This is a genomic window from Butyrivibrio sp. VCB2001 (genome assembly GCF_000423965.1).
Classification (GTDB): Bacteria; Bacillota; Clostridia; order Lachnospirales; family Lachnospiraceae; genus Butyrivibrio.
Genome location: NZ_AUIZ01000011.1, coordinates 57,672 through 115,342, shown reverse-complemented (window position 1 = coordinate 115,342; position 57,671 = coordinate 57,672). Strand labels below are relative to the sequence as shown.

Here is a 57,671-nt window from a genome sequence, read left to right as displayed (position 1 = left end):
AACTGTAAGTACCATTCATCCGGTCACATATATTTCACTATCAAGGATAATGGTGCTGCTTTAGCCTGCGTGATGTTTTCCTCTGACAGACTTAAGGGTCTTGCCTTTGATATGAAGGAAGGCCAGCAGGTCAAGGTCTCAGGTTCGATAAGTGTATATGAAAGAGATGGTAAATACCAGCTTTATGCAAGGAAGATAGAACTTGACGGAGCTGGAGTTCTTTATGAGAGATATGAAGAGCTAAAGAAGAGACTACAGGAATCCGGTATGTTTGCGTCTGAATACAAGCAGCCGATTCCAAAGTACATACGAACTCTCGGTGTTGTGACGGCACCAACAGGGGCTGCTGTGCGTGATATTATCAATGTCGCCACCAGACGTAACCCGCATATCCAGATCATTCTTTATCCTGCCATAGTACAAGGCGAAAAGGCCGCCGAGAGCATAGTGAAGGGTATTCAAACTTTGTCCTGCTCAGAGGCTGATGTCATCATCGTCGGACGTGGCGGAGGTTCTATAGAAGATTTATGGGCATTTAATGAAGAAATTGTCGCTCAGGCAATTTTCGACTGCCCCGTTCCGATCATTTCAGCAGTTGGACATGAAACAGATACTACAATCGCAGACTTTGTCTCTGACAGAAGAGCGCCTACGCCTTCTGCAGCTGCAGAGATCGCGGTATTTGAATACGACAGATTTATTCAGGATCTTGAGGATTACAGAAATACTCTTTTGACGCGCATGGACAGAAAGATAGGTCTTTTGTCTATCGAGGAAAAGAGATTGTCTCAGGCTCTTAAGCACCTAAGCCCCATGGGCAAGATCAGGGATAAGCTCCTTAGGATGGACCAGTATCAGGATTCTCTTAAGATGCTTATGGAAAAGAGACTTAAGGCTGCAAGGCACGAACTGGAAGTAGATATAGAGAGGCTTAAAGGTTTTTCACCGCTCGACAGACTTAAGACCGGTTATTCCTATGTTGCAGATGATAAGGGGAAAAATGTGCGCAGCACATCGGATGTTGAGATAGGGGATGAACTATCTGTCTATGTAAGTGACGGCCTTATAAAGACAAGCGTAACAGGAACCGGTAAGGTGGGATTTTTATCAGGCCGGGAGGATTAATGAGAAAAGGAGCCGCTTATGGCAGCTAAGAAAAAAGAAGAAAACATGACAATCGAGGAAGCTTTTGCTGCGATTGATGAGAAGATAAAGGCTCTGGAGAATGAGGACATTTCTCTGGAGGATTCCTTTGCGCAGTACAAGGAAGGAATGGAGCTGCTTAAGTTCTGCCACGAATCCATAGAGAGCGTAGAGCAGAAGGTTAAACAGATCGCCGACGATGGCAGCTTGGAGGATTTTGAGTAATGAGCAGTGTTTCCATTGAGGATGAACTCTTAAAGAGAGCAGCCTATTTTGAAGATATACTTGAGAAGTCGCTTCCTGCAGAGGAAGGATATGCAAAGACCGTTATAGAGGCCATGAATTACAGCCTTTTGGCAGGCGGAAAGAGACTTCGCCCTGTGATGATGCTTGAAGCCTTCAAGCTCTTTGCGGGAGAAGATGCAGACGATACCACATTAAGACCGTTTATGCTGGCCATGGAGATGATCCACACCTATTCTCTGGTGCATGATGACCTCCCGGCTATGGACAATGACGAATACAGAAGAGGCAGAAAGACTACACATGTAGTCTACGGTCCCGGAATGGCAACACTTGCAGGTGACGGACTTCTTAACCTTGCATTTGAGACGGCAATTAAGGGAGCAGTTTCAGGAAAAGAGCTTGTCTACTACGACGGTGATACTTCAAACCGCTATCTTGCAGCACTTGAAGTCCTTGGTAGAAAAGCCGGTATCTATGGCATGGTAGGCGGTCAGTGTGCAGATATCTGTGCTGAGAATAACCACGATTATGACGATGAGACAGCCAAGGCTGTGCTTCATTATATTGACGAGAACAAGACCGGAGCTCTCATTGAGAGCAGCCTCATGATAGGCGCAATACTCGGCGGAGCATCAGCCAAGCAGGTTAAGAAAGTTGAGAAGATGGGCAGCAACGTTGGAATAGCTTTCCAGATTCAGGACGATATTCTCGACATTGAAGGTGATGCCAAAGAACTCGGTAAGCCCATAGGCTCTGATATTAAGAATGAAAAGACTACCTATGTCAGCCTCTATGGCATGGAAGAAGCCAGGAAGAAGGTAAAAGAGCTTTCTGATGAGGCTACAGAGATACTAAGGGAATTTGGACAAAAGGACACATTCCTCGAAGGACTCTTTGAGTATCTTATTTACAGAAAGAAATAACACGCAGCAATTGGAGTTAATTATGCTTCTTGATCAGATAAATAAGACCGGCGATATTAAGGGGATTGCCCGTGAGGATTACCCTGAACTTGCCCAGGAAATAAGACAGTTTCTCATAGACAAGATTTCAAAGACAGGCGGACATCTCGCCTCTAATCTTGGTGCCGTAGAGCTTACCATGGCTCTTCATATCGCACTGGATCTGCCTGATGATAAGATCATATGGGACGTAGGCCATCAGTCCTACACTCATAAGCTTTTGACCGGAAGGAAAGAGGGCTTTGATACTCTGCGCCAATACGGTGGCATGAGCGGATTCCCGAAGAGATGCGAGTCCGATGCAGACTGCTTTGACACAGGACACAGTTCCACATCTATATCCGCAGGTCTTGGCATGGTCAAGGCAAGAGATCTTAAGGGTGAGGACTACGCAGTGGTTTCAGTGATCGGCGATGGATCCTTAACCGGCGGACTTGCGTATGAAGCTCTTAACAATGCTTCAAGGCTTGAGACCAACTATATAATTATATTAAATGACAATGAGATGTCCATCTCCGAGAGTGTCGGAGGAATGGGCAAGTATCTCAATAACGTTCGTACAGCGCAAGGGTATCTTAACCTGAAAGAAGATGTGTATGCACAGCTTCGTACCAGCACCAAGGTCGTTGATTCAATCAGAAGAGCCAAGAACTCTTTTAAACAGCTCTTTGTGCCTGGCATGGTATTTGAGAACCTTGGCATAACATACCTTGGACCTGTAAACGGACATGACACAGCAGGCCTTGTGCGTGCCATCAAGGAAGCACGTAAGGTTAAGAAGGCTGTTATGATCCATGTGGTAACCAAGAAGGGTAAGGGGTATGAACCTGCTGAGAAGCACCCGGCAAGGTTCCATGGAACAGAGCCTTTTATCGTGGAGAACGGACTTCCAAGAAATCCAAGAACCACTGCCAACTACCAGGATATCTTTTCAACGGTAATGTGCAAACTCGGTGCCAGGGATGACAAGGTTGTGGCTATTACGGCAGCCATGGCTGACGGTACGGGACTTAAGAGGTTCAGAAACATATATCCCGACAGATTTGTTGATGCGGGAATTGCAGAAGAACACGCGGTTACTTACGCTGCCGGACTTGCCCTCGGAGGCTACAAGCCGGTATTTGCAGTTTATTCATCATTCCTTCAGAGGGCTTATGACCAGATACTTGAGGACGTATGTCTTCAGAATCTTCCTGTTGTCTTTGCAATAGACAGGGCAGGACTGGTCGGAAGCGACGGCGAGACCCATCAGGGAATATTTGATCTCTCCTATATGTCATCCATGCCCAATATGCATGTGCTGGCGCCCAAGAATAAATGGGAGCTCTCAGATATGCTCAAGTTCGCTGTCAGCTTAAACGCGCCGGTTGCAGTCAGATACCCAAGAGGCAATGCCTACGCCGGACTTGAGGACTTCAGGGCACCTATAGAGATGGGCAAGTGTGAGCCTATCTATGAAGAAAAAGACATCTGCCTTTTAGCGGTAGGCAGTATGGTGAAAATCGCTGAAGAGGTAAGGACAATACTTAAGGACAAGGGCTACAAGTGCTCATTGGTAAATGCGAGATTTGTTAAGCCCATTGATACGGATTACATCCACAGGGCAGCAGCTACTCACAGACTCTTTGTAACAATGGAAGAGAACGTGGCCTCTGGTGGATACGGTGAGAAGGTCAGAAGCTATATCGATGAAAAGAGACTTGATGCAAATGTCCTTTCCATTGCAATACCTGATCAGTTCGTAACCCATGGAAGCGTTGATAAGCTCCTTAAGGAACTTAGAATGGATGCTCAGTCCGTGGCGGATAGAATAGTAGAGGAAGTACAAAGGTAACGAATTTATGGCAAAAGATAAAGAGCGTCTTGACGTTCTTCTGGTAAACAGAGGCCTTGCGCCATCGAGGGAAAAGGCAAAGGCTCTTATAATGGCCGGCGATGTATTCGTCAACGGACAGAGAGAGGATAAACCCGGAACCACCTTTGAGGAAGCCAAGATAACATCACTTGAAGTTAAGGGTGCTCAGCTGCCTTACGTCAGCAGAGGGGGACTTAAGCTTGAGAAGGCTGTCAAGAATTTTGGGTTCTCTCTTGAAGGTAAGGTGTGCATGGATATTGGAGCATCCACCGGCGGCTTTACAGACTGCATGCTACAGAACGGAGCTGCCAAGGTTTATTCTGTCGACGTGGGACACGGTCAGCTGGACTGGAAGCTTAGAAGTGATGAGAGAGTGGTCTGCATGGAAAAGACCAACTTCAGATACATGGTCAGGGACGACATAGAGGACGACCTGGATTTTGCATCCTGCGATGTGTCTTTTATCTCACTGACAAAGATCCTGCTTCCTGCCAGAAGACTTCTAAAAGACGGAGCAGAGATGGTGTGCCTTATTAAACCCCAGTTTGAAGCCGGAAAAGAGAAGGTCGGCAAAAAGGGCGTTGTAAGGGACCCGGAGGTTCACTCCGAAGTGGTACACAGAATATTTGATTTTATGGGGATTGCGGGCTTTGAAGTTCTTCATCTGGACTTCTCGCCCATTAAAGGGCCTGAGGGCAATATAGAGTATCTGATCCATATCCGCAAGGATGCTTCGAGAAATGTAGAGGTTGAGGGACTTTCCGAGGCAGACGGAGAAAAGAAACTTGCAGAGATTCAGGCAGATAAGAGCGGTATTTCTTTTGAAGAAGAGAACAATAAGCTCATAGAGGATGCGGTATTAAGGGCAGCAGCAGAGCTTAAGTAGGGGGCTGGCTATGGACAAGTTTTGCATTGTTACTAACAGGGTCAAGGATAAGGACTTAAAGGTTACAAACCACATAAAGAACTATCTGGAAAAACGTGGTAAAAAGGTTGTTATCGCAACAGAAAAGAGCGAGGAGGAAGATCCTCTTTTTATCACAAGAAAGCACCTGAGCATCATACCTGAGGATACGGACCTTGTGATCGTTCTCGGCGGTGATGGTACCATGCTTCAGGCAGCAAGAAGTGTTGCCTATCAGGATATTCCGCTTGTGGGCGTTAACTTGGGAACAATGGGATATCTGGCTGAGGTTGAGGAAGCCGGAATAGATGACGCTCTTGATCGCATACTTAAGGGGTGGTATGAGATTGAAGACAGGATGATGCTGAGAGGCGCGCTTGAAGGCAAAAAGGACTATTCCCTCAATGATATCATTGTTACAAGATACCAGGGAATCGCGACGATCGGTTACAATATCTTTGTAAATGATCAGTTCCTGTGCAGTTACTATGCAGACGGACTTGTGGTATCTACACCTACAGGATCCACCGGATATAATATGTCGGCAGGTGGTCCCATCATTGAGCCATCCGCAAATATGATCCTGGTAACCCCGATTTGTCCGCATACGCTCAATTCCAGGAGCCTTGTCTTTTCCCCGAATACAAAGATCGATGTTGAACTGCTTCCCGGAAGAGACGGAAATCCAATGACAGCCATCAGCAGTTTTGATGGCAGCGGAACTCTCCTTATGCACACAGGAGATAAGATTGAGATTAAGATGTCCAAGAAAACTACTAAGATCCTAAGGCTTAACAAAGTAAGTTTCCTTGACGTCATAAGTAAAAAATTTGAGAAATAAGAAAGGAGTTTGTCATGAAGAAGAACAGACATGACAAGATTATCGAGCTCATCAACAACTACGAAGTAGAGACACAGGAGCAGCTTGCATCACTTCTTAAGGATGCCGGCTATGATGTGACTCAGGCTACGGTTTCCAGGGACATCAGACAGATGAAACTCACCAAGCAGGTGACACCTGACGGAAGACAAAAGTATGTGTATACCACTGCCGATCCTGAAGTTATGCATGATAAGTATGTCAGCGTAATTAAGGCCGGCTATGTGAATATGGACGTTGCAGGAAATCTTCTTGTTATCAGGACGGTTTCAGGTATGGCCATGGCGGTTGCAGCAGCTATAGATGCTCTTGATATGCCTGAAATCATCGGCTGTATTGCTGGTGATGATACAATCTTTGTGGCAATGAAGTCCGAAGAGATAGCCAAAGAGCTAATGGATAAGTATAAGGGCTTTTTAAACAGAGGATAAGATGTTATATAGTTTACACGTTAAGAATCTTGCTCTTATCAAGGAGCAGGAGATTGAGTTTTCCAAGGGCCTTAACATTCTCACCGGTGAGACAGGCGCAGGTAAGTCTGTCGTCATCGGGAGTGTTAACCTGGCTCTGGGAGGAAAGGCAGATGCTTCGCTCATTAGAACCGGCGAGGAGTATGCCCTGGTAGAGCTGGTTTTTGGAGTTGATAATAAGCTCCAGATGCAGCGCCTTAAGGAGATGGATATTCCTGTAGAGGAAGACGGAACGCTTATCCTGCAGCGAAAGATCATGCAGGGAAGAAGTGTTTCAAAGATCGGGGGAGAAAGTGTTTCAGCAAGACAGCTGAAGGATATTTCTGGTATTCTAATCAATATTCACGGTCAGAATGACCATCAGGAGCTTCTCCACAAGAAAAAACATATTGAAATTCTGGATGATTACTGCGAGTCTGAACTGGCAGGTCTTTTTGCTGAGCTCGCAGCTAAGTATTCTCATATGAGAGAGCTGGAAAAAGAGCTTTCTGAGACCGATATTGACGAGAGTGCAAGGATCAGGGAGCAGGAGCTACTGGAGTATGAGATAGGCGAAATCGAGGATGCAGCTCTGGTGGCCGGAGAAGATGAGGAGCTTGAGAGCAGCTATCGCAAGATGGTAAATGCCCAGAAGATATCGGGGGCGGTTTATCAGACAGCTGCCATGGTAAACTCGGGAGACGGTGAAGAGAGCGCCTCTGACATGGTGGGAAGAGCTGTAAGGGAACTCTCATCTGTTGTTAATTATGATGAAGAGCTTGAGGACCTTCTTTCGCAGTTATCTGATATTGAGAATCTCCTCACGGATTTTGGACATTCCATTTCGGATTATATCTCTGACCTGGAGTTTGATGATGAGAAGTTCAGGACAACAGAGGACAGACTAAATACCATAAATCATCTTAAGGACAAGTACGGCGGCAGTATAGAAGCCGTTCTTAAATACATGGAGGAAAAGAGTAAGAGGCTGGATGCACTAAGTGACCTCGGAGCTCACAGAGATAAGCTCACAAGGCAGCTTGGTGAAGAGAAATCGAAAGCTCTTTTACTGTGTAAGAAAATCTCTGATGTCAGGAAGAAGGGAGCCAAGGGCCTTTCTGAGAAACTAAGGGCTGCGCTCATTGACCTTAACTTCCTGGATGTAAGGTTTGAAATTGATGTCAGAAGTGACGAGGAGAAGATAACTTCAAGGGGCTATGATGATGTGGAATTTATGATCTCCACTAACCCCGGAGAAGAACTTCGCCCTCTTGATCAGATAGCAAGCGGCGGTGAACTCTCGCGTATCATGCTGGCTCTTAAGACAGTGGTGGCTGACAAGGACGACATCAGCACTCTGATATTTGATGAGATAGATGCCGGAATCAGTGGTAAGACTGCCTGGAAGGTTTCTCAGAAGCTGGGCGAGCTTTCACGTGAGCACCAGATAATCTGCATCACACACCTTCCTCAGATCGCTGCTATGGCGGATACTCATTTCATGATCGAGAAGGGGCTGGAAGATGGCAGAACCGTCACCGGAATTCACAGCCTTGATGAGGAAGCCGGCATTAAGGAGCTTGCAAGACTTCTTGGTGGCGATACCATCACGGAAGCGGTTATCACCAATGCGCAGGAGATGCGCAAGATGGCTCTTGATACGAAAGAGAGCCATAGATAAAGAGGTTTAGAGATGACAATTGACAATGATGATCTTTTGAATAGCATAATGGCTTCTCTTGGGAGAATAGAGACAATCTCTTTGGATGAGATCCCGAATATCGATCTTTATATGGATCAGCTGACTTCTTTTATGGATGAGAGACTTAAAAAAACAACCCGTCATCCCGGAGAGGACAAGATCCTTACCAAGACCATGATCAATAACTATGCCAAGAATGATCTGCTTCCTCCGCCTATCAAGAAGAAGTATTCCAAGGATCATCTCATTTTGCTTATAGTTATTTACTATCTCAAGAGTATTCTGTCAATCAACGATATCCAGACGCTGATAGAACCCTTAAAGCGCAGGTTCTATGGGGCAGAGGATAAGCTCGATCTTTCAAGGATATATGAGACTTTGTATCAGCTTCAGGAGGAGTCTTTAGAGCCTGTTAAAGAGGATATCACCAAGAGATATGAAAGGGCTATGCAGACCTTTGATGATCCGGACATTACTGATGAAGAACAGAAGAAGATGCGTCTTTTTTCATTCATAACTCTTCTTAGCTACGACGTTTATGTCAAAAAGCTGCTCATAGAGAAGATTCTGGACAACATGACAGAACATGAAGATAAGCCGGACAACAAAAAAGAAAAGAAAACCAAGGATAAGAAGTAATGGGAATTTACGATACACTCAATTCGCAGCAAAAGAAAGCAGTGCTGCAAACTGACGGACCGGTGCTTATTTTGGCCGGGGCAGGTAGCGGTAAGACCAGGGTACTGACCCACAGAGTAGCTTACCTGATCGATGAATGCGGGGTTAACCCCTGGAACATAATGGCCATCACCTTCACCAACAAGGCAGCAGGTGAGATGAGGGAAAGAGTAGATAAGATCGTGGGCTTTGGTGCCGAGAGCATCTGGGTTTCCACTTTCCACTCAAGCTGTACCAGAATACTCAGAAGATATGCAGACAAGATTGGTTACAGCAATAATTTCACGATTTATGATACGGATGATTCCAAGGCACTTATGAAGGATGTCTGCAAGAGATTCCAGCTGGAGACTCAGCAGCTCAAGCTCAGAAATATAATGGGCATTATATCCAAGTGCAAGGACAATCTGGTCAGCCCTGAAGAGTACGCTCTTTCAGCGGGCAATGACTATATCAAGACAAGAGTTTCCAAGGCATATACCGAGTACCAGCTGGCACTGAGGAAGAATAATGCCTTTGATTTTGATGATCTTCTGATGAAGACCGTTGAGCTTTTTAAGAAGAATCCTGATATTCTTGATTCCTATCAGGAGAGATTTAAGTACATCATGGTGGATGAGTATCAGGACACCAACAATGCACAGTTTGAGCTCATAAGGCTCCTTGCTGACAAGTACAGAAATCTATGTGTTGTAGGTGATGACGATCAGAGTATCTACAGATTCAGAGGTGCCAACATCAGGAATATCCTGGACTTTGAGAAGGTATATCCCGATGCTACTGTAATTAAGCTGGAGCAGAACTACAGATCAACCCAGCAGATACTTGATGCTGCCAATGCAGTTATCAGCAATAACTCAGGGCGTAAGGCTAAGGCTCTTTGGACTGATATCAAGGATGGAGAGAAGGTACACCTGCGTGAGTTTGATACCGCCCAGGAAGAGGCTGAGTATATAGCCTCAGAGATTGGCAAGCTCAAGAGGAATCATAAGCTTTCCTACGACGAGACAGCAGTTCTTTACAGGACCAATGCACAGTCCAGACTTTTGGAAGAGAGATTTGTTTATGAGGGTATTCCCTATGATATCGTAGGCGGCACAAACTTCTACTCAAGACGTGAGATAAAAGACCTTCTGGCATATCTTAAGACCATTGATAGCGGACTTGACGATATCGCAGTCAAGAGGATAATCAATGTTCCCAAGAGGGGAATCGGTGCAACAACCATAGATAATGTTCAGGCCTATGCTGATGAGAGGCAGATCAGTTTCTTTGAGGCTCTGTGCGAGGCAGACCAGATCATGACAATATCACGCGGAAGCGCCAAGCTTACGGACTTCGTGACCATGATTAGAGCTTTCAGAACCAAGAGTAAGACTTTCTCACTGGAAGAGCTCCTTAAAGATGTCATTGACGTTGTGGGATATATGGATTATCTGAAGACCCTCGATGATGATGACGACAGTGGGGACAACGATAGAGCTGCCAACGTAGACGAGCTTATATCCAAGATCGCTGCCTATGAGGAGAATGAGGAAGTTGAACAGCCAACTCTAACAGGATTTTTGGAAGAGGTGGCGCTGGTTGCCGATATAGACAGAATCGGAGAGGACAATGAGAAGGTCCTTCTCATGACACTTCACAGTGCCAAGGGACTGGAGTTTGAGAACGTGTATCTGGCCGGAATGGAGGAGAATGTCTTCCCCAGTTATATGGCGCTTCAGTTTGAGGACTCGGATCCTGAGGGCATTGAAGAGGAGAGAAGACTTGCGTACGTGGGCATAACACGTGCTAAGAAGAATCTTACTCTTACAGCCGCAAGACGCAGAATGGTAAGGGGCGAGACCCAGTACAACCGTCTTTCAAGGTTTGCCCAGGAGATTCCGGATGAACTGCTTGATCGCAACAAGCCTTTGACAGCAGCTTCCTTCCTGTACGAGGGCGGCGAGACTATAGATGATGACTTTGACTATTCATCAGGCGATGACTACTTTGATGGCGGATATTCGGGAATTAAACCTGCTTTTGCAAAGGGACTGGCTAAGAGCGCGTCCAAGAGTTCTTTTGCCAATGGAAAGTCAGAACTGGCCAATACTTATAAGTTGAAGGCTAAGCCAAAGCCTAAGGTAACTAAGCCCAGGGCAGTTCCGGACAAGCCATATATAGCCGGCGCAGGTGCAACTCATGCCAAGGGCCAGCTTGCAGGCATTTCCAAGGGAATGCCGATGAAGGCAGAGACTCCCGACTATGTCGTGGGCGACAGAGTATCCCACGTGAAGTACGGAGAGGGCACGGTTACAGGCCTTGAACAAGGCCCGAGAGATTACAAGGTTACGGTAATGTTTGACGGACCGGGTCAGAAAGTAATGTACGCCGCTTTTGCAAAACTTAAGAAAATATAAGCCCGATACATGTTATAATATTTATATCAAACAATTTTTTAGGAGGGGTTACAAATGGAAGTAAAATCTAAAATCGAAGACTTAATTGAAATGACACGTATTAACGAGCTCCTGGATAAGAGAGAGGCAGCAAATGCCAAGAAGCCTTCCAACGTGATCCTTTGGGCACTGGCAGTACTCGGAGCAATTTCTGCAGTAGCAGTTATTTCATTCCTTGTATATCGCTATATGACTCCTGCGTTTGAAGACGATTATTACGATGATGACTTCGATGATTTCGAAGATGACTTTGAGGACGAGGACTTCATCAGAGAAGGCTAAATTTTATTGTGAAGAAAAAAGATATTATCGAGGGAATTGTAAAGAAAGTAGAATTCCCCAACAAAGGAATAGTTGAAACCAGTGAAGGGAAGGTCATCGTAAAGGGTGTCCTTCCCGATCAAAAAGTATCTGTCCAGATAACCAAGCTTAGGAAAGAAAGGGCAGAGGGCAGAGTAGTGGAGGTCCTTGAGGAATCTCCCGATGCTCAGGATAGTCCCTGCATACACTTTGGAAAGTGTGGCGGATGCAGCTATCTTACTATGCCCTATGTCAAGGAACTTGGCCTTAAGGAACAGCAGGTCAAGACACTGCTTAAGCATGCCATGGACAGACAGGAAGGCAAGTTTACCTGGGAGGGTATCAAGACCAGCCCGGTTAAGTTTGCGTACAGAAATAAGATGGAGTTCACCTTCGGTGACGACTCCATAGGAGGCCCCCTTTGTCTTGGTATGCACAAGAGGGGCAGTTTTTATGATATCGTAACGGTCTCAGGCTGCAGAATCGTTGATGATGACTATAAGGCCATTCTCTCAGCAACTCTGGACTATTTTGCTCCGATGTACGAGAGGAAGGAAATCTCTTTCTACCACAGAATGAAACAGGTGGGCTATCTTAGGCACCTCCTTGTAAGGAAGGCTGTTAAGACCGGGGATATCCTGGTGGACCTTATCACAACCTCTCAGGAAGAGCATGATCTGTCAGGCTTTACAGAGACTCTTTTATCTCTTGATCTCACCGGCAGAATTGCAGGAATCCTTCATACTAAGAATGATTCTCTTGCTGACGCGGTAATTGATGAGGGCACAGAGATCCTCTACGGACAGGACTTCTTCTACGAGTACCTGCTGGGACTTAAGTTCAGGATCACTCCGTTCTCATTCTTCCAGACAAATAGTTTGAGCGCTGAAGTGCTTTATACTACGGTAAGAGGATACATCAGAAGTTTATATGATCAGAAGAAGATCAGCCAGGATGAGATCATCTACGATCTGTACTCAGGAACCGGTACTATTGCACAGCTCCTTGCTCCTGTTGCCAACAAGGTAATAGGTGTTGAGATTGTAGAAGAGGCTGTCGAGGCAGCAAGAGAGAATGCCAAGCTAAACGGCCTGGACAACTGCGAGTTCATCTGCGGAGATGTCCTTAAGGTTCTTGACGAGATTGAGGACAAGCCTGATTTCATCATCCTTGATCCGCCTCGTGACGGCATTAACCCCAAGGCGCTTCAGAAGATCATCAGTTACGGAGTTCGTTACATGATCTACGTCTCCTGCAAGCCCACATCCCTCGCCCGCGACCTGGAGGTCCTTCAGGACGCAGGATATGAGATGACTAGGGGCGTTGCTGTGGATCAGTTCCCTTGGACAAGCCATGTAGAAACAGTCGTTCTATTGACGAAGACAAGCGGCAGCGAAGGATGAGTGCTGTAAGCGCGGTTGTTCCGGAAAGATAACATTTATATGACTTATTTGCAGTCCGCCGTTCTTGGCGGACTGCTATAATTCTATTTCTCTTATAATTGGCAGTGGCATTTTCAGTCTATTCACTGCTGATATTTCCAAAAATCAATTTATGGCAGTTGTAATTTTGAGGTGAATTCTGCTTTTTTCTTGTATTAAGAGTTTAATGGTGGAAAAATGCTGGAAAACCTGTTGCTTTTAAGTGTTTTACTGATTTCAACCGGTGTTTTTAGTTGAAAATCCTGTTGGAAATAGTTATTTTATCAATTCCAACAGATGAATTTAACTGGAGATTCCTGTTGAGAATACTAGTTTTATCAATTCCAACAGATGATTTTAGCCGGAACGACCTGTTGGAAAAAGTAAATAGAGAGAATTCAACAGGGAAGATACTTGAATAAGACTTGGGAAAAGGAGTTATCTTGAATTTTCGTCAGATAAATGGTAAAGATAAAATACAACAGGAAGATAAAGAAAGATTATCAAAGGCGCTGCCTGGTTATGATAAGGAGAACATCCATGACAAAACTAAACAAGAAGTTTCTTTCAGTGATTATGTCAATTACACTTATATGTGCAACTATCACGGGCTGCGGAAAGGCAAATACTGAAACAGTAGAAAGTGGAGACGCACAAAGTGATGCTTCAGGGCTTCCAATGGATTCATCGGTCATGACCCCATGGATCAACTCAACAATCCTCGGTATGGTCACAGAGGATGTTAATGCTGATCTTAAGGATGATTTTTACCTTAATGTGAATCATGACTGGTTGATGAATGCTAAGTTGCGCCCGGGATATCCAACCGAAATGCCACTTCTTGACGCCGCCGATATTGTAAAAAACAGATGCATGGATATGCTTACAGATACAAGTCTTACAGGCGAAGATGCAGAAAAAATACAGAATTACTACGAACTATGGCTTGACTGGGAGGGACGAAATGAAACAGGTATCGACCCGATTATCCCATTTGTGCAAAAGGTAAGAAATGTTACATCTCTTGATGAAATGTCAAAAGTTCTGGTTTCAGAAGAAAACTTCAAATGGGGAGTCAGTCTGGCAACGGTAGACCTTTCGCTGAACAGTGAGAACTCCATTCTCTACGAGGTTCAGATATCTCCTACAGAACTTTCACTGCAGGATTCTGCTGAATACAAAATCCTCACAGAAAATGGAAAACGTAAACAAAAGGCAAACAAAGAAACAGCTGGCTATATGCTTGGCAGAGTTGGTTTTTCCAAAGATGAGATAGACAAAGCTTTGCAGGATATGTATGATTTTGAGGCCAAGCTGGCAGAATATGAAAAGAGTGTTTTGGAAAGAAGTGACCCGACTTATGTAACGGCTTCTGTTAATCCTGTAACCATGAAGGATATTGAGACTCTTTCTCCCAATTATCCCCTAGTAGAGTATATGGAGAATTATGGCTGGTCAAAATCCAAACTTATCAATTTAAGCGAGCCGGAGTGGCTTAAGGGTTTAAATGAGCTTTATACAGAGGAAAATCTGGAGGGCATTAAGGCATATATCCTTGTCCATAGCATCGTAGCTTACATAAGTGTCATTGATGAAGAAGCATATCGCGAGTATCAGAGAATAAGCAATGAGGCTTCAGGTACAACTGAGAGTATGCCGGATACAGAACTTGCTTATTCTGATGCCAGGGAAAAGTTTCCGGGCAGCTTTGGACGCATTTATAAGGAAAAGTATTTAACTGAAGAAATGAAACAGGAGATCACAAAGCTATGCCGGGATGCTATTGACGCTTATGATAATATGTTTGACTCTGTTGACTGGCTTTCGGAAGAAACCAGAAAAGAAGCCAAAAATAAGCTTCATAAGATGAAGATAAATGCTGTCTATCCTGATAAGTGGGACGATGATTCTATCTATGTAGTTAAGTCAAAAGAAGAGGGTGGAACACTTTTGCAGGCGATACTTGATTATGGTGAAGCGTTACGAAAAGATTCCTTAAGTCGCCTCAATACCACAATCGACAGGGATATTTGGATGGTTGACATGCTTGATACAAATGCGTTCTATAATCCAATGGACAATTCCATCAATATAATACCGGGATTCTTCTGTGATGTTACTTATAGAAGTGATATGTCCTTGGAAGAAAAATATGGTGCACTTGGCAGTGTTATAGGCCATGAAATCTCCCATGCTTTTGATACTAACGGAGCTCAGTTTGATGCAGAGGGTAACCTTAATAACTGGTGGACGGACGAAGATTATGCAGCATTTAAAGAAAGAGCTGACAAGCTTGTGGCGTACTACGATAAGGTCGTAGCCTTCGATGATGGCACAGCGTACAAGGGACAGCTTGTACAGACAGAGGCTATAGCAGATATGGCAGGCTTAAAATGCATGCTAATTATGGCCGGTAAAATAGATGGCTTTGACTACGATAAGTTCTTTAGGGCAAATGCACATTTGTGGGCAAGAGTCGGAACAGTTGAATACATGGAGGCGGCTGTACTTTCTGATAAGCATCCGCTTCATTATTTGAGATCCAACGTTACTTTGGCTCAGTTTGATGAATTTGTTGATTGCTATGACATTAAAGAAGGTGACGGTATGTACATGGCACCTGAAGACAGGATTGCAGTATGGTAGACTACTCCAAATACATACTGATTTTTTGATTATTGGGAGGCATAAAGAGGAGGACAAGTATGAATGCAAGAGAGTACCTGGATATTTTACATGTTGCGGAGAGGTTAAAAGACACACCGCGTCATTGTACAACCACAAATCGCAGAACCGAGAGCGTGGCTGAGCACAGCTGGCGAATTTCACTGATGGCATTTCTTTTAAGGCACGAGTTTCCGGAACTGGACATAGACAGAGTTGTAGATATGTGTCTTATCCATGATCTGGGTGAATGCTTTACCGGGGATATTCCTACTTTCATCAAGACAGATGACGACAGAGAAGTTGAGGATTCTCTTTTAAACAGATGGGTACAGTCCCTACCGGAAGAATTATCAAAGGATATAGCTGACCTCTATAAGGAAATGGATGCGCAGGAAACAAAGGAAGCCAAGCTCTACAAGTCTCTGGATAAGCTTGAAGCTCTCATCCAGCATAATGAATCTCCGATAGATACCTGGTCAGAAAATGAGTATGAGCTTAACAAGACCTATGCATTTGATACAGTGTCTTTTTCCGAATGGCTCACGGAACTGAGAAAGGCTGTGCTTGACGATACTTTGAAAAAGATTGAAGAAGGGAAATGATGGTGTGATCAAGTACTTAGAAGAATTAAAGGATGAAGAATTCCCCTGGGTAGAAGTGGATGATAAGGTAAAAGAAATCCTGGAAAAGCGAGTAAGAGTAGAAATAATAAAAGCGCATGAGCTGTTTTCGATAAAGGAGAAGCTCGTCGCAGTAGCCACTTGTGAAGCCAATGATGATGCTCTGTTTTTCTATGATGATAATTACTACATGATTCATCTTACATGGTCGTACGGTAATTCTAAGTATCCGAGATATACTGTCATAGAAAAAGACAAAATAGATGATTATTTACGTAACTACGAGTGGTAACTAAAGGAGACAAACCACCATGGGATTGAAGAAGCTATCACAGCACATATGGTATATGCCCTTTGAAGAGGAAAGAGATCGCCCCAACCTTGGTTATATCAAAGGCGATAATTACAGCATTGCGATTGATGCAGGCCACTCAGCTGCACATACAAGGCAGTTTTATGATCTTTTGGAAAAAGAGAACCTCCCACTTCCGAGTATGACAGTAATAACCCACTGGCACTGGGATCATACTTTTGGAATGCATGCAGTAAACGGACTGTGTCTTGCTAACGAAAAGACAAATCAGTATCTTGCTACATGGAAAGAAAAGATAGAGACAAACGGTCCCGGTGAATTCCTTTCTATGAATGAAAGCATCAGAAAAGAGTATGAAGGGAATAAGGAAGTAATAGTAGTTAAGGCTGATATGACGTTTTCTGGTGGAATCACGTTTGACCTTGGAGGCTGTACTGTTAAAGTTATGCAGACGGAAGCTCCGCACACGGATGATTCAGCAGTGATCTACGTGTGCGAGGATAAAACTCTTTTCCTTGGGGATGCTACATGCCCACAGTTTCCAAACGGTGCAAAGGATTCGGCTCTTAGCAGAAAACTTGCCGATACGATAAGGGAGATCAATCCTGATATATGCGTGGAAGGTCATTGGGTACCGGTAGAAACCGATGATACACTGGCAGATTTATTATTGCATTGACAACACTCTAAGCCTGCGATATCATAACAAACAATAAACCGATAAGGAGCACTTATGAATCAGCGATATATGTATAACTACATGGAGATTATGTACAGACGTATTCGCTTATAGCTGGATTTATCCACACAGCTGTGAGCCGATAGGTCTTATCTGTCTGTGTGGTTTTTCGTATATGATGATTTATGAAAAGCACATGGCAGATTGTAATCTTGCTGATGTGCTTTTTTGTTGCACAAGTCGTACAGGCAAATGGATGAGCGTAAAAAGGAGGATCATGAAATGGGACTAGAGGGAAAAGAGCTTGAAGAGTTATATCTGAGACAGTACTCAGGCGCAGGAGAAGAGTATCGTTTGTTCAGCACAAAAGTAAATGAAACAGAATTCAGATTGACTATGCACTACCTCCATAAATTTCTAAAACCCGGTGACAGGATCATAGATATCGGCGCCGGCTGCGGAGTTTACACAAATGCTCTGGCTAAGGAAGGCTACTCAATCGATGCAATTGACCTGCATCCGGACAACGTTGCTAGAATGAATGAACTCTTTAAAGATGCAAAGAACATAAATGTGCATCAGGGTAATGCGCTTGATTTGAAAGAGTTTAACGACAACACCTATGACCTGGTACTTGAGCTGGGCCCTGTCTACCATCTTCATAAGACACCGGAGAGAATAGCAGCGATAAAAGAAGCTGTAAGAGTAGCTAAAAAAGGTGCACCGATATTTGTGGCATTTGTGCTTCAGGATGCTCCGCTCATACAGTACATATTCCAGCATGAGAATCCGGCTGAAGAGATAAAGACAATAGGCTACGAAAGGGACACAGCCAGAGTCACAGACAATACCGGATCATCCATATACCTCGATACTATCCCAACAATAGATGAACTGACAGAGCTGGTGCTAAAAGAAGTGCCTGTCATAAAAGGTCCAAGATTTGCGCAGGATGGACTCTCACATGTCATCCGGGATTCAGTAAACAATATGTCAGAAGCCTCCTATAACGAGTGGCTTCAGTACCTGATAGCAACAGCTGAAAGGTCTGATCTGATGGGCTATTCCAACCATGTAGTGCAGGTTTTCATCAAGAAATGACGATGGCTATTTCTTGTGAGCTCCATGGTTATCGGATATAATTGAATAATGGTCCCTAGGGACGGGGGTTAGGGACCATTTTTGACCCCTGGGGACGGAGTCAGTGGCTCATTTTTGAGCCCTGGGGACGGAGTCAAGGGCTCATTTTTTTCGACAGTTTTGAAAAGAGGAGATAAAGTATGGCGGGACAGATTACGCACATGGAAGTAGCGTACAAGCTGATAGACAGATTGGGGATAGATGAGGGGAAAGCGGAATACATTCTCGGAAGTGTAGCGCCTGATTCGGTGCACTTTGACGAGGATTACCTGAGTAAGAAAATCCATTCCCATTTATTCGAGAACTGCGGACCATGGGGAGATACGCAGAACTACGATAACTGGATCATAAATATCAAAGCCTTTTGGAACAAGTATGTGGTAAAAGAAAATGACAATATCCGAAAGGCATTCTACATCGGAATAGTTGTCCATTGTCTCACAGACTATTGGAACGACCTCCTTATCTGGCGAGCTCTGCAAAAAGAGATGATTCCTCCAATGACCTACGATGGTTTCAAAAAAGCTTATTACCCTGAATCAACCAGAATAGACAGATGGCTCTATCAGAACATAGATGACGCCGATGAGATAATGAGACTTCTTGAAGACTCAAAGGCGGAAGATTTCGAGGACTATGTTAAGGCCATGTGCATGACTAAGATGAAAAGACATCTCATAGACGAGCAGTATAATCTTCCTGATCCTATTGATGTGTCCGGACATAAATTCTATAAAGCAGATATGATGCGCAGGTTCGTGAGCGAAGTACCGAATCGGGTTTTCGAGCAGATAAAAGAGTTTGGAGATAGCTCTCCGGTTCAGATGCTGCTTATAAATGATGACTATCTTGGACATGTAGAGACGCTTCGTCATGCCTGCAGAGGAATACTTGTAAAGGATGGAAAAGTTCTTTTGTGCCACGAGCCAAAGAGTGGACTTTACATAATCCCCGGCGGCGGAGTAGAAGAACATGAAAATTACGCTGATTGCTGCGAGCGTGAGATGCTGGAAGAGACCGGATACAGGACAAAGGCTATAACAGGATATCTTGATATTGAGGAGCTCTTTGACGTCTGGAGGCACATCAATCATTACTACATTTGTGAACTCATAGAAGACACAGGAGTTCAGCACCTTACAGAAGCAGAAATGCTTGCAGGCTACACAAATGCATGGGTTCCGCTTGAGCAGGCGCTGGAGATATTCGGTAAATACGAAGACTACCACGACAGTGACATAGCAATTTACGGGCTTTACAGGCGCGAGCTGGCTGCGCTTAATGAGTATGAGAAGTTCATCTCAGGAGGAAAGCGCAATGGATAACAGGTCTTTTGACTCAAAGAGAATAGCGCTGGGATACGCCAAGCGCCCGTGGCTTCACAAGTCTGTTATTGAACAACTGCTTAAAGACTGCAATCTTGGCGCAGCATATAAATTCAAAAACGGCCTCGACGTCGGCTGCGGAGCAGGTCTTTCTACAAAGGCTCTTCGTCTCATTTGCGACAAAGTGACAGGAACCGATATCGCGGACTCAATGGTAGAAGTCTGTAGAGACTTGTATGGAAAAGACCTTTCGTATTTCTTCTATGTTGCCAAGGCCGAAGAGACAAAGATGCCCGATACAAAGTACGACATAGTAACCGCCGCAGGCGTTATTAACTGGGTTGACGAGAAAAAGTTCATGGCAAATATGTTTGATGTCATGGAAGATGGAGGCCTGCTTGTTATATATGATTTCGGAATCACCGACAGAATGGCCGGGAGCGATGCCTACACCACATGGTATCGGGACGAGTATCTAAAGAGATTTCCTAAACCTTTCAGGAAGGAAAACAAGTGGACTCAGGCGGATTTGCCTGATGGTTTCACGATGGAGAAGCAGACTGAGTATGACATGGAGTATGAATTTGGTCTTGAATCATTTGTGGACTTCATGCTGATCCAGTCAAATGTGAATGCCAAGATCGAAGGTGGAAGCACAACAGCTGATGAAGCCAGAGAATGGATAGAGACGTCTCTTGCGCCAATATTTGAGCACAGTAAAAAGAACCTTATCTTCCACGGCTACAGCTGGTACATAAGGAAAGTGGCTACAGCCTAAAGACAACAGGGAATGGAGAGCGAAAATGCCCAAGCAGAACATATTTGACAACGAGACATTCTTTGAAGGTTACAAGAAAATAAGGGAAAAAGAATCCAACGCCAACGACCTCTTTGAAATCCCGACGCTGTTTTCTCTTTTGCCTGACCTGACGGGGAAAAGAGTTCTCGACCTGGGATGCGGATATGGCGAGCACTGCGTCTCTTTTGTTCAAAAAGGTGCAGACAGAGTTGTGGGCATTGACATTTCAGAGAAGATGCTGGAAGTGGCAAAGGCCAAAAACAGCAATCCGAAAATCGAATATCGTCTCATGCCAATTGAGGACATAGACCAAATAACAGAGAAATTCGACGTGGTCATAAGCTCACTGGCCCTTCACTATGTTGAGGACTTCGAAGGAGTAGTAAGGAACGTCAATAACCTCCTTACACCCGGCGGCGAATTTATCTTTTCACAGGAGCATCCCTTTAATACCTGCCACAGTACAGGCAATCGCTGGACCAGAGATGAGAACGGTGAAAAGATACATATCAATCTGAAGAACTATGGTATCGAGAAAGAGAACGAGAGTACCTGGTTTGTAGACGGCATTAAGAAGTACCACAGAATGTTTTCGACGATAGTAAATACGCTGGTAGAGGCCGGTTTTGTAATAGAGAAGATGGTAGAGCCGCTGCCTGATGAAGAACTTCTTAAGAAATTTCCGGAGCATAAAGATCTTTTCCATAAGCCGGATTTTCTGGTCATTAAGGCAAGGAAACATTGAGGATCAACATGAAAAGACTTTTTGAAATTGATTTAAAAGATTATAAGGAATCAGGCAACGTATTTCGAAGACCCTCTGCAAGAGCAATCATCAGAAAGGGTGATAAGATCGCGCTGGTGTACAGCCAGAAGGAGAAGTACTACAAATTCCCGGGCGGCGGAATACACGATGATGAGGACAAAAGACAGGCTCTTATCCGAGAGGTCAGAGAGGAAGTCGGAATGGTTGTCATCCCCGAGAGCATCAGGGAATTCGGAAGTGTCCTTCGCAGGCAAAAGAGTGATCGGGGAGAGGATACTATCTTCGAACAGGAGAACTTTTATTACTTCTGCGATGTAGAGGACGAGCTGGTAGGGCAGGAACTTGATGATTACGAGAGCGATGCGGAGTTTGTGCTGCGCATAGTAGATCTTGATACTGCAATCGAAGCCAATGACATATATTCCAGCGATATTTTTTTTGACGAGGTCATGATAAAAAGAGATCTCAGAGTGCTGAGATTATTAAAGGAGTTGTGAAGCTGACTATGGAGATAAGACAAATAGAGGATAACGAAAAGATTGGAGAGTTCATCAACAGGGAGTTCACGGATTATGCTGTGGACTGTGATGTGGCGCTGAACTTTGAGGAATTTACCTTCGCAGCAGAAGATGATGGAAAGATAGCAGGAATCATTACGGGACGAGCATATTACAACGAGGTTCATATAGGTGACCTGATAATCGGAAAAGAGTATAGAAGAGCCGGTGTCGGCAGCAGGCTTGTGGCAGCTGTTGAAGAGACTTACCGAGGAAGAGGTTATGACAAAATCGCACTCACTACCTTTGGATTTCAGGCACCGGAGTTTTATAAAAAGCTGGGCTATGAGCTTGAGTTTGTGAGAGAGGATAGGGATCCTAAGCTTTGTAAGTATTTTTACCTGAAGAAGATTTGATAATAGGAGAAAAGACCTGATGATTAATCTTGAGACAGACAGGCTGATCCTTAGAGACTACACTGAGAGCGACTTTGACGCCTACTACAGATTAAAAACCGATGATAAGACCATGTACTATATGCAGGATATCAGGCTGGACTTAGTAGATGATGCCAGGGCAGAATTCAGAGACGTGCTTGCAGATATGGAGAAGTATGACAGAGAGTTTTATTTCCTGCACATGGAACTTAAAGATACCCATGAGCAGGTAGGAAGCGTCGGATACACTGTTACAGGAACGACTCCGGTTGGCAAGCTTGTTCATTTGGGATACTTCACATATCCGAAGTTCTGGGGTAACGGATATATGTCCGAGGCAGTGAAGAAGGTACTTGAATTTGCTTTCACCAAGGACAACGTGTACAGAGTAACAACCGGATGCCTGGCTGAGAATATCGGCTCTGAGAGAGTTATGCAAAAAAGTGGGCTTATAAAAGAAGCTGAGCACATCGACTATGAGTGGCATGACGACAGGATGAAAACCCGCCTGGAGTACAGGCTCCTTCGGCATGAGTGGGAGAATATGCAGAAATGAAAAAAGTACTTGTACTGGGGTGCTCGGGAAGTGGTAAGAGCACCTTTTCAATTAAACTCCATGAGAAAACAGATCTTCCGTTGTACCATCTGGATAACATATGGTGGAAGGCAGACAGAACCCATATTTCCAGGGATGAGTTTGACGAGAAACTATCTGACCTTGTAAGCCGCGATAGTTGGATCATTGACGGAGATTACAGCAGAACTTATGAAAAGAGAATTGCAGCCTGCGATACAGTCTTTTTCCTGGATTACGGTGAGCAGGTCTGCATGGATGGCATTATAGGCAGAGTAGGGCAGGAACGTCCTGATATGCCATGGACAGAGAATAAGCTGGATCCTGAGCTTGTGGGGCTGGTTAAGAACTATGAGGAAGAAAACAAGCCGGTTCTTTACAAGCTCTTTTTCCAATATAAGGACAAGAACGTGATAACATTCCACACTAGAGAAGAGGCAGAAAAATGGATTACAGAAATATGAATACAGACAGAATAAATGAACTTAGAAAAGAATGGGAAGCAGAGGAGAAGATCGCCCACATTCACGGCTGGGACTTTTCTCACATCCATGACAGATACGAAGAGGAGGACGATCTTCCCTGGGATTACAAGAAGATAATTGAGGAGTACCTTGATCCTGACATGAAGCTTATGGATTTTGATACAGGTGGCGGAGAGTTCCTGTTATCGCTGGGACACCCTTACAAGAACACAGCAGCAACAGAGGGCTTTCCGCCAAACGTTGAGCTGTGCAAAGAGACTCTTTTACCCCTCGGGATTGATTTCAAACCTTGCGATAATGAGTCAGACATTCCTTTTGCCGACAGCTCTTTTGACATAATGATCAACAGACACGGCAGCTTTGACCCCAAGGAGATACACAGACTTCTTAAGGATGACGGAATATTCATCACGCAGCAGGTGGGAGGCAAGAACGACAGGGAACTGGTGGAGATGGTTCTTCCCGGCACACCTGAGCCCTTCTCGGAGTTAGAACTCGCTATCCAGAAAAAGAAATTTGAAGAAGCCGGATTTGAAGTGATTCGAGGAGAAGAGGTGTTCAGACCCATCAGGTTTTATGATGTAGGAGCATTCGTTTGGTTTGCGCGCATCATAGAGTGGGAGTTCCCCGGATTCTCAGTAGAGAAGTGCTTTGACAGGCTCCTTGAGATGCAGGAAGAGATTGATAAAAGCGGCTTCGTCGAGGGAACCATCCACAGATATCTCATTGTAGCGAAAAAGTAAAAATGAGCCCTTGACTCCGTCCCCAGGGATCAAAAATGAGCCCCTGACTCCGTCCCTGGGGCTCATTTTATGTCATTTCAGTGGGGATTTTGTATAATTGAGAGGATATGAATTGTCCAAAAAGGCAGCGATGCTATGATTGGTATATAGAATAACGGAGGCGGTTGTGGGAGACTCATCTTTTTATCTTATCGGTTTTGTCATATTGGTTGTAATACTCATTGCCTGTATTGCTGTCCTTGTAAGGAACTACATGAAGCTGATCGCAAGGAACGATGCACTTATGGAAAGCGTCGATAACCTGTGCAGGCTCAATGACAAACTCAGAATGGACAGACATGACTACCTTAACCATCTGCAGATTGTATATGGGCTGATGGAACTTGAGGAATACGATGAAATGAATTCGTACCTCAGAAAAGTTTACAAGGAGCTGCTAAAAACAGGAAAAGCTGTAAAGACGTCAAAGCCTGCTATAAATGCACTCCTGGCAGCCAAGATGGCAGAAGCTGAGGCACAGGGCATCGAATTTCAGGTCGATGTAAAATCAGATCTGAAAAAACTAGCCATAGAAGACTGGGAGCTGTGCAAGGTTCTCTCCAATCTGATAGACAATGCCATGAAGGCACTTGAGGATTCCACTGGCGAGGAAAAGAAGCTAAGAGTGCAGATCACGGAAACCCCTGAGAGATATATTTTCAGCGTGGATGACAATGGTCCGAAGATCCCCGAAGATATAAGAGATAACATTTTCAAAAGAGGCTTTTCAACCAAGAAAGGTGAAGGCCATGGAATGGGACTTGCGATCGTATCCGAGATTCTTGGTAAGAACAGTGGAGATATTGAGCTTTCGTCAGATGACGAGGAGACAGTATTTACGGTAAGCTTTGGAAAAGGAGAATGATTATGGGAGCAGTTCAGATATTGGGAGTTATAGTCCTGATAATAGGAATACTTCTGATAGGTGTCGAGTTCTATATGCCCGGCTTTGGCTTTCCGGGAATAGCAGGTATCATCTTTACCGCAGCCGGCATCTTTCTGACCGGAAACAGCATGCAGCAAAGAGTGATAGTGGGCGTCATAGCCATTGTCATAATCGCAGTAATGCTCGTGATAAGCATAGTGATATTCGGGTCAAAAAAGATAAAGTCACCCATCAAGCTTGATGAAGACCTGCCCGGCAAGAACCTGTTTATCGATGAAAAGGATATGGAGTATCTTATCGGGAAAAAGGGAGTTGCAATAACGGACCTAAAGCCCGCAGGAAAGGGCGAGTTTGATGGAGTCAAGCTGGATATTCAATCTGCAAATTATTACATAAAAAAAGATTCTGCTCTTGTTATAACAGAAGTAAAAGACAACAGGATAATTGTAGAGGAGGAGAAATAAAATGATGACAACTATTATAATAGCAGCAATTGTAATCATACTTTTGATCGTGTTCTTTGCTGTGATCCCTGTTGGAATGTGGATTTCAGCAGTAGCCAGTGGGGTTAAGATCAGTATCTTTTCCCTGGTAGGAATGAAGCTTAGAAGAGTTAAACCCGTAAAGATTGTAAGTCCGCTCATCAAGGCTACCAAGGCAGGTATAAATGTTACAACCAATCAGCTTGAAGCTCATTACCTGGCCGGCGGAAATGTAGACAATGTTGTAAATGCTCTTATAGCAGCAGAGAGAGCAAGCATGAACCTTTCCTTTGAGCAGGCATCTGCTATTGATCTTGCAGGACGTGATGTATTTGAAGCCGTAACCATGAGCGTTACTCCCAAGGTTATTGAAACTCCTCAGATCGCAGCAGTAGCAAAAGACGGTATAGAGCTTCTTGTTAAGGCTCGTGTAACTGTAAGGACCAATATCGACAGACTCATCGGTGGTGCAGGTGAGGCAACTGTTCTTGCAAGAGTAGGTGAAGGTATCGTAACTACTGTTGGTTCTGCAATCACTCACAGCAGCGTTCTTGAGAATCCTGATGATATCTCAAAGGTTGTACTTGAAAAGGGACTTGATTCCGGCACAGCTTACGAGATCATGTCCATTGATATAGCAGATATCGATATCGGAAGAAACATCGGAGCTAACCTCCAGAGTCTTCAGGCAGAGGCCAACACCAAGATTGCTCAGGCCAAGGCTGAGGAGAGAAGGGCAATGGCTGTAGCTCTTGAACAGGAGATGAAGGCAGAGGTTGTCAAGGCAGAGGCAGAGATTCCAAGAGCAATGGCAGAGGCCCTCAGGTCAGGAAATATCGGAGTGCTTGACTACTACAATCTTAAAAATGTCCAGGCAGATACCAAGATGAAAAACGATATCGGCAACAGTATCGCTGAATATGTCGAGACCAAGAAATAATAAACTTTGAAGGGGCGAAGTTATGATACGGGTAATGATAGTTGAGGATGAAGAACAGATTAGAAATATTCTTAAGAAGATGATAGAGAAAACATCCGATTGCGAAGTTGTATCCTCCTGCGGAAATTTTGCGGCGGCTATCAGCGACTTTATCAAGCTTCGCCCCGATGTTGTCTTCATGGATATTGACCTGTCCGGTGAGAGCGGCCTTGAATGTGCCAAGGCTATTACTGAAGTCGATCCCAAGGTGAAGATAGTTTTTGCGACAGCCCACAGCGAGTATATGGCCAATGCCTTTGAGATATACGCTTTTGACTATCTCGTCAAACCCTTCGATCTTGAGAGGATAGGCAAGACACTTGGCAGGATAAAGAGTATGACAGCGGAAAAAGAAACTGAGGCTAAAGCTGAAGGCTCTTTTGACAAGCTGGTCATCCGCGGAAAAGAAGAGATAAATCTCATTGATACGAAGGACATCATAATGATCGAGAGGACCGATGGCATAAGCAGGATAGTGACGGAGGATGAGACCTTCCTTACGTCGTCATCTCTTTCTTCTATACAGGAGAAACTCGATCCTGACAAATTCATGAGATGCCACAAGTCGTACATAATCAGAGTGGAAGCAGTCAAAAAGCTTGAGGTGTACGGCAGATGGACATATACGGTAACACTTAAGGGCACGGATGAAACTGCTCTTATGACTTCTGAAAAATATAATGAGATGAAACAGAAGCTGGTATTTTGACGAACTAAAAAACACGTTGACTTTAAAGCGCACATTTGTTACTCTGTGTAATGTAATAAAAATCTTAAGGAAAGCGAGGTAATCATAATAATGAGTGCAAACAGAACAGAGATTGTAAATGAATATAGTATGATGACCTCGGTTTATGCCTTCTGATATCTGCAAGGCGTTTATATAGCGTATTTAGACCGTGGCATTTTTGTCGCGGTTTTTTTATTGCGCTGTCTACAAGGTCTCCATACTATGGCTAATAACTAAAACTGAAAACAACATGAATTAGTAAACATAATCAAGGAGACAAAACATTGAATAATTTAATAATCAGAAAAGAAACTACAAGTGACTACTACGATACAGAACTGATGACCATGCGCGCTTTTTGGAACATTCACGGCCCGGGATGCAACGAGCATCTGATGGTGCATAAGCTCCGCAGTGCTGATGAATATCTGCCGGAGTTTAGCCGCGTTGCAGAGCTTGATGGCAGGATAGTTGGAGCAATATATTACTCGAAGGCTAAGGTTGTGGATGGCGATAAAGAACACGAAGTCCTGACCTTCGGTCCTCTGGCAGTAGAGCCTACATGCTTTAGCGCAGGGATAGGAGCGGCGCTGTTAAAAGAGACTATTTCTCTTGCCGTGGCAGCAGGATACAAGGGGATCGTAATCTGCGGAGAGCCACAGTATTATCCTAAGCACGGCTTTAAAACCTGCGACAACTTTGATATCCATCATCCGGCATTTGGAAATGCAGATGCGTTTATGGCACTTCCTCTTAACGACGGATTTGAAGATATTCACGGATTATTCTACGAGGCACCTGTTTTCGAGGAGTGCGAGGATGAAGAGGAGATAAAAGAGTTTACGGATAAATTCCCGTATTACAAGCCTCTTAAGCTTTCATGTCAGTGGCTTCATGAAGAAAAACTCGGAAGAATATCACAGGTAAGCAAAAACAGCTACATGATAAAATTCTGGGAACAGGAAATCCCTGCAAAGCTAAAGGGCAGTTTTTACGGAGAAGATGCAGACAAGCTTCCGGTAGTGGGAGACTATGTGACATTTCGCTATAACAGACAGGGGGATTCAATGATCCTCTCTGTATGTGAGAGAACGAGCTTCCTGCAAAGGCCCGACCAGGCCAAGACGGGAGTTATGCAGTACATGGTTTCCAACGTGGATTACTGCTTTATTGTCACATCCCTTAATGAGGACTACAACTACAACCGCATAGCGAGGTACGCAAGCATTGCACTTCAGGGTGGTTCTACTCCTGTCGTGATCCTTACCAAATCCGACCTCTGCAACAACACAGGAAGATATGTGCGTGAGGTGGAGCAGATCTCTGATAAAGTGCGAGTTCATGCAATTTCAGCGATCTATGGCATTGGCCTTGAGGAGCTCAGAGAATATCTGATCCCCGGAAATACGATCTGCCTCATGGGCTCCTCCGGTGTCGGAAAATCAACGCTTGTCAACACTCTGATAGGGGAGGACATCATGAAGACCTCAGAGATCAGAGAGGATGATGACAAGGGACGCCATACTACAACCATCAGAAGGCTTATCGAGACATCAAACGGGATCTGCTTTATTGACACTCCCGGAATGCGCGAAATAGGCATGGCAAACACCGCTGAAGGTATTGATGATACCTTTTCCGATATTGTAGAATTGGAATGTCAGTGCAAATTCAGTAACTGCAGGCACGAGACTGAGCCCAGATGCGCAATTAAAGCAGCCATCGCAAGCGGAGAGCTCTCCCCTGAGAGATATGCGCTGTACAAGAACCTTGGCTCAGAGAATACCAGGAACTACGCCAAGAAAAAAGAGATTTCCAAGTGGGCAAAAGCCTATAAGAAAAACAATAACAGGTATATGTAATGAAATCTTTTATAAGACTTACCGACCACAAAAAAGAAGATCTGCTAAAAATATTTGAGATTGCCGATACCATCGGGGAGTATGACGGATTCCTTAAGGGAAAGACCATAGTTATGTTCTTTCCTGCATCCAGCATTAGAACCAGAGTGTCTTTTGAAAAAGGAATATATCTTCTCGGTGGCCAGTCCATCTTGTTCGACCCAAAGACACTGGACAAGAAGGAAGAAATAAAGGATGTGTGCGGATATCTGCAGAACTGGGCAGATGCTGTTATAGTGCGCTATCCGGATATTAGCATGATTGACAGGATGGCTGATGCAATGTCAGCCCCTGTCATTAATGCCATGACAGATGACAACCATCCCTGCGAGATGATGTCCGATCTCTACACGCTTTCGGGGATCAGAGAGGATTACCTTGGCGATAAATACTTATTTGTCGGTGGCGATGGAAACATTGGCAGAGCCTGGAAAGAGGCATCGGATGCCTTTGGCTTTTCGCTAACTCAGTGTGGACCGGACAAATACCGGATTCCCGGAGCTTCTTTTGATGCGAGCCTTGAGAGTGCGATCGTAGGAAAAGACATTGTCTGCACAGATTCAATTCCGCCAAGTATGCTGGAGGATTTTAAGAACTATCAGGTGACAAAAGAGCTGATGGAGATGGCAAATGATAATGCGATCCTGAACCCGTGTCCTCCATTTTATCGCGGAGAGGAAGTATCTGCGGATGTGATTGATTCAGATTTCTTTGTTGGATATGAATTTAAAAAGAATCTTTTGAAAGTTCAACAGGCAATCATGATCTATGTTTTGAGCTGAAGGGAAAGAGGAGCGTGTTATGAAAATACTTGTTGTGGGTGGTACCAGATTTTTTGGAATTCCAATGGTCAATGCACTACTGTCCGCCGGCCATGATGTGACAATTGCCACGAGAGGAAATGCCAAGGCGGATTTTGCAGGAGAAGTGAAGAATGTAGTCTTTGACAGGACAGATCCTGAAAGTATTAAAAGAGCTTTAAGCGGCCTTAAGTATGATGTAATAATTGATAAGATTGCCTATGGCTCCAATGACGTAAAAGCTCTTTTGGAGAACGCATCCTGTGACAGATATATTCAGATGTCCAGCTGCTCTGTTTATCATGAAGATCATGCGGATATCAGAGAAGAGGAATTCATAACAAAAGATAATCCTCTGAAATGGCAGGACAGACTTCCTGATTATCCCGAGACCAAGCGAAATGCAGAGCGTGCAGCTCTTGAGTTTATGGATGAAGCTTCCTGCACCTTTGTGAGATATCCTGTTGTCCTGGGAGAGAATGACTATACCGGGCGACTTCGTTTCTACGTTGATCATATAAGGAACGGAAGTCCCATGTACGTTGATGATATGGACAGAGCAATGTCTTTTATCCATGAAAAAGAAGCCGGGGAGTTCATCGCATACCTTGCTGATCACCCATGTGACGGCGCTGTGAACGGATGCTCAAACGGAGTCATCAAGATTTCGGAGATCATTGATTATGCTGAAAAGAAGATTGGCAAGACTGCGATTCTTTGTGCTTCAGGTGACGCAGCACCCTACAATGGACTGACAGATACACTGAGCTTCAATACCGAAAAGGCAAGAGGTATAGGCTATACCTTTTCCAATCTGGACAGCTGGATATATGGACTCATCGATTATTATGTAGAAGCTTAAGTGCATATGAGACCATGGAAATTAACTTCAAATAAGGAATTGCAACATGATATCATGGATTATTGCAACGCTTGCAGCGTTTTATGTTAAGGGGCTTTGCGGATTCGCAAATACTCTGGTTTTTACGTCGATTTTAAGTTTTACGGCAGCTAATATAAATATCTCTCCTTTGGAGCTAGTTCTTGGATATCCGACAAACCTGATAATAAGCTGGAAAGAGCGAAAGTCGATAGACCTTAAGATTGTTCTTCCGCTAACGGTCATGGTGATCATCGGAAGCTTTGGAGGAGCTCTTTTCCTGAAGAATGTTGATGTTACAGTGGTTAAGATAATCTTCGGAGTGCTGGTGATAATTGTCGGCATAGAGATGCTGCTTAGGGAATTGTTCCACAAGAAGATGGAGAGCTCGAAGATACTGCTTACGATAATAGGAATTCTGTCAGGTTTTCTGTGTGGACTCTTTGGAGTCGGAGCTCTGCTCGGTGCATATGTTGGAAGGACGACAGATAATATGAAGTCTTTCAAAGCCAACATCTGCACAGTATTTGTGATTGAGAATACCTTCAGAATAGGTCTTTATCTCTTTTACGGAATCCTCACTGTTGCTGCCTTGAAAAGAGCCTTGGTGCTTGCACCATTCATGCTTGTCGGGCTTTTTGCGGGAATGTTTAGCGCCGGGAAGATAAGTGAGCAGGTAGTAAAAAAGATTGTGATCATCCTGCTGATCGTATCAGGAATCGCACTGATTCTGAACAATATACTTTAAAGAGGTTCATTCTGAACCTCTTTTTTCATAAAAGTGTTGACTCTGACGTTACGTAATAGTTTAAGCTATAATTACACGTGAAGGAGATGAAAGCCATGATGACAGTAAATGAAGTAAGTAAACTGACAGGAGTGAGTATACGCACCTTGCAGTATTATGACAAAATAGGGCTTCTTGCGCCGGCGGAGTATACCGGGGCCGGATACAGGCTGTATGACGATGCAGCCCTGGAGAAGCTGCAACAGATTTTACTGTTCAGGGAGCTGGAGTTTCCGCTAAAAGACATAAAGGAAATTGTGACCAGATCTGATTTTGACAAGAGGAAAGCACTGGATCAGCAGATTGGGCTCCTGGAACTTAAGAAGGAGCACATCGAAAACCTGATCGATATGTGCAAAGGACTAAAACTGAGAGGAGTGAGAAAATTGGATTTTAAAGCATTTGATATAAGTAAAATTGATGAATACGCAAAAAGAGCAAAAGAGCAGTGGGGAAAGACTCCCGAATTCAAAGAGTTTGAAGAAAAGGATAAGAATCGCACCGATTCTGAAAAGGCAGATATGATGGCTGATTTTATGAAGATATTTGAGGAGTTTGGTGCCATGAAGGAGCAAGATCCTGCATCTACTAGGCCCCAGGCTCAGGTTAAGAAGCTTCAGTCCTACATCACTGAGCATTTCTACCACTGCACCGATGAGATACTCTTTAGCCTGGGCAAGATGTACGCCGGAGGCGGAGAGTTCACCGAAAACATCGACAAGATGGGCGGCGAAGGAACTGCAGAGTTTGTCTATCAGGCAATCAAGGTATATTGTGGCAAGTGATAAATTGTCAGTAAAAATAACGTATATACTGAAAATTGTATTGACAACTCATAATACGCCCTTTATACTTACAACTAATTATCTCGGAGGAAAGTTCACCATATGACAAATACACATCTCGTCAACAGAATGGTCTTGGCAATGCTCGTGAATATTTTTCAGGAGTTTTGTTTACCATGCGAGATGAGGTAGAACTTTCAGTGTAGAAAGTATTATGTATGATTTAGACCTTATCAAGCACATTTGGTAAGGTCTTTTTTTATACAAAAGGAGGGAAATTATGAGAATCGAAGAAGAGACAATCACATTAAAGGACGGAAGAGAATTAACACTAAGATCCCCCGAGGAAAAAGATGCACAGGCGATGCTGGACTACATGATAAAGACTGCAGAGGAAACTCACTTCCTTGTAAGATACCCCGAGGAGATTCAGACAACACTTGATAAAGAAAAAGAGATCATAAACTTCGTGCTTGAAGCTGAGGATCGTGTATGGTTCACAACGTTTGACGGCGAAAGAGCTGTTGGCAACTGCTCAATTTCCCGAAACAGAAACCATATCAAACTAAAGCACAGATGCGATTTGGCAATTGCACTGACTCAGGAGTACACAGGGTGCGGACTTGGCACGATCCTGATGGAAAAGGCAATCGCAAAGGCAAGAGAAATGGGCTTTGAGCAAATTGAGCTGGGAGTATATGAAGACAACGAAAGAGGCCTTGCCCTGTACAGGAAGATGGGATTTAAAGAGACGGGCAAGATTCTTAGAGCATTTAAACTCAAAGACGGCACATACTTCGATGAGATAAATATGGTCCTGTTTTTATAAGCAGATATAAGCAGAGGGAGGACATGAAATGATAATAAAGAACGAGATACCAATACTTGAATACGATGATCACTCAGCTGAAGTAATAACTCCAAACCACGACTGGCCGGATCTTCGGCTTCCGAAGAAGTGCCTGTTTACATTTCTTGGCGATGTAGTTCCGAAATTTGCGCAGGAGCATAATGCAGAAATTGTTGAGAAATTCATCACGGTTTCACATACCGTTGAGATATATGTTCTTCATGAAGATGGTGAGGATATATGCCTTGTACAGTCTCTGATAGGAGCTCCGGGAGCTGCTTCCCTCATTGACTGCCTCGTAAGCTGCGGCTGCGAGAAGATAATTGCTGTAGGATCATGTGGAGTTCTTGCAGATCTTCCTGAGAATGTCTTTATTGTTCCGACAAAAGCTCTCAGGGCTGAGGGCACATCTTATCACTATCTTCCGGCTTCAAGATATATCGAGCTGGATAAAGAGCCCGTGGAAGCAATTGAGAGGTGTTTTAGTAAACATGATCTTCCATTTGTGACCTGTACAACCTGGACTACGGATGCATTTTTCAGAGAGACAAAAGACATGGTAAAATATCGTTTAGAGGAAGGATGCTCTGTTGTTGAAATGGAGTGTGCTTCACTTGCCGCAGTATGCAGAAAGCGCGGAGCAAGCTTTGGCCAGTTCCTCTTTACGGCTGATTCTCTTGCAAATGTTCATGAATATGACGTAAGAGACTTTGGATCAGGGTCTCATGAAAAGGCTTTGCTGCTGGGACTGGACGTACTGAAGGAATACACAGACTGACAGGAAAGGAACCACCACAAAATGACAATAGAAGACATCAAGCAGGTAGCAAGGGAGGCAGGAGATATCCTACTCACAGCCAAACGGCCCAAGATCATGGAAAAATCAGGACATGCAAACTTTGTGACCGAGACGGATGAGAAGGTTCAGAGGTTTCTTGTAGGCAGGTTAAAAGAGCTTCTTCCGGAAGCAGAGTTTCTCGGAGAAGAGGACGGGCAGGACGAGTTCTCAGCCAAGATGGCAAAAGGGTTCTGTTTTGTCATTGACCCTATAGACGGAACTTCCAATTTCATATATGAATACAGACCTTCAGTAGTATCCATCGGCCTTCTGAAAGACGGAAAGCCCTACATGGCGGTAGTCTACAACCCCTACGATGACATGATGTTCTCAGCCATTGCAGGAGAAGGCGCATATATGAACGGCGAGAGGATAATGTCCTCCGAGGCGCCACTTTCCGAGCAGCTCTCATGCTTTGGCACTGCGCCATATTATGAGGAACTGAGAGATAGGTCTTTTGACATAGCAAAGAAACTCCTTCCTCTGTGTGTAGACCTAAGGAGGTCCGGAACTGCAGCCTGGGATATGTGCTGCGTCGCCATCGGAAGGTGCGGACTATACTTTGAGCTTAAGATACAGATCTGGGACTATGCTGCAGCAGCACTCATCGCCAGGGAAGCAGGATGCACTGTGACAGATATAGAAGGCAATCCCCTTTCATACACAGGTGCTTCATCGGCGCTTTGCATGAGCAGAGGCGTAAAAGAGATTCCGACTTGCTTTAAGGAGGCTTGAATGATGGATTCAGAGGCAGGAATAAGGCTGAGCACGCACAGCAAACTCGGTATCTTGCGGATATTTTTCAGCCGTTTTATACTCATCTTTCTATTTCTTTTGGCACAGGTCTTTTTGTATTTTACGCTATTTGGCTGGCTTGAGAAGTACATTCCTTATTACGCTGTGCTTGAGATCATATTTGCATATGCAATGGTCATATATCTGTTCAATAATCGAATGGATGCTTCGGCTAAGCTGACATGGCTGGCGGTTATTGCATTGGTGCCCCTTTTTGGCGTTGCACTTTTAGCTTTTACCACATCCAATATCGGTCATAGAAGAACGCGCAAGAGAGTTGAGGAGATGATAAAACTCTCTGAAAATGCTGTTCCTCAGGACGGCGAAGTCATAGAAAAACTAAAGGGCGATCCTTACGGGACAGATGACCTGGTTAAGTATCTGAACCGAAGCGGAGATTTCCCAATCTTTACAAATACTGAAGTCACTTATTTCCCACTTGGAGAAGAAAAATTCAAAGCCCTTTTGGAAGAACTTGAAAAGGCTGAGAAGTTTATATTCCTCGAATATTTCATTATAGAAGAGGGCTACATGTGGGGAAAGATCCTGGAAGTCCTTGCAAGAAAAGCGGCGGAGGGAGTAGATGTAAGGGTCATGTATGACGGAATGTGTGAGATAACCCTTCTTCCCCACGACTATCCAAAGCGCCTTGCATCTCTCGGGATTCGGGCCAAGATGTTTGCGCCAATTGCACCATTTTTATCATCTCATTACAACAACAGAGATCACAGGAAAATCCTCGTCATTGACGGCAAGGTTGCCTTCAACGGCGGTGTTAACCTAGCGGATGAGTACATAAACCACAAAAAGATGTTTGGGCACTGGAAAGACACAGCAGTTATGCTTAAGGGAGAGGCAGTAAGGAGCTTTACCCTTATGTTCTTGCAGATGTGGAATCTCACAGAGCCTGAGCCTTCATTTGATCCCAAGTTCCTTGAACCCACAGGCTACCCTGAGACGGATGGCTTTGTTGTTCCTTACGGCGACTGCCCATTGGATGAAGACAAAGTGGGAGAGACTGTCTACATGGACATCCTAAACAGGGCAACAGACTATGTATACTTTATGACGCCCTACCTTATTCTGGATGGCGAGCTTCTGACAGCACTCAAGTACGCGGCTGAGAGAGGCGTGGATGTAAGACTCATTCTGCCGGGAATTCCGGACAAGAAACTTGCCTACGCTCTTGCTAAATCTCACTACAGCGAACTCACTGACTCCGGCGTTAAGATATATGAGTATACACCGGGCTTTGTCCATGCCAAGGTATGTGTCAGTGATGGCAAAAGAGCTGTTGTCGGAACCATAAATCTCGATTACAGGAGCCTTTATCATCATTTTGAGTGCGCAACATATCTTTATAAGGTGCCATGTATTGCGGATATTGAAGCTGACTATAATGACGCACTTTCGAAATGCCGCGAGGTAACGAGGGAGACTATAGCTCATGAAAAAATCGCTTACAAGGTTATTGGAGCACTGCTTAAATTTATCGCACCACTGCTGTAGGTGAGCATTCCATCATGGTATAATTATGTATATAAACTTTGGGGGACTTTGAAGATGAGTTTGAGCAACATAGAGAGAAGAGATCAGGGACTTGTTTACATCTCCGACGACTCGGTGTTCGAGGAGCAGAAGATTGCCCGTCGTATCACGCAGAAGCTTAACACAATGGACAGGTCGGATTTTGATTCCATCAGAAAGACCATTAGAGAACTCTTTGGAAAGATCGGAGAAAACTCTTTGGTTAACCCGCCGTTTTACTGCGACTATGGAACTCACATAGAGATCGGCAAGAACTTTTTTGCAAACTATAACTGCACCATGCTGGATGTAGGAATGATCCGCATCGGCGATAATGTTCAGATGGCGCCCAATGTGGCCATTTATACAGCCGGTCACCCGGTTCATCCTGCCACCAGAAATACCATGTATGAGTACGGGATTGATGTCACCATCGGCGACAATGTCTGGGTTGGCGGAAACGTTGTTATCTGCCCGGGAGTTACCATCGGCGCTAACTCTGTGATCGGCGCCGGATCTGTAGTTACAAAAGATGTCCCGGAGTGGTGCGTGGCAGCAGGAAATCCCGCTCGTGTGATCAGAAAGATCACGGAAGAGGATCGTAACAAGTATTTTGCGGGAAAAGAGATTGATGCAGAGGCCTGGGGGCATATTCAGAGGATCCAGGCTGAAGAAAATGATCCCGGTAAATATCCAACAGCCTGATATAAGTAAAGGAGACAAAATATGCTGCAGGTCATAATCCTAACTGCTTTATGTGCCGTTTTTGCAACGATATTCTTAAGAGCTGAAATGCATAACAAATATGTATCGGCTGATGTCTGGAAGGGATTTGCATCTCTTTGCTTTGTGCTGATCGGATTATTGAACAGCCCCGGAGGCAATGTGGCGACACTGCTTATCTATGGCCTTATTCTGGGATTTATAGCAGACATATTGCTAAACTTGAGATTCATCTTCAAGAAGAGAGGACAGCTGGCATTTCTTATTGGCATCCTCGTTTTTCTGGCCGGACACATTGTGTACCTTATCGCAATCCTTGAGATGTCCACAAACTGGAAGATATGCATTGCAATAGGACTTGCTCTGGCAGGACTTCTTATCCTGTGGCTTTTCCAGATCATCTCTGCAAAATTGCCGTTTGAGATTTTTGGTGTGATCTACATCGGAGCCATCATGCTGATGAACGCAGTTGCAGTAGGTAACCTGATTGCCAAGCCTTCGGCATTTACGGCGATATTCGCCCTGGGAGCCTTCTTGTTCCTGATCAGCGATATAGTTCTTATCATCAACACGTTCGGAAAAAAGTTCCGCGAGAGCTTTAGGATTTCCAACATTGTCCTGTACTATGCAGGACAGATCCTTATTGGCGTCAGTCTGATGTTCCTGTAAAAGAACCATCGGAAGATAGACAATATTCGGAAACAGTGATATTCTGACTAATAGAAAACTACGAAAGGAGAGCACATAGATGACCTGGAAAACAGTAAACCTTCATCTGATGAAAGGTAACGTTTTAGCTGTTTATGGGGATAGTGCGCTCTTTTTTAGGTAATAACCGACATAAGTATCAGCAGTCGGAATAAATTAAGAGACATTATCTCCTTATTCTTTTTAATGATCAAAAGATTAAGGAGATTTTTTTATGGATAAGAAAACAGCTAAAAAACAGATAAATAAATTACTTGGAATAGACGCCGTAGCAGGCCTCGCCATAGCAGGTGCTGCCTGGGTGGCACTTCTTGCTCAAAGAGGCTTTAGCACTGTAGAGATAGGTCTTTTAGAGAGCATCTTTCACATAACCAGCCTTACATTTGAGATCCCTTCCGGAGTTATCTCAGATGTCTTTGGCCGAAGAAAGACCATGGTGGCCGGACGAGTAATGGTGATAATCTCATCTCTTCTGATGATAGTATCTAAAGATTTCTTCACGGTGGCTTTGGCAATCGCGGTAAATGCACTCAGTTATAACCTGGCATCGGGAACCAGAGAGGCTCTTGCCTATGACAGTCTCAAAGAAGCCGGAATAGAGAGTGAGTATGATAAGTTTGCATCAACAGACCTTATGATCTATCAGATATTTGGCTCTGTAGGTACGCTCCTTGCAGGATTAGCTCTTTTCCTTGGATATAAAAGAGCTAACATGATAGATGCAGTAATTGGCGCTATCTCGGTACTCATAGCTCTTTCGCTGGTCGATGTAAAGACAAATCTGCAAAACGTCAGCAAGACCTCTGACAGATTTAAAAAGGTAATTTCGGAAAGTGCGGCTTTCATTAGACATAACAGAAAGGCCAGACTCATAATTTTGTTCAACTCCCTGATAGGTGCAGTGGACATACTGATACTTTTCTTTTTACAGGCCAAACTCCCGCTGATGGGGCTCAGTAATTTCTGGCTCGGACCTGCATTGTTTATCATGGGAATGGGAGCAGCAATAGGAGCTAAAGTGACGGAGTATTTTCCGGAAAAGAGATACAGAAGGATTGGGATCATTGCGACAATCGGCGTTATGTTAGCTTTTGCTTCTGTGTTTACGGGGAATATTTATCTTATGATAATAGGTGGTTTTATCGGAGCTTTCTCTGATAACTTCGTCCAGGTAAGGACGGACATACTGCTGAACACAATGATCCCGTCAGACCAGAGAGCAACGCTGATGTCAGTAAACTCTTTTGCCTTTTCCATGGTGATGATCGTGCTCTCACCGATATTTGGAATGATATTTGCGTAAGGAAACATCACTTATCTATGAGCCTGAAAGAGAAAGGATATACGCCGACTGTAACAAAGGACACGATAAGATAACGAACACTCCTTACAACACCCGCAAGTAGATTTCCTGATTCAAGAAACTCCTTGTGGAAAGGCAGTTTAAGTACTTCATTTAAGATCAGATAAATAGCAACACCACAGAAAATCCTCAGAATGCATATCAGAGGATTTTTTGTATTTTTGAAGTGAACAAATCTCTTTTCAAACTCAAAGGCACCATAGATTCCGCCCACAAGTCCCAGGCAGGTGAAATAGTCTGTGGTCTTGCAGTAGAAAAGTCCAAGACATGATACCAGGAATATCCCAAGGTAGATGAGCCAGGTCTTTTCCTCGGGGACCTTGTTTCTTAAGAAGGTGATGAGCCAGATGCAAAAGAAACCTGATAACCATCCCAGAAGAACGTCGGTGGGATAGTGGACGCCTACTACCACTCTTGAAAAGCCTACCAGGAAAATGATGATACCACAGATTATGGAAACCCATCTTTTTCGGACTTTCAGAGCGATGGTGCCAAACGCTATTGCTGCATTGGTTGAATGACCGCTTGGGAAAGACAAGCCCTGTGCTGCGATATCATACAGATCATGCTCTTTATCAAGAGGCCTGTAACATGTTATGGATTCGTGGTCAAAGTAGGGGCGTCTTCTCCAGAATATATTTTTGATAAGCGGATTTATTATGGTTCCGAGAATCATGATAGAACCTATGTGCTCGCCGAATTTCTTGTCATAGCACCAATAGGTAAAAGCTAAAAGAAGTATAAGAAAAAATTCCTCGCCAAGGGCTGAAAATGCAGAAACAATGCCGGCTCCTGTGGGACCCAGCACGCTTTGCAGCCATTCCATCAGAGAAACTTCAAAATCAAAATAAAAGGTGTTACCTGTGAGTGTTTCCATTTTTTCCCTCGCATTCCCCCAATATACTTCATAAATATTACTACGAAATGGTAACAACGGGCAATTTCTTTGGTAGAATGGATAACATAGGAGCAAGGAGGCAGAAAATATGACTGTTGAGGGCATCAGAGAAAAGTTATTTGAGCTTCAGGATGAGAAATACAGGGATTTTCAGCAGGGACTCATACCGTCAGTGGAGCAGAAGGAATTTATCGGTATCAGAACCCCTGCGCTCAGAAAGCTGGCAAAAGAGCTGTATAAGTCCGGAGAACTTGATGAGTTTTTTAGAGATCTTCCTCATAAATACTTTGATGAGAATCAGCTCCACGCCTTTGCCATATCTGAGATCAAAGATTTTGATGAGTGCATGAAGGCTTTGGAAGAGTTTCTTCCCTTTGTGGACAACTGGGCAACTTCCGACCAGATGTCGCCTAAGGTATTTAAGAAAAATAAGGAAGAGCTCTTTTCCCATATAAAGAAGTGGCTACAGTCTGATCACACTTATACCGTCAGGTTTGGAATCGGAATGCTTATGCAGCATTTCCTTGATGAGGACTTTGATCTGTCATACCCCGAGATGGTCGCGGGGATCCGCTCCGATGAGTACTACATCAACATGATGATTGCCTGGTACTTCGCCACAGCCCTTGCCAAACAGTACGAGAGCATACTTCCATTTATTGAGGAAAAGAGGCTTTCTCCCTGGACTCATAATAAGGCAATACAAAAGTCTGTGGAGAGTTATCGCATCACAGATGAGCAAAAGACATATTTGCGTAGACTAAAAGTTAAAATCTGATATAATAGTATTCTTGGCTTTTTTAAATTCAAATAGGGAGGATAAAATAATGGGAATCAATTCAATCGACGCAGAGGACGATCAGTTTGCATATCGTTATGACACACAGCTTCTTATTGACAGAAGAGACAAGGACCTCGATGAGGATGAGATAGCAGATTACATCACCGAGAATTTTGAGGGGAACAGCCTTATTGCTGCAGGTGATGAAGACCTTGTTAAGATTCATTTCCATACCAATGAGCCCTGGAAGGTTTTGGAGTATTGCAACACCGTCGGAGAGATTTATGACATCGTTGTCGAAGACATGATTCGTCAGTCTTCCGGAAAGCAAGGCTGATACTGGACTTTAACGTGGTGCAGTTATACAGAGTTTCCTTGCTAAATGTTCCCGTATACAGTATAATGGTTTGGTGATTTTTATAGAAATTTAATAATTTGAAAGAGAGTTTACTATATGAAGTGCTCAGAAATGCCATACAACAGAGTTGATATGGATGAGGTAAAAAAGTTCTTTGAACAGCTCATCGCAGACAGCAAAAATGCAAAAAGCGGTGAAGAGCAGTTTGAGCTTCATAAAAAATATTATGAGTTCATGGCTGATGTCTGGACAAACATCAAGCTTGGAGTTTTCAGACACAACATAGATACAACAGAGGAGTTCTATTCTAAAGAGAACGACTATATTGATGAGATCACGCCTATGATCTCCAAGTATGCAAACGATTATAATAAGGTACTCTTTGAGTCACCTTACAGACCCTACCTTGAGGAGAAGATCAGCAAGGTAGCATTTAAGAACATAGAGCTTGCCAACAAGTCAATCGATGACAAGATCCTTCCTCTTATGCAGGAAGAGAATGCTCTTATCAGTAAATATGACAAGCTGATAGCATCTGCCAAGATCATGTTCGACGGTGAGGAGTGCAATATTTCACTCCTTCGCAAGTACCTTACCAGTGAGGACAGAGATACCAGAAAACGTGCATGGAAGGCTCTTTCCGATTACTTCATGTCTGTGACCGACGAGATCGATGACATCTATGACAAGCTGGTCAAGAACAGAACACAGCAGGCTAAAGAGCTGGGCTATGATAATTATGTAGAACTCGGCTACAACAGAATGAACAGAAACTCTTACAGAAGGGCTGAGGTTGAGAACTTCCGTAAGCAGATCAAAGAGTCTTTTGTTCCCTTTGTATGCAAGATCCAGGAGCAGAGAAAGAAGCAGATCGGCGTAGACGAGCTTAAGTACTACGACAATGATATGTTCTTTAAGAACGGTAATCCTAAGCCTACAGGAACTCCTGAAGAGATCATGAAGGCCGGACAGGAGATGTACAAAGAGCTTTCTCCCGAGACAGCAGAGTTCTTTGATTTCATGATTGAGAACGAGCTCTTCGATGTCCTTGGACGCAAGACCAAGAAGGCCGGCGGATACATGGATTTCCTTCCCAAGTACAAGTCACCCATCATCTTTGCCAACTTCAACGGAACCAGCGGAGATGTGGATGTTATCACCCACGAGTGCGGACATGCATTCCAGGGTTATGTTACAAGAAACGATGAGATAGTTGAGCACAATGACATCACCATGGAGACAGCAGAGATCCACTCCATGTCCATGGAATACTTCACCTACGGATGGATGGACAAGTTCTTCGGTGACAGAGCAGATGACTATTTCACAATGCACCTTCAGGATTCAGTAACCTTTATCCCTTACGGATGTATGGTTGATGAGTTCCAGCACATTGTATATGACAAGCCTGAGATGACTCCCGCAGAGAGAAAGCAGGTTTGGAAAGACCTTGAGAAGACCTACAGACCATGGCTTGACTTTGACGGCGATGAGTTCTTCGGAGAGGGAGGATACTGGCAGAGACAGGGACACATCTTCTGGAATCCTTTCTACTATATTGATTATGTTCTTGCCAGCGTTGTGGCTATGCAGTTCAAGGTATGGATGGACAAAGACTATCAGGATGCCTGGAAGCATTACCTGCAGCTCTGCAAGCTTTCAGCCAAGGACTTCTACGAGCCTATGCTTGCCGAAGTCGGACTTAAGAGCCCGTTTAAGGACGGAACCATTAAGGAACTGGCAGATGATATGAATGCCAAGATCTTTGGTTAATATGATTTATTTGTCTTTCTATATTTCTATGAGGGGCATTTAAATAAATACAAAAGGAGGAATGTTTATGAAAAACAGAAACAAAGTGTTGTCTGTACTTCTTGCTACATCTCTTGTTCTTGGAACAGCAGCTTGTGGCGCACAGCAGCCCGCATCTGACAATACAGGCGCTGATACACAGCAGGCAACAGAAAACACCGGTGATCAGGCAACTGAAGCCGCTTCTACAGAAGAAGTAGCATCTGGTTCTGACGCACCACTGGTAATCGCATCTGATGATTTTTCAGAGAAATTCAGCGAGTTCTTTGCTGCATCCGTACCGGATCAGCGTGTAGCTGATTTCACATCAGTAGCTCTTCTTGGCAATGACCGTGCAGGTGAGCTCATCTACAACGGTATCGAGGGAGAGACTAAGACTTACAACGGAACTGATTACACCTATCAGGGAATTGCTGATTGTGTTGTAACAGAGAACGCTGACGGAACAGTTGACTATGAGTTCAAGCTTCGTGATGGCGTTAAGTTCTCAGATGGTGAGGAGCTCACAGCTGATGACGTAATCTTCTCATATTACGTTTACATTGATCCTTCATACGACGGAAGTGCTTCAACATACGCTCTTCCTATTAAGGGTCTTGCAGAGTACAGAAGCGGATCAGATACACTCTTTAACCTTCTTGTTAAGGGCGGAGCTGATAACACAGACTTCACATTCGTAACAGAAGATCAGCAGAAGAAGTTCTTCGAGACAGATCTTCCTGAGGCAGGTGCAAAGTTTGCTCAGTCAATCGCAGACTACTGCACAGCTAAGGGTTATCTTGCAGCTACAGAGGCAGTTGCTAAGGCAGACATCGCTAACGCAATGGCTAACTGGGGCTTTGCTAAGGATAACGAGGACGGAACAATCACAACTGCTGCAACAGGAACAACATTTGATGTTGCAGGTGGACAGGCTCCTACAGCAGAAGATTTCTGGAATGAGATGATGGAATCTTACGAAGGAGATGTAGTTACTCTTTCTGACACAGAGCAGGCTGATTCAGGAATCCTTGATTTCCTTTCAGATGACTACAAGGTTGCTATTGAGACAGGTGATTCTGTAGATCACGTTGAGGGTATTCAGAAGGTTGATGACCACACTGTAAAGATTACTCTTACAGAGGTTGATGCTACAGCTATTTACCAGCTCGCAATCATGGTATCACCTATGCACTACTATGGTGATCCTTCAAAGTATGATTATGACAACAACAAGTTCGGATTTGAGAAGGGTGACCTTTCAAGCGTTCGTGCTAAGACAACAACTCCTATGGGAGCAGGCCCTTACAAGTTCGAGAAGTTCGAGAACAAGATCGTTTACATGACAGCTAACGAGAACTACTGGGAAGGCGTTCCTGTAACTAAGAACCTTCAGTTCAAGGTTACATCAAATGCTGATAAGGAGAGCGGTGTAGTTCAGGGTACAGTTGATATCTCTGATCCTTCAGCTTCTAAGTCAGCTCTTGAGCAGATCGCCGGCGAGAACTCAAACGGTGAGATCTCTGGTGACAAGCTCACAACAGTTCTTACAGACTACAGAGGATACGGTTATATCGGTATGAACTCTGAGAACGTTTGTGTAGGCGGAGAGAACGGCAGCGAGGCTTCTAAGAACCTTAGAAAGGCTATCGCAACTGTAATTTCAGTTTACCGTGACGTAACAATTGATTCTTACTATGGCGAAGCTGCTTCAGTTATCAACTATCCTATTTCTAACACATCATGGGCAGCTCCTCAGGCTTCAGATCCTGATTACAAGGTAGCATTCTCTGTTGATGTTAACGGAAATGATATCTACACAGCAGGAATGAGCGAGGATGAGAAGTATGCAGCAGCTCTTGAGGCAGCTCTTGGCTACTTCGAGGCAGCAGGTTACACAGTAACAGACGGCAAGCTTACAGCAGCTCCTGAAGGTGCTAAGCTTGGTTACGAAGTAATGATCGGTGGCGGCGGATCAGGTGATCACCCTTCATTCGGTATCCTTACAGCAGCTTCTGAGTCACTTAAGACAATCGGCTTTGATCTTCAGATCAACGACCTTTCAGACACATCCATCCTTTGGAATGCTCTTGAGGCCGGCACAGCAGAGCTCTGGTGCGCAGCTTGGCAGACAACTCTTGATCCTGATATGTTCCAGATCTATCACTCAGAGGGTGGTAGCGCAGGTCATTACAGAATCTACTCAGATGAGCTTGATAAGCTCGTTCTTGAGGCAAGAACTGTAACAGATCAGGCAGTTCGTAAGGCTCTTTACAAAGAGGCTCTTGACTTCGTTGTTGATTTTGCATGTGAGATCCCTGTATATCAGAGACAGGATTGCAACATCTTCAGCACAGAGAGAATCAATGTTGACACTATCACACCTGATCAGACAACATACTACACATATCTCAACGAGATTCATAAGATTGCTATGAACTAATATGCTTTAATAAGTATATATTTGGTGGCAAATCGCAGTGCACGTTTGTGCACTGCGATTTCTGCGCCAAAAGATTTGATTTTGTTTTTCTACTAGATAAGGAGCACCATTACAATGAAGAAGTTTATAATTAGAAGACTGCTTATATCTGTTGTTCTTCTATTCTTTGTATCTATGATCATTTATACAATAATGCGTCTGATGCCTACATCTTACGTGGAGACTCAGGCAATGACACTTGCCCAGAGACCCGGATCAAAGTCATTTCAGGAGTGGGTTGATCAGCTCAACGCACAGTATGGTCTGGATACCGGCATAGTTCAGGGATACTTCAGATGGCTATCTAAAGCGATTAGACTGGATTTTGGAGATTCCTGGTATTTCAATCAGCCTGTTCTTCAGAAGTTCTCCAGTGTTATCTGGTATTCATTCGGACTCGGACTTGCTGCATTTATTATTGAGATTTTAATTGCTATTCCTGCCGGAATCGTAGCAGCAAGAAAACAGTATTCAATTGCAGACTACGCAATAACAGTTATTGCACTCATCGGTATTTCACTGCCGAGCTTTTTCTTTGCGACAATTTTGAAATATGTCTTTTCCATCAGACTCGGATGGGTTGATCTGTACGGTATCGTAAGCCGTATGCATGAGACTATGTCCGATGCGGGAAAAGTTTTAGATATGGTTAAGCATATGGTACTTCCTACACTTACGCTGGTTGTTGTAAGTATCGGATCCCTTATGCGTTATACACGTGCCAACATGCTCGAGGTTCTGAATTCTGATTACATCAGAACTGCAAGAGCAAAGGGTCTTCCTGAGAACAAGGTTATCAATCACCATGCCTTCAGGAACACACTTATTCCTATCGTTACACTTCTCGGCGGATCACTTCCGGGACTCTTTGGTGGTGCTATGATCACTGAGACTCTCTATCAGATCCCCGGAATAGGATATACGTTCTATCAGTGCGTAACTCAGGGAGATATTCCTTTTGTTATGTTCTACATGGTATTTATGGCTGTCCTTATTCTTCTGGGCAACCTCATCGCAGATATCACATATGCTCTTGTTGATCCAAGAGTACGAGTAAATTAAGAAAGGAGGAAGAAGAAATGGCTAATGAAAATATTGAGAAAAAAGATATGAGCCTTGATGATGCAAACAGAGTCAGAGTTCTTTCTCCCGGAATGATGGTCTTTAAGAGATTCATCAGAAACAAACTCGCTATTGTAGGTATCGTTATTATAGTATTTATGTTCCTGTTCTCATTCATAGGAGGTCTTTTAAATCCTTATTCACAGAGTCAGGTATTCTATACAACAGAGCAGATCCTTAAGGATTATGCCGGAGCAACAGCTATAGATCAGTATCAGATCTATCAGGTAGATGGAGTAAAGCTTCCATCAGATATTTATTCAAAGACACTTATCGCTGCTTCCACAAACAAGTTCGTATTTGAGACCAGAGACGGTTCACTTTTAGGGCTTGGAAATGTAGGAGAGGGTGTATATCGTATCTTCTCTTTGGAAGAAGTAAATATGCTTCTTAAAAAGAATGCTGCTTATGATGAAGCAGTAGCAGCAGGTGAGAACTTCTTTGTTGACAAAGACGGTAAGACTTATGTTTTCCAGGACAACGGCGACCCAATGCCATCTGTTTATGAAGCAACAGAGATGGGCGTAGCTGCCATGAAGTCTTTCACAACTTATGAAAAGGACGCCAAGCTTTCATACGAATTCTACTGCGGCGCTCTGACAGCCGTTGCTGATGGAGAGAAGTCTTTTGAAGCAGACGGCAAGACATATTCCGTTGATGGAGATGTCATTACTGATGGCACTACAGAAGTTGCTCTTGTTTCTGATGTCAACTTCAATGCTGCCAATGCAGGTGTGTTCATCAGCCCTGCATACAAGGAGGCTGCTATGGCTGCAATCGAGGCAGGACAGACTTCCTTCAATTTCGCTGATGAAGACGGAACCGAGATCGAGTACAGGATCGAGAACAAGAACGGACAGTACACCTTCAGAAGATTCCAGGAGACACGAGTTATCGATACATACGCAAGACCTTCAGCTAAGCACTGGGTTGGTACAGACGCTAATGGCATGGACCTTCTTGCAAGACTTATGTACGGTGGACGTATCTCACTTCTTATCGGATTCGTTGTAATCTTCATTGAGGTATTCATCGGAATGATCATCGGTGGTATCGCAGGCTTCTTCGGAGGCTGGGTAGATAACCTCCTGATGCGTATCGTAGATGTTGTTTACTGTATTCCTACAATGCCTCTTTACCTGATCCTTGGTTCAATCATGGACTACTATCAGGCAAGCGCAACAACACGTATTTACATGCTCTGCGTTATCATGGCTGTTATCGGATGGGTTGGTATTGCCCGTATCGTAAGAGGACAGATCCTTTCTCTTCGTGAGCAGGAGTTCATGGTTGCAGCAGAAGCAACAGGTATCAGTACTTACAGACGTATCTTTAAGCACCTTATTCCAAATGTAGTTCCACAGCTTATCGTATTCGCAAGTATGGGACTTGGTGATGTTATCCTTGCAGAGGCTACACTTTCATTCCTTGGACTTGGTATCAAGTATCCTGCAGCTTCCTGGGGATCGATCATCAACGCGGTTAATGATTCTTACGTTATGAGCAATTATGTATTTGTTTGGCTTCCTGCCGGCGTATTCATCCTGCTTACGGTTCTTGCCTTTAACTTTATAGGTGACGGACTTCGTGATGCGTTTGATCCAAAGATGAAGAGGTGATAAAGATGGCTAAAAAGGATAATTATATTTCTGCCAGGGAGTCGAGAAGGATTTCAAGAGAAAACCGTAAGATCACTGCAGCAATTGAGAAAAAGAGAAACAGAAAAAACATTCCGGAGAGCGAGTATGTTACTCAGATGAAGAATCCGGATAACTGTGTAGAGTTTGATAATGTACACACATACTTCTTTACAGATATAGGAACAGTTAAGGCTGTTGACGGTGTTTCCTTCGAGGTACCAACAGGTAAGACTGTAGGTATCGTTGGTGAGTCAGGATGCGGAAAGAGTGTAACTTCTCTTTCACTTATGCAGCTGGTTCAGCGTCCTTCAGGACAGACTGTCGAGGGTGAGATAAGATTCAACACCGGAGATAAGGCTATTAACGTAGTAAATGCACCTGCATCATACATGCAGAAGCTCCGTGGTAATTCCATGGGTATGATCTTCCAGGAGCCTATGACCAGCCTTAATCCCGTATTTAGAATCGGCGATCAGGTTGATGAGGTAATAAAGCTTCACAATCCCGATATGAGCGCTGATGATGTTAAGGCAAGAACACTTGAGATGCTTCAGCTTGTTGGTATTGCCAACAAGGAGGGTGTTTATAAAATGTATCCTCATGAGCTTTCAGGTGGTATGAGACAGCGTGTCATGATCGCTATGGCTCTTGCCTGCGATCCTAAGCTTATCATTGCCGATGAGCCTACAACAGCTCTTGACGTTACCATTCAGGCACAGATCCTTGACCTTCTGCGTGACCTTAAGGACAAGATCAACTCATCTATCATGCTCATCACCCATGACCTTGGTGTTGTAGCTGAGATGGCTGATTTCGTTGTTGTTATGTACGCCGGAAGAGTAGTAGAAAAAGGTACTGCTACAGAGATCTTCAAGGATCCAAGACATCCTTACACCATCGGACTTATGAATTCAAAGCCTGTGGTTGGTAAGCACGTAGATAAGCTCTACAGCATACCCGGTAATGTACCTAACCCTATTGATATGCCCAATTATTGCTATTTCAAGGATAGATGTGAGATGTGCACAGAAAAGTGTAACGGCGCTTATCCTAAGACTTATAAGGTATCACCTACACACGAGGTTGCCTGCTACAGATGTGAGGAAGGAGGGCTTAACTGATGGAAAATATATTAGAAGTTAAAAACCTCAAGAAATACTTCCCCATTAAGGGCGGCTTCTTTGGAGGTGTTACAGGAGAAGTTAAGGCTGTTGACGATGTTTCTTTTACCATCAAAAAAGGAACAACAATGGGACTCGTTGGAGAGTCGGGCTGTGGTAAGTCAACAACAGGACGTACAATCTTAAGACTTATTGAGAAGACTTCAGGAGACATCATCTTCAATGGTCAGGATATCAGTACACTTGATAAGAAGCAGCTCCGCGAGCTCAGAACCAAGATGCAGATCATCTTCCAGGATCCGTACTCATCTCTTTCACCAAGACTTCCTATCGGTGAGATCATTGGAGAGGCTGTAAGAGAGCACGGACTTGTACCAGCATCAGAGTATGATGAGTACATCAGCAATATCATGAAGGAGTGCGGACTTCAGGAGTACCACAAGGACAGATATCCTCATGAGTTCTCCGGCGGACAGAGACAGCGTATCTGTATCGCAAGAGCCCTTGCTCTTAAGCCTGAGTTTGTTGTATGTGATGAGCCTGTTTCAGCGCTTGACGTTTCTATCCAGGCCCAGATCATCAACCTGTTAAAGCAGCTTCAGGAGGACAGAGGACTTACATATCTGTTCATTTCTCATGACCTTTCTGTAGTTGAGCACATTTCCGATACTATTGGCGTAATGTATCTTGGAAATCTGGTTGAGACAGGTAATACAGAGGATATCTTTGCAAATCCTCTGCACCCATATACAAAGGCATTGTTCTCTGCAATTCCAATGCCTGATCCTGATATCAAGAAGGACAGAATCCTGCTTCAGGGAGATATTCCTTCACCTGCAAACCCACCTAAGGGCTGCAAGTTCCATACAAGATGTTCTCAGTGTATGGCTAAGTGTAAAGAGGTTGCTCCTACTCCTAAGGATATGGGAAACGGACACGTTGTTTGCTGCCATCTTTACGATGAAAACTGAGCATTTTGGAAACTGAATAAGTAATGCATAAAAGGCGGTGAAAATCGCCTTTTTTTGCGGAAAAATCGCGGTTTTTATGTTAATATATAAGATAGATAAGAATGTTAATTTTTATTTTAAGAAAAAGGGGATAGATTATGGCAAAAACTATGGCTGAATGGAAAATCGGCGATCCTATGATCAACGAGAATGACTTTTGGCAGGACGAGAACTATGTGGCAGAAGATCCTGAAAAGGAAAAAATGGTTCTTGAGCTGGCAACTCTCATTACTGATCGTATGATCAAAAAAATCACCAAGAAGGTCAATAACAGAGATCCTGAGTACTGGATGCTTGACCGGGTTCTTAACAAGGAGCAGGTAAGGTTCTGTCTTAACTTCAAGAAGACACGTGTACCTTATTCAATTCCTGAGCTTGCTAAGATGAACAACATGACAGAAGAAGAGTGTACCAAGATGGTTCACGACCTCAGATTTATCGGTATCATCGAGCAGAACAGGGCCAAGACACCTGATAAGCACCTTCAGTATGAGCTTCCTATTTTCGTTCCGGGATCAGCTGAGTTTATGATGATGCAGGATAAGATCACTGATGAGCATCCTGAGATGGCTACATTCTTTAACCTTATGACACAGCTTCCACTTCAGGGAATCACTGAGTCTGTTCCACCCGGAGGAGCCGGCATCGGAATGCACGTTATTCCCGTTGAGAAGGCTATCTCACTTGAGAATCAGTCAGTTCCTGTAGAGCATCTTTCACGCTGGATCGACATGTATGACAAGTACGGTATTTCAGAGTGCTCATGTCGTAAGCAGCAGGCTATGCGTGGAGAGGGAAGCGGAGAGATCCGTGGTGACTACTGCATCGGTATGGGAGATATGGCCGAGTACATGGATGACCGTGGAATCGGACACTATATCACCAAGGAAGAAGTTTATGAGATCTTAGAGAGAGCAGAGCGTCACGGCTATGTTCATCAGATCACAAATATTGACGGCGAGGGCAAGATTGTTGCTATCTGTAACTGTGCTCCCGGAGTATGTAACGCTCTTCGTACATCACAGCTCTTTAACACACCTAATATGTCAGCATCAGCTTACAGAGCTCATGTTGAGAAGGAAAAGTGTGTTGCCTGCGGTAAGTGCGTAGAGGTATGTCCTGTCGGTGCTGCCAAGCTTGGTCAGAAGCTTTGCAAGAAGAACGGCACAGAGGTTACATATCCTAAGAGTGAGCTTCCCGATAACAAGAAGTGGGGACCTCACAAGTGGAACTACAACTATCGTGACGATGCCAAGATCAACTGCTATGACACAGGTACAGCGCCTTGTAAGACTGCTTGTCCTGTTCACCTTTCGGTTCAGGGATATATCAAGATGGCTGCAGAGGGCAGATATGAAGACGCTCTTAAGCTCATCAAACAGGATAATCCATTCCCTATGGTTTGTGGTGCTGTCTGCAACAGACGTTGTGAGGACGCATGTACAAGAGGAACCATCGACCAGCCTCTTGCTATCGATGAGATCAAGAAGTTCATCGCTTCTCTTGACCTTAAGGCAGATAAGAGATATGTGCCTCTTTGCGAGAAGCATGACGGCGGTATGTGGGGCGATGAGTACAAGGTAGCAGTAATCGGTGGAGGTCCGGCAGGTCTTTCAGCTGCTTATTACTTAAGGCTCAACGGCTATCCTGTAACTGTTTTTGAAAAGGAGAAGAGAGCCGGCGGAATGCTTATGAACGGTATTCCAAGCTATCGTCTTGAGAAGGACATCATCGAGGCAGAAATCGATGTTATAAAAGAAATGGGCGCTGAGTTTAAGTGCGGCGTAGAAGTAGGAAAAGACATTACAATCGAGCAGCTTCGTGCTGAAGGCTATAAGGCATTCTTCATCGCTATCGGTATGCAGGGCGGAAGAATGGCAGGAGTTCCCGGTGAGGATTCCAAGGGAGTTCAGACCGGTGTTGATTTCCTTCGTAACATCAACCAGGATCACTCCATTAAGCTTAATGGCGAGACTGTAGTAATCGGTGGCGGTAACGTTGCTATCGACGTTGCAAGAACTGCTGTCAGAGCAGGAGCAAGCAAGGTTACAATGCTCTGCCTTGAGAGTGAAAAAGAGATGCCTGCAGCCAAGGACGAGGTTGCTGAAGCCAAGGAAGAGGGCATCGAGGTTAAGAACGGCTGGGGACCTAAGGAAGTTCTTTCCGAGAATGGCCATGTAACAGCTGTTGTATTTAAGAGATGTACTTCAGTATTTGACTCAGAGCACAGATTCAGCCCTCAGTATGATGAGAACGATACAATCACAATTCCTTGTGAGAATCTGCTTCTTTCTATCGGACAGTCAGTTCAGTGGGGAGACCTTCTTAAGGGAACAAAGGTTGAGCTCAACAGAAACGGCACAGCAAAGGCTGACGCACTCACAAGACAGACAGCAGAGCCTGATATCTTCGTAGGAGGAGATGTATTTACAGGAGCTAAGTTCGCCATTGATGCTATTGCAGGTGGAAGAGAAGGCTACGTATCCATCAACCGTTTCGTTCATAAAGGAAACCGTCTTGACCTTGCCCGTGACAGAAGAGAGTTCATCGAGCTTGATAAGGACGATATTAAGGTTGAGAGCTTTGACAACGCACAGAGACAGATTCCGGGCAAGAAAGCCGGAATTGCCAAGGATACCTTTGATGATCTTAGACTTACTCTTACTGAGGAGCAGGTTAAGACTGAGGCAGCAAGATGTCTTGGATGTGGTGCTACAACCGTTGATGAGAACCGTTGTATCGGATGCGGACTTTGCACAACCAAGTGTGAATTCGACGCTATCCACCTTACACGTGATATGCCTGCTGCAAGCACAATGTACAGATCTGAGGATAAGCTCAAGGCTGTTGGACCATACGCAGCAAAGAGAGCAGGTAAGATCATTATCAACAAGCTCACAGGCGGCAAGTAATCCGGTAATAAAGCATAAAAATATGGGAGTAGGTTTCAAGGAACCTGCTCCCATTTATTTGCTTAAATTTCTCAATTATCTGTAGATGATTCTGATGAAGCTGCGGAAGAACTCTCTGTTGCTGATGTGTCCGTTTCAGTTGCAGGAGCTCCTGTCCCTGCGATCGAGCTGTCATAGCTCTGAACAGATGTCACATACCAGGTGCCTGTTTCTTCGTTCTTGGAAAGGTTAAGAGCGATGAGATAGGATACCGGTTCAGAAGACTCTATAGCCTCTTCATAGATATCTACCGCCAGGAGAATAATATCGTTATAAGCCTTGGCTATGGCTGCGTCCTGACCCTGTTCCTCTGTGATCTTTAAAAGCTCGTCCTGACTGCTGACGTTGTACTCATCGGTAGCAGCAGTAAATTTGGCCTGTGTATCCTCACTGGTAATAACATCATAGGGAAAACTTGCCTTCATGGTGACGTAAGCAGTAGCAGTTCCATCATCATTTAACGAAACCTCTGTGATCTGATATTCCTCCATAAGAGTGGAGTACATAGTTCCCAGTTCGTCCAGCTTGGCTACTGTTGTATCATCCAGCTCCGGATTGCCGAGCTTACTTGTGAGATCTTCTTTTAGATAATTCTTGTCGAAAAGAGCTACGAAAGAACCTGTGGATACCTCTGAAGAAGAGTAATTGTTAATGGCGTTGGTATCTCCGGTCTTAACGGCTTCCATAAAGCCTTCGGCAGCTTCCTTGGCTGCACTCTTATCCTGTGAAGAACAGCCTGTTAAAGCAGACAATGACAGCAAAACTGCAACAGCTGTTGCAGCTATTTTCTTATTTCTGATCATGATAAAACTCCTTAAAACAAATATAGTCGCAAGTGGCTTGGCCACAAATATTACATTTTCTGTAACACCTTGCCTAGTATAGCATATTATAGCTATTTCTCCAACTTTTTTTATTCTTTTAATAATTGCCTTATGCAATCAGTGATAAAATGTATTTAGTGGTCTAAACGTAATTGCAATGATAAATTAACAATTATATAACGCAAGGAGGGTTATCGATGAGAGTACTTTTTGGTGAAGGAATTGTTAAGGAAGTCGAAGAAGTGGAAGTTAAGCCACTTGACTTTGGAGACGGCCAGATTTCCGGAACAGAGATTGATTTTGCTCTTACCAGCGGAGATCATATCAAATATATTTACAGTCAGAATGTTCCGATTGAAGAATCGGGTTCAAGAGCTATAGATTTCGTCAGAAAGCTGTATGAGGATGGAAAGGCAGACTTTACACACGAACCTGTAGAAATGCTCTAAAAACAGCCAATAATTGCAAAATAAAAGGTCCTGAGCTTTCAAAGCACAGGACCTTTAATATTGCTGCGTGATTTCCATAAGATTCTCCTATCTGATTATCAGCGCTTTCCAAGACGACCTTGGTTCTTAAGTTCGATTAAAAGATCAAAAACAACCCCCAGTGGCAGACCGGTAATATGAGCTACTTTTTCAGGATCAGGATAATACTCATTCTCGCAATCGTGAAGAATGCAGTCAATTACTTCCATTTTTGCATCACATGTAGCTGTCATACACATTTCTCCTCCTTTCTTAAATTGTAAAAATACTCAGTAGCAGATATTTCCTGCTACTGAGTATTATAACGTAATTATGTATGCCAAGTTAAGGCTTTTGTGTGAAATTTTAGAAAAATTTATGAAATAAAACCCTCTCAGCCCTTTGTCTGCATGTCTTTGAGCTTGTTGGCCTGTTGGAAAATCTGTCCCAGAGTGCCTTTGAAAGCCTGGAATTTTTCAACTGCCCTGTCTGAGGACTCTAGGCCCTGATTTGAAAGAGACGCAACTTCCTGACTGGTGGCGGATAGATTTGAAATACTGTCATTGATCTCTGTAGTAGAAGATGCTATGGATTTCATGCCTTCTCCGATTACCTGGAAGCGATCGAGCATCTCTGTTACGTTGTCATTGATGCTGTCGAAGTTTTCGCCTACGGTTTCGATCATTTCGTTCTGTTCTGATACAGATGCAACAGTGTCATCTATGCTGGCCATGGCTTTCTGTACATCTTCGGTAAGCTCATTGATGATATTTGTGATCTCAGTCGAAGCTGTGTTTGTTTCAGCAGCAAGTTCTCTTACGTCATTGGCAACAACCGCAAAACCTTTACCTGCATCGCCGGCTCTGGCAGCTTCGATACTTGCATTGAGAGCAAGAAGGTTGGTCTGCTTTGAAATTGACATGATGGAGCCGACAATCTTCTGAACTTCTTCCACCTTGTTGATAACAGCCTGAGTGGTTTCAACGGTTACCTGACTGGTTCTTGCAACATCCTGTGACTTATTCTTAAGCTCACTTATTACCTGAACGCCTTCCTGTACAGTTCTCTGAGCATTCTCAGAGGCCTTTGTCATCTCTTTTCTGTTTTGTTCTGTGGCATCTGTTTCTTCCTGAATTTCCTGAACCTTCTGAGCCTGATTGGTTATTGCCTGAGCAGTACTTTCCATGCTGCTTGCGATATCCTGCATACCTGAGTGCTGAGCATCCATGATCTCCTGAAGAGTGCTCATATCTTCCTGAGACTCGTTGAAGAGATCAGTTATGGTATTGGCGATATTAGCCATGGCATTTCCGGCCTGAAGAGTCTTGTCTGCATTCTCGCTTATGACTGCATTGTTTTCGGTATTGAACATGGTCAGAAGTGTAACGGTGCAAAGACATGCGATGAATGCCAGTGCAAGAGTTATGGCAGCCGGCAGTAGAGACTGATCTATAGAACCAGTTGCAATATAAATCTTTACACAAGTGATTATGAAAGAAAGCGTAATAGCAGCTATTCCATACTTACATAATTTAACGTTCAAATAGATGATAGAGCATATCAGTATCGGAAGGCCGAATGCGAAGTATATAAGATTATCTTCAGCAATAAGAAGGACAAAGTAAAAAATAGTGGAGCCTCCCATTAAAAGAATTGATCCTCTTTTTACTGTAGGGAATTTGAAATTACCAATAGCAGCCATAGCACCACCAATTCCGGCAGCAATAATGATAGCTATTCGTCCGGGGGTTACGCCGGCACTAAACAGCTTGATAATTGTTAATACCAGACCGCTTACAAGAATTACAACACATACATAGAAACTGTTATTGGTGGCTCTTTTGTACTGTTCAGCGTTCATATACTATTCTCCCTTAATTTTTGATGAATTAATACCACTCTAATTTTAACATGTCAGCAGTGAAAATAACGCAAAAACGTTTATTAAAAATTGATAAAGAAAATCCTCTAATACGCGCATTTATTATATATTCATTTCTTTTTATACTTTTTTAAGAACATATTGAATGCGCTATATAGTACAATTATTATGATGTCTAATAAATTGACAATTCAAAGAATTTCCAAACAATTCCATTAAGAAAAGGGGTAAACAGATGAAGAAAATGAGCCTTCGTGCCAAGATGCTGCTTTGTATTCTGCCTATCATGGCTATTGCAATGGTGCTTCTTACATATGTGGCAGCCAATCAGTTGAGCGCATCAATTCAGACAGGAAACACCGACACAATGAATCAGACAGTAATAGCTAATGCTAATATTGTTGATGGCAAGCTCAAGATCATTAAGACATCCTGCGTTGATATCGCGCAGATGATATCAACATCCTATCGTTTTGTTACGATGGATAACTACAAGGGTACAATCACTAAGATCATAACCAATAATGATACGGTTTTGGGCTCAGGAATCTGGTTTGAACCGTATATGTTTGATGAAAAAGAAATGTACATGGGTCCATACTGGTATAAAGATGGTGGGCAGATTGTTGAGACCTATGATTACAGTAATGCAGAATACGATTACTTCAATCAGGAATACTATCTGAATGCTAAAAGCCTTTCAGAGGGACAGGCAATAATTACAGATCCATACTATGATCCTACATCAGGTATCGTTATGGCCAGCTGTTCTGCACCAATCTATGACAATGGCACATATGTTGGCTGTGTAACAGTAGATATGTCTCTTGGCGATATTGAAGATATGGTTGCAAGTATTCAGGTTGGTAAGACCGGAACAGCTATGCTTTTTGATTCAAAGGGAACATACCTTTACTGCCTTGACCCTGCAAAAGTAGAAAATGGTGTAAATGTTACAGCCGATGAAAATCCATCTCTTGCAGCTATGGGTGCAGAGCTTATGGCCAAGGATTCTTCATCGCCTCAGATGGGCGCCTTTATGGAAAACGGCAAAAATGTCCTTCTGACATACGTTACTATCCCTGACGTTAACTGGAAACTTGCACTTCGTATGAATATAGATGAGCTGGAAGAGCCTGTTAAAGCAGCTACAGCTAAGCTTTCTGTAATCTGCGTTATAGCTCTTTTGGTAGGCGCAGCTATCATTTGGGTATTCGTAATGAGTATCTCAAAGAGCATCAACAA

The 57,671-nt window shown here is 43.9% G+C and carries 56 protein-coding genes (2 of these 56 cut by a window edge); 52 read left to right on the top strand and 4 right to left on the bottom strand.

Annotated features, from left to right (window positions below; genetic code table 11):
- The 41 genes from xseA to G589_RS0110755 form a co-directional block, all read left to right on the top strand.
- Positions 1 to 1,125: the 3' portion of an exodeoxyribonuclease VII large subunit gene (xseA, locus tag G589_RS0110960; protein ID WP_026522177.1), read on the top strand. It extends 102 nt beyond the left edge of the window; 1,125 of the gene's 1,227 nt are visible here — the last part of the coding sequence; its start codon lies off the left edge, out of view; the stop codon is at positions 1,123 to 1,125.
- A gap of 18 nt (positions 1,126 to 1,143) precedes the next feature.
- Positions 1,144 to 1,368 (top strand): exodeoxyribonuclease VII small subunit, encoded by a 225-nt coding sequence (xseB, locus tag G589_RS0110955; RefSeq protein ID WP_022768373.1) that lies wholly within the window; start codon positions 1,144 to 1,146, stop codon positions 1,366 to 1,368.
- Positions 1,368 to 2,312 carry a polyprenyl synthetase family protein gene (locus tag G589_RS0110950; RefSeq protein WP_035775897.1) on the top strand — a complete coding sequence of 315 codons (945 nt, stop codon included), beginning with the start codon at positions 1,368 to 1,370 and terminating at the stop codon, positions 2,310 to 2,312. Before xseB ends, G589_RS0110950 begins: the two co-directional genes overlap by 1 nt.
- Before the next feature lie 22 nt (positions 2,313 to 2,334).
- Positions 2,335 to 4,185 carry a 1-deoxy-D-xylulose-5-phosphate synthase gene (dxs, locus tag G589_RS0110945; protein WP_026522175.1) on the top strand — a complete coding sequence of 617 codons (1,851 nt, stop codon included), beginning with the start codon at positions 2,335 to 2,337 and terminating at the stop codon, positions 4,183 to 4,185.
- A gap of 7 nt (positions 4,186 to 4,192) precedes the next feature.
- Positions 4,193 to 5,092, top strand: a complete 900-nt coding sequence (locus G589_RS0110940; protein WP_026522174.1) for a TlyA family RNA methyltransferase — start codon at positions 4,193 to 4,195, stop codon at positions 5,090 to 5,092.
- Positions 5,093 to 5,102: 10 nt separating this feature from the next.
- Entirely contained in the window at positions 5,103 to 5,951 is an 849-nt protein-coding gene (locus tag G589_RS0110935) for an NAD(+)/NADH kinase (protein WP_026522173.1), read from the top strand.
- Positions 5,952 to 5,965: 14 nt separating this feature from the next.
- The gene (argR, locus tag G589_RS0110930; RefSeq protein WP_022768378.1) at positions 5,966 to 6,421 is read left to right on the top strand and encodes an arginine repressor; all 456 of its coding nucleotides are present in this window, start codon (positions 5,966 to 5,968) and stop codon (positions 6,419 to 6,421) included.
- A 1-nt stretch (position 6,422) separates the two neighbouring features.
- Positions 6,423 to 8,120 carry a DNA repair protein RecN gene (gene recN / locus G589_RS0110925; protein WP_026522172.1) on the top strand — a complete coding sequence of 566 codons (1,698 nt, stop codon included), beginning with the start codon at positions 6,423 to 6,425 and terminating at the stop codon, positions 8,118 to 8,120.
- Between the two features lie 12 nt (positions 8,121 to 8,132).
- Positions 8,133 to 8,780 carry a DUF1836 domain-containing protein gene (locus G589_RS0110920; RefSeq protein ID WP_026522171.1) on the top strand — a complete coding sequence of 216 codons (648 nt, stop codon included), beginning with the start codon at positions 8,133 to 8,135 and terminating at the stop codon, positions 8,778 to 8,780.
- Positions 8,780 to 11,221 (top strand): ATP-dependent helicase, encoded by a 2,442-nt coding sequence (locus G589_RS0110915; protein ID WP_026522170.1) that lies wholly within the window; start codon positions 8,780 to 8,782, stop codon positions 11,219 to 11,221. The genes G589_RS0110920 and G589_RS0110915 overlap by 1 nt, the downstream gene beginning before the upstream one ends.
- Positions 11,222 to 11,275: 54 nt before the next feature.
- Positions 11,276 to 11,542: a hypothetical protein gene (locus G589_RS19665; RefSeq protein WP_022768382.1), complete on the top strand. Its 267-nt coding sequence runs from the start codon at positions 11,276 to 11,278 to the stop codon at positions 11,540 to 11,542.
- A gap of 8 nt (positions 11,543 to 11,550) precedes the next feature.
- Positions 11,551 to 12,963 (top strand): 23S rRNA (uracil(1939)-C(5))-methyltransferase RlmD, encoded by a 1,413-nt coding sequence (gene rlmD / locus G589_RS0110905; RefSeq protein ID WP_026522169.1) that lies wholly within the window; start codon positions 11,551 to 11,553, stop codon positions 12,961 to 12,963.
- A 558-nt stretch (positions 12,964 to 13,521) separates the two neighbouring features.
- Positions 13,522 to 15,627, top strand: coding sequence for a M13 family metallopeptidase (locus tag G589_RS0110900; protein WP_196811879.1), 2,106 nt, complete (start codon positions 13,522 to 13,524; stop codon positions 15,625 to 15,627).
- Positions 15,628 to 15,686: 59 nt separating this feature from the next.
- Positions 15,687 to 16,250, top strand: a complete 564-nt coding sequence (locus G589_RS0110895) for an HD domain-containing protein (protein WP_026522167.1) — start codon at positions 15,687 to 15,689, stop codon at positions 16,248 to 16,250.
- Between the two features lie 4 nt (positions 16,251 to 16,254).
- The gene (locus G589_RS0110890; RefSeq protein WP_155832528.1) at positions 16,255 to 16,560 is read left to right on the top strand and encodes a hypothetical protein; all 306 of its coding nucleotides are present in this window, start codon (positions 16,255 to 16,257) and stop codon (positions 16,558 to 16,560) included.
- 19 nt (positions 16,561 to 16,579) lie between these two features.
- Positions 16,580 to 17,260 carry an MBL fold metallo-hydrolase gene (locus G589_RS0110885; protein ID WP_026522165.1) on the top strand — a complete coding sequence of 227 codons (681 nt, stop codon included), beginning with the start codon at positions 16,580 to 16,582 and terminating at the stop codon, positions 17,258 to 17,260.
- A 282-nt stretch (positions 17,261 to 17,542) separates the two neighbouring features.
- The gene (locus G589_RS0110880; RefSeq protein ID WP_026522164.1) at positions 17,543 to 18,361 is read left to right on the top strand and encodes a class I SAM-dependent methyltransferase; all 819 of its coding nucleotides are present in this window, start codon (positions 17,543 to 17,545) and stop codon (positions 18,359 to 18,361) included.
- Between the two features lie 179 nt (positions 18,362 to 18,540).
- Positions 18,541 to 19,725 (top strand): NUDIX domain-containing protein, encoded by a 1,185-nt coding sequence (locus G589_RS21660; protein WP_081669009.1) that lies wholly within the window; start codon positions 18,541 to 18,543, stop codon positions 19,723 to 19,725.
- Positions 19,718 to 20,503 carry a class I SAM-dependent methyltransferase gene (locus G589_RS21190; RefSeq protein WP_026522162.1) on the top strand — a complete coding sequence of 262 codons (786 nt, stop codon included), beginning with the start codon at positions 19,718 to 19,720 and terminating at the stop codon, positions 20,501 to 20,503. Before G589_RS21660 ends, G589_RS21190 begins: the two co-directional genes overlap by 8 nt.
- A gap of 25 nt (positions 20,504 to 20,528) precedes the next feature.
- Positions 20,529 to 21,269, top strand: a complete 741-nt coding sequence (locus G589_RS0110865) for a class I SAM-dependent methyltransferase (protein ID WP_026522161.1) — start codon at positions 20,529 to 20,531, stop codon at positions 21,267 to 21,269.
- Positions 21,270 to 21,277: 8 nt separating this feature from the next.
- Complete coding sequence (locus G589_RS0110860; protein ID WP_026522160.1) at positions 21,278 to 21,787, top strand: NUDIX hydrolase; 510 nt, start codon at positions 21,278 to 21,280, stop codon at positions 21,785 to 21,787.
- Positions 21,788 to 21,795: 8 nt separating this feature from the next.
- Entirely contained in the window at positions 21,796 to 22,203 is a 408-nt protein-coding gene (locus tag G589_RS0110855; protein ID WP_026522159.1) for a GNAT family N-acetyltransferase, read from the top strand.
- Positions 22,204 to 22,222: 19 nt separating this feature from the next.
- Positions 22,223 to 22,780, top strand: coding sequence for a GNAT family N-acetyltransferase (locus tag G589_RS19655; protein ID WP_035775914.1), 558 nt, complete (start codon positions 22,223 to 22,225; stop codon positions 22,778 to 22,780).
- Positions 22,777 to 23,262: an adenylate kinase gene (locus G589_RS0110845; protein WP_026522158.1), complete on the top strand. Its 486-nt coding sequence runs from the start codon at positions 22,777 to 22,779 to the stop codon at positions 23,260 to 23,262. Before G589_RS19655 ends, G589_RS0110845 begins: the two co-directional genes overlap by 4 nt.
- A complete protein-coding gene (locus G589_RS0110840; RefSeq protein WP_330366687.1) occupies positions 23,244 to 24,026 on the top strand; it encodes a methyltransferase domain-containing protein in 783 nt (260 codons plus the stop codon). Before G589_RS0110845 ends, G589_RS0110840 begins: the two co-directional genes overlap by 19 nt.
- Before the next feature lie 166 nt (positions 24,027 to 24,192).
- The gene (locus G589_RS19650) at positions 24,193 to 24,930 is read left to right on the top strand and encodes a sensor histidine kinase (RefSeq protein ID WP_051192326.1); all 738 of its coding nucleotides are present in this window, start codon (positions 24,193 to 24,195) and stop codon (positions 24,928 to 24,930) included.
- A 2-nt stretch (positions 24,931 to 24,932) separates the two neighbouring features.
- On the top strand, positions 24,933 to 25,415 hold the full coding sequence (locus G589_RS0110830; protein WP_026522156.1) for an NfeD family protein: 483 nt from the start codon (positions 24,933 to 24,935) through the stop codon (positions 25,413 to 25,415).
- A 1-nt stretch (position 25,416) separates the two neighbouring features.
- Positions 25,417 to 26,373, top strand: coding sequence for a flotillin-like protein FloA (gene floA, locus G589_RS0110825; RefSeq protein WP_026522155.1), 957 nt, complete (start codon positions 25,417 to 25,419; stop codon positions 26,371 to 26,373).
- Between the two features lie 22 nt (positions 26,374 to 26,395).
- Positions 26,396 to 27,121: a LytR/AlgR family response regulator transcription factor gene (locus tag G589_RS0110820; RefSeq protein ID WP_026522154.1), complete on the top strand. Its 726-nt coding sequence runs from the start codon at positions 26,396 to 26,398 to the stop codon at positions 27,119 to 27,121.
- A 305-nt stretch (positions 27,122 to 27,426) separates the two neighbouring features.
- Positions 27,427 to 29,004: a ribosome small subunit-dependent GTPase A gene (gene rsgA / locus G589_RS21185; RefSeq protein WP_051192325.1), complete on the top strand. Its 1,578-nt coding sequence runs from the start codon at positions 27,427 to 27,429 to the stop codon at positions 29,002 to 29,004.
- A complete protein-coding gene (locus G589_RS0110810; RefSeq protein ID WP_026522153.1) occupies positions 29,004 to 29,825 on the top strand; it encodes an ornithine carbamoyltransferase in 822 nt (273 codons plus the stop codon). The genes rsgA and G589_RS0110810 overlap by 1 nt, the downstream gene beginning before the upstream one ends.
- 19 nt (positions 29,826 to 29,844) lie before the next feature.
- Positions 29,845 to 30,705 (top strand): NAD-dependent epimerase/dehydratase family protein, encoded by an 861-nt coding sequence (locus tag G589_RS0110805; protein ID WP_026522152.1) that lies wholly within the window; start codon positions 29,845 to 29,847, stop codon positions 30,703 to 30,705.
- A 46-nt stretch (positions 30,706 to 30,751) separates the two neighbouring features.
- Complete coding sequence (locus tag G589_RS0110800; RefSeq protein ID WP_026522151.1) at positions 30,752 to 31,471, top strand: sulfite exporter TauE/SafE family protein; 720 nt, start codon at positions 30,752 to 30,754, stop codon at positions 31,469 to 31,471.
- Positions 31,472 to 31,566: 95 nt separating this feature from the next.
- The gene (locus tag G589_RS0110795; protein ID WP_026522150.1) at positions 31,567 to 32,295 is read left to right on the top strand and encodes a MerR family transcriptional regulator; all 729 of its coding nucleotides are present in this window, start codon (positions 31,567 to 31,569) and stop codon (positions 32,293 to 32,295) included.
- A 280-nt stretch (positions 32,296 to 32,575) separates the two neighbouring features.
- Positions 32,576 to 33,124, top strand: coding sequence for a GNAT family N-acetyltransferase (locus tag G589_RS0110790; RefSeq protein ID WP_026522149.1), 549 nt, complete (start codon positions 32,576 to 32,578; stop codon positions 33,122 to 33,124).
- 28 nt (positions 33,125 to 33,152) lie between these two features.
- Positions 33,153 to 33,923, top strand: a complete 771-nt coding sequence (locus tag G589_RS0110785; RefSeq protein ID WP_026522148.1) for a nucleoside phosphorylase — start codon at positions 33,153 to 33,155, stop codon at positions 33,921 to 33,923.
- A 21-nt stretch (positions 33,924 to 33,944) separates the two neighbouring features.
- Positions 33,945 to 34,718 carry an inositol monophosphatase family protein gene (locus G589_RS0110780; protein WP_035775894.1) on the top strand — a complete coding sequence of 258 codons (774 nt, stop codon included), beginning with the start codon at positions 33,945 to 33,947 and terminating at the stop codon, positions 34,716 to 34,718.
- Positions 34,719 to 36,287, top strand: a complete 1,569-nt coding sequence (gene cls / locus G589_RS0110775; protein ID WP_081669006.1) for a cardiolipin synthase — start codon at positions 34,719 to 34,721, stop codon at positions 36,285 to 36,287.
- Positions 36,288 to 36,347: 60 nt separating this feature from the next.
- Positions 36,348 to 37,010 (top strand): sugar O-acetyltransferase, encoded by a 663-nt coding sequence (locus G589_RS0110770; RefSeq protein WP_026522145.1) that lies wholly within the window; start codon positions 36,348 to 36,350, stop codon positions 37,008 to 37,010.
- Positions 37,011 to 37,097: 87 nt separating this feature from the next.
- On the top strand, positions 37,098 to 37,697 hold the full coding sequence (locus tag G589_RS0110765) for a lysoplasmalogenase (protein WP_196811878.1): 600 nt from the start codon (positions 37,098 to 37,100) through the stop codon (positions 37,695 to 37,697).
- A gap of 253 nt (positions 37,698 to 37,950) precedes the next feature.
- On the top strand, positions 37,951 to 39,039 hold the full coding sequence (locus tag G589_RS0110755; RefSeq protein ID WP_026522143.1) for an MFS transporter: 1,089 nt from the start codon (positions 37,951 to 37,953) through the stop codon (positions 39,037 to 39,039).
- A 7-nt stretch (positions 39,040 to 39,046) separates the two neighbouring features.
- Here G589_RS0110755 and G589_RS0110750 read toward each other — a convergent pair whose 3' ends face one another.
- On the bottom strand, positions 39,047 to 39,976 hold the full coding sequence (locus tag G589_RS0110750; RefSeq protein WP_026522142.1) for a phosphatase PAP2 family protein: 930 nt from the start codon (positions 39,974 to 39,976) through the stop codon (positions 39,047 to 39,049).
- A 109-nt stretch (positions 39,977 to 40,085) separates the two neighbouring features.
- Between G589_RS0110750 and G589_RS0110745 the strand changes: the two genes are divergently transcribed.
- From G589_RS0110745 to G589_RS0110705, 9 genes are all read left to right on the top strand, one after another.
- Positions 40,086 to 40,775: a DNA alkylation repair protein gene (locus G589_RS0110745; RefSeq protein WP_026522141.1), complete on the top strand. Its 690-nt coding sequence runs from the start codon at positions 40,086 to 40,088 to the stop codon at positions 40,773 to 40,775.
- Positions 40,776 to 40,824: 49 nt separating this feature from the next.
- Positions 40,825 to 41,115: a hypothetical protein gene (locus G589_RS0110740; protein WP_022765559.1), complete on the top strand. Its 291-nt coding sequence runs from the start codon at positions 40,825 to 40,827 to the stop codon at positions 41,113 to 41,115.
- A 117-nt stretch (positions 41,116 to 41,232) separates the two neighbouring features.
- The gene (locus G589_RS0110735; protein WP_026522140.1) at positions 41,233 to 42,909 is read left to right on the top strand and encodes a M3 family oligoendopeptidase; all 1,677 of its coding nucleotides are present in this window, start codon (positions 41,233 to 41,235) and stop codon (positions 42,907 to 42,909) included.
- Between the two features lie 67 nt (positions 42,910 to 42,976).
- Positions 42,977 to 45,370, top strand: a complete 2,394-nt coding sequence (locus tag G589_RS0110730) for an ABC transporter substrate-binding protein (protein WP_026522139.1) — start codon at positions 42,977 to 42,979, stop codon at positions 45,368 to 45,370.
- A gap of 114 nt (positions 45,371 to 45,484) precedes the next feature.
- On the top strand, positions 45,485 to 46,471 hold the full coding sequence (locus G589_RS0110725; protein WP_022768417.1) for an ABC transporter permease: 987 nt from the start codon (positions 45,485 to 45,487) through the stop codon (positions 46,469 to 46,471).
- A 17-nt stretch (positions 46,472 to 46,488) separates the two neighbouring features.
- The gene (locus G589_RS21655) at positions 46,489 to 48,150 is read left to right on the top strand and encodes an ABC transporter permease (protein WP_026522138.1); all 1,662 of its coding nucleotides are present in this window, start codon (positions 46,489 to 46,491) and stop codon (positions 48,148 to 48,150) included.
- Between the two features lie 5 nt (positions 48,151 to 48,155).
- Positions 48,156 to 49,292, top strand: a complete 1,137-nt coding sequence (locus tag G589_RS0110715; protein ID WP_022768419.1) for an ABC transporter ATP-binding protein — start codon at positions 48,156 to 48,158, stop codon at positions 49,290 to 49,292.
- Positions 49,292 to 50,263, top strand: coding sequence for an ABC transporter ATP-binding protein (locus G589_RS19640; protein WP_051192324.1), 972 nt, complete (start codon positions 49,292 to 49,294; stop codon positions 50,261 to 50,263). Before G589_RS0110715 ends, G589_RS19640 begins: the two co-directional genes overlap by 1 nt.
- Before the next feature lie 176 nt (positions 50,264 to 50,439).
- Positions 50,440 to 53,214 (top strand): FAD-dependent oxidoreductase, encoded by a 2,775-nt coding sequence (locus tag G589_RS0110705; RefSeq protein WP_051192329.1) that lies wholly within the window; start codon positions 50,440 to 50,442, stop codon positions 53,212 to 53,214.
- A 71-nt stretch (positions 53,215 to 53,285) separates the two neighbouring features.
- Here G589_RS0110705 and G589_RS0110700 read toward each other — a convergent pair whose 3' ends face one another.
- Positions 53,286 to 54,056, bottom strand: coding sequence for a hypothetical protein (locus tag G589_RS0110700; protein ID WP_026522136.1), 771 nt, complete (start codon positions 54,054 to 54,056; stop codon positions 53,286 to 53,288).
- Positions 54,057 to 54,274: 218 nt separating this feature from the next.
- Between G589_RS0110700 and G589_RS0110695 the strand changes: the two genes are divergently transcribed.
- Entirely contained in the window at positions 54,275 to 54,526 is a 252-nt protein-coding gene (locus G589_RS0110695; protein WP_022768423.1) for a hypothetical protein, read from the top strand.
- 98 nt (positions 54,527 to 54,624) lie between these two features.
- On the opposite strand, the gene G589_RS21885 is transcribed toward G589_RS0110695, so the two are convergent.
- Positions 54,625 to 54,798, bottom strand: coding sequence for a hypothetical protein (locus tag G589_RS21885; protein ID WP_022768424.1), 174 nt, complete (start codon positions 54,796 to 54,798; stop codon positions 54,625 to 54,627).
- Between the two features lie 140 nt (positions 54,799 to 54,938).
- Positions 54,939 to 56,405 (bottom strand): methyl-accepting chemotaxis protein, encoded by a 1,467-nt coding sequence (locus G589_RS0110685; protein WP_026522135.1) that lies wholly within the window; start codon positions 56,403 to 56,405, stop codon positions 54,939 to 54,941.
- 256 nt (positions 56,406 to 56,661) lie between these two features.
- Between G589_RS0110685 and G589_RS0110680 the strand changes: the two genes are divergently transcribed.
- Positions 56,662 to 57,671 carry the beginning of a methyl-accepting chemotaxis protein gene (locus G589_RS0110680; protein ID WP_026522134.1) on the top strand. Its footprint extends 1,060 nt past the window's final position, so 1,010 of the gene's 2,070 nt are visible here — the first part of the coding sequence; the start codon lies at positions 56,662 to 56,664; its stop codon lies beyond the right edge, outside the window.

Coding starts and splice junctions, on each gene's coding strand:
- xseB (WP_022768373.1), top strand. CDS start 1,144: ATGGCAGCTAAGAAAAAAGAAGAAAACATGACAATCGAGGAAGCTTTT.
- G589_RS0110950 (WP_035775897.1), top strand. CDS start 1,368: ATGAGCAGTGTTTCCATTGAGGATGAACTCTTAAAGAGAGCAGCCTAT.
- dxs (WP_026522175.1), top strand. CDS start 2,335: ATGCTTCTTGATCAGATAAATAAGACCGGCGATATTAAGGGGATTGCC.
- G589_RS0110940 (WP_026522174.1), top strand. CDS start 4,193: ATGGCAAAAGATAAAGAGCGTCTTGACGTTCTTCTGGTAAACAGAGGC.
- G589_RS0110935 (WP_026522173.1), top strand. CDS start 5,103: ATGGACAAGTTTTGCATTGTTACTAACAGGGTCAAGGATAAGGACTTA.
- argR (WP_022768378.1), top strand. CDS start 5,966: ATGAAGAAGAACAGACATGACAAGATTATCGAGCTCATCAACAACTAC.
- recN (WP_026522172.1), top strand. CDS start 6,423: ATGTTATATAGTTTACACGTTAAGAATCTTGCTCTTATCAAGGAGCAG.
- G589_RS0110920 (WP_026522171.1), top strand. CDS start 8,133: ATGACAATTGACAATGATGATCTTTTGAATAGCATAATGGCTTCTCTT.
- G589_RS0110915 (WP_026522170.1), top strand. CDS start 8,780: ATGGGAATTTACGATACACTCAATTCGCAGCAAAAGAAAGCAGTGCTG.
- G589_RS19665 (WP_022768382.1), top strand. CDS start 11,276: ATGGAAGTAAAATCTAAAATCGAAGACTTAATTGAAATGACACGTATT.
- G589_RS0110900 (WP_196811879.1), top strand. CDS start 13,522: ATGACAAAACTAAACAAGAAGTTTCTTTCAGTGATTATGTCAATTACA.
- G589_RS0110895 (WP_026522167.1), top strand. CDS start 15,687: ATGAATGCAAGAGAGTACCTGGATATTTTACATGTTGCGGAGAGGTTA.
- G589_RS0110885 (WP_026522165.1), top strand. CDS start 16,580: ATGGGATTGAAGAAGCTATCACAGCACATATGGTATATGCCCTTTGAA.
- G589_RS0110880 (WP_026522164.1), top strand. CDS start 17,543: ATGGGACTAGAGGGAAAAGAGCTTGAAGAGTTATATCTGAGACAGTAC.
- G589_RS21660 (WP_081669009.1), top strand. CDS start 18,541: ATGGCGGGACAGATTACGCACATGGAAGTAGCGTACAAGCTGATAGAC.
- G589_RS21190 (WP_026522162.1), top strand. CDS start 19,718: ATGGATAACAGGTCTTTTGACTCAAAGAGAATAGCGCTGGGATACGCC.
- G589_RS0110865 (WP_026522161.1), top strand. CDS start 20,529: ATGCCCAAGCAGAACATATTTGACAACGAGACATTCTTTGAAGGTTAC.
- G589_RS0110860 (WP_026522160.1), top strand. CDS start 21,278: ATGAAAAGACTTTTTGAAATTGATTTAAAAGATTATAAGGAATCAGGC.
- G589_RS0110855 (WP_026522159.1), top strand. CDS start 21,796: ATGGAGATAAGACAAATAGAGGATAACGAAAAGATTGGAGAGTTCATC.
- G589_RS19655 (WP_035775914.1), top strand. CDS start 22,223: ATGATTAATCTTGAGACAGACAGGCTGATCCTTAGAGACTACACTGAG.
- G589_RS0110845 (WP_026522158.1), top strand. CDS start 22,777: ATGAAAAAAGTACTTGTACTGGGGTGCTCGGGAAGTGGTAAGAGCACC.
- G589_RS0110840 (WP_330366687.1), top strand. CDS start 23,244: ATGGATTACAGAAATATGAATACAGACAGAATAAATGAACTTAGAAAA.
- G589_RS0110830 (WP_026522156.1), top strand. CDS start 24,933: ATGGGAGCAGTTCAGATATTGGGAGTTATAGTCCTGATAATAGGAATA.
- floA (WP_026522155.1), top strand. CDS start 25,417: ATGATGACAACTATTATAATAGCAGCAATTGTAATCATACTTTTGATC.
- G589_RS0110820 (WP_026522154.1), top strand. CDS start 26,396: ATGATACGGGTAATGATAGTTGAGGATGAAGAACAGATTAGAAATATT.
- G589_RS0110810 (WP_026522153.1), top strand. CDS start 29,004: ATGAAATCTTTTATAAGACTTACCGACCACAAAAAAGAAGATCTGCTA.
- G589_RS0110805 (WP_026522152.1), top strand. CDS start 29,845: ATGAAAATACTTGTTGTGGGTGGTACCAGATTTTTTGGAATTCCAATG.
- G589_RS0110800 (WP_026522151.1), top strand. CDS start 30,752: ATGATATCATGGATTATTGCAACGCTTGCAGCGTTTTATGTTAAGGGG.
- G589_RS0110795 (WP_026522150.1), top strand. CDS start 31,567: ATGATGACAGTAAATGAAGTAAGTAAACTGACAGGAGTGAGTATACGC.
- G589_RS0110790 (WP_026522149.1), top strand. CDS start 32,576: ATGAGAATCGAAGAAGAGACAATCACATTAAAGGACGGAAGAGAATTA.
- G589_RS0110785 (WP_026522148.1), top strand. CDS start 33,153: ATGATAATAAAGAACGAGATACCAATACTTGAATACGATGATCACTCA.
- G589_RS0110780 (WP_035775894.1), top strand. CDS start 33,945: ATGACAATAGAAGACATCAAGCAGGTAGCAAGGGAGGCAGGAGATATC.
- cls (WP_081669006.1), top strand. CDS start 34,719: ATGATGGATTCAGAGGCAGGAATAAGGCTGAGCACGCACAGCAAACTC.
- G589_RS0110765 (WP_196811878.1), top strand. CDS start 37,098: ATGCATAACAAATATGTATCGGCTGATGTCTGGAAGGGATTTGCATCT.
- G589_RS0110755 (WP_026522143.1), top strand. CDS start 37,951: ATGGATAAGAAAACAGCTAAAAAACAGATAAATAAATTACTTGGAATA.
- G589_RS0110750 (WP_026522142.1), bottom strand. CDS start 39,976: ATGGAAACACTCACAGGTAACACCTTTTATTTTGATTTTGAAGTTTCT.
- G589_RS0110745 (WP_026522141.1), top strand. CDS start 40,086: ATGACTGTTGAGGGCATCAGAGAAAAGTTATTTGAGCTTCAGGATGAG.
- G589_RS0110740 (WP_022765559.1), top strand. CDS start 40,825: ATGGGAATCAATTCAATCGACGCAGAGGACGATCAGTTTGCATATCGT.
- G589_RS0110735 (WP_026522140.1), top strand. CDS start 41,233: ATGAAGTGCTCAGAAATGCCATACAACAGAGTTGATATGGATGAGGTA.
- G589_RS0110730 (WP_026522139.1), top strand. CDS start 42,977: ATGAAAAACAGAAACAAAGTGTTGTCTGTACTTCTTGCTACATCTCTT.
- G589_RS0110725 (WP_022768417.1), top strand. CDS start 45,485: ATGAAGAAGTTTATAATTAGAAGACTGCTTATATCTGTTGTTCTTCTA.
- G589_RS21655 (WP_026522138.1), top strand. CDS start 46,489: ATGGCTAATGAAAATATTGAGAAAAAAGATATGAGCCTTGATGATGCA.
- G589_RS0110715 (WP_022768419.1), top strand. CDS start 48,156: ATGGCTAAAAAGGATAATTATATTTCTGCCAGGGAGTCGAGAAGGATT.
- G589_RS19640 (WP_051192324.1), top strand. CDS start 49,292: ATGGAAAATATATTAGAAGTTAAAAACCTCAAGAAATACTTCCCCATT.
- G589_RS0110705 (WP_051192329.1), top strand. CDS start 50,440: ATGATCAACGAGAATGACTTTTGGCAGGACGAGAACTATGTGGCAGAA.
- G589_RS0110700 (WP_026522136.1), bottom strand. CDS start 54,056: ATGATCAGAAATAAGAAAATAGCTGCAACAGCTGTTGCAGTTTTGCTG.
- G589_RS0110695 (WP_022768423.1), top strand. CDS start 54,275: ATGAGAGTACTTTTTGGTGAAGGAATTGTTAAGGAAGTCGAAGAAGTG.
- G589_RS21885 (WP_022768424.1), bottom strand. CDS start 54,798: ATGACAGCTACATGTGATGCAAAAATGGAAGTAATTGACTGCATTCTT.
- G589_RS0110685 (WP_026522135.1), bottom strand. CDS start 56,405: ATGAACGCTGAACAGTACAAAAGAGCCACCAATAACAGTTTCTATGTA.